The 57,671-nt window shown below is 43.1% G+C and carries 50 protein-coding genes and 1 rRNA gene; 29 read left to right on the top strand and 22 right to left on the bottom strand.

Going from position 1 to position 57,671, the window contains the following annotated elements; translation table 11 throughout:
* Positions 1-174 precede the first annotated feature (174 nt).
* Positions 175-288 (top strand): 5S ribosomal RNA (gene rrf / locus EXT47_RS18960).
* 289 nt (positions 289-577) lie between these two features.
* Here rrf and rlmF read toward each other — a convergent pair.
* The gene (gene rlmF / locus EXT47_RS18965) at positions 578-1,435 is read right to left on the bottom strand and encodes a 23S rRNA (adenine(1618)-N(6))-methyltransferase RlmF (protein WP_039494849.1); all 858 of its coding nucleotides are present in this window, start codon (positions 1,433-1,435) and stop codon (positions 578-580) included.
* Between the two features lie 204 nt (positions 1,436-1,639).
* Here rlmF and EXT47_RS18970 point away from each other — a divergent pair, with 204 nt between their 5' ends.
* Entirely contained in the window at positions 1,640-2,530 is an 891-nt protein-coding gene (locus EXT47_RS18970; protein WP_130127313.1) for an alpha/beta fold hydrolase, read from the top strand.
* On the opposite strand, the gene EXT47_RS18975 is transcribed toward EXT47_RS18970, so the two are convergent.
* Together EXT47_RS18975 and EXT47_RS18980 are read right to left on the bottom strand one after the other, a co-directional pair.
* A complete protein-coding gene (locus EXT47_RS18975; RefSeq protein ID WP_039494852.1) occupies positions 2,472-3,938 on the bottom strand; it encodes a sulfotransferase in 1,467 nt (488 codons plus the stop codon). The genes EXT47_RS18970 and EXT47_RS18975 overlap by 59 nt on opposite strands.
* 98 nt (positions 3,939-4,036) lie before the next feature.
* Positions 4,037-6,634, bottom strand: coding sequence for a TonB-dependent siderophore receptor (locus EXT47_RS18980; RefSeq protein WP_039494854.1), 2,598 nt, complete (start codon positions 6,632-6,634; stop codon positions 4,037-4,039).
* A gap of 532 nt (positions 6,635-7,166) precedes the next feature.
* Here EXT47_RS18980 and EXT47_RS18990 point away from each other — a divergent pair.
* Entirely contained in the window at positions 7,167-7,541 is a 375-nt protein-coding gene (locus tag EXT47_RS18990; protein ID WP_039494856.1) for a hypothetical protein, read from the top strand.
* Between the two features lie 55 nt (positions 7,542-7,596).
* Positions 7,597-8,958 carry a M17 family metallopeptidase gene (locus tag EXT47_RS18995; protein WP_039494857.1) on the top strand — a complete coding sequence of 454 codons (1,362 nt, stop codon included), beginning with the start codon at positions 7,597-7,599 and terminating at the stop codon, positions 8,956-8,958.
* A 263-nt stretch (positions 8,959-9,221) separates the two neighbouring features.
* On the opposite strand, the gene EXT47_RS19000 is transcribed toward EXT47_RS18995, so the two are convergent.
* The gene (locus EXT47_RS19000; protein ID WP_039494858.1) at positions 9,222-10,694 is read right to left on the bottom strand and encodes an aminoacyl-histidine dipeptidase; all 1,473 of its coding nucleotides are present in this window, start codon (positions 10,692-10,694) and stop codon (positions 9,222-9,224) included.
* 97 nt (positions 10,695-10,791) lie between these two features.
* Positions 10,792-11,862 (bottom strand): ketoacyl-ACP synthase III, encoded by a 1,071-nt coding sequence (locus tag EXT47_RS19005; RefSeq protein ID WP_039494859.1) that lies wholly within the window; start codon positions 11,860-11,862, stop codon positions 10,792-10,794.
* A 237-nt stretch (positions 11,863-12,099) separates the two neighbouring features.
* Here EXT47_RS19005 and EXT47_RS19010 point away from each other — a divergent pair, with 237 nt between their 5' ends.
* The 6 genes from EXT47_RS19010 to EXT47_RS19035 all read left to right on the top strand — a co-directional run bounded on the left by EXT47_RS19010 (position 12,100) and on the right by EXT47_RS19035 (position 17,084).
* The gene (locus tag EXT47_RS19010; RefSeq protein ID WP_240701633.1) at positions 12,100-13,284 is read left to right on the top strand and encodes an ATP-binding protein; all 1,185 of its coding nucleotides are present in this window, start codon (positions 12,100-12,102) and stop codon (positions 13,282-13,284) included.
* On the top strand, positions 13,265-13,780 hold the full coding sequence (locus tag EXT47_RS19015; protein ID WP_039494861.1) for a response regulator transcription factor: 516 nt from the start codon (positions 13,265-13,267) through the stop codon (positions 13,778-13,780). The genes EXT47_RS19010 and EXT47_RS19015 overlap by 20 nt, the downstream gene beginning before the upstream one ends.
* Positions 13,781-13,831: 51 nt before the next feature.
* A complete protein-coding gene (locus tag EXT47_RS19020) occupies positions 13,832-14,242 on the top strand; it encodes a DUF1761 domain-containing protein (RefSeq protein ID WP_130127315.1) in 411 nt (136 codons plus the stop codon).
* 6 nt (positions 14,243-14,248) lie between these two features.
* Complete coding sequence (locus EXT47_RS19025) at positions 14,249-14,500, top strand: hypothetical protein (RefSeq protein WP_130127316.1); 252 nt, start codon at positions 14,249-14,251, stop codon at positions 14,498-14,500.
* Between the two features lie 171 nt (positions 14,501-14,671).
* The gene (locus EXT47_RS19030) at positions 14,672-14,932 is read left to right on the top strand and encodes a hypothetical protein (RefSeq protein ID WP_010379248.1); all 261 of its coding nucleotides are present in this window, start codon (positions 14,672-14,674) and stop codon (positions 14,930-14,932) included.
* Positions 14,933-15,068: 136 nt separating this feature from the next.
* Positions 15,069-17,084: a TonB-dependent siderophore receptor gene (locus EXT47_RS19035; protein WP_130127317.1), complete on the top strand. Its 2,016-nt coding sequence runs from the start codon at positions 15,069-15,071 to the stop codon at positions 17,082-17,084.
* A 46-nt stretch (positions 17,085-17,130) separates the two neighbouring features.
* On the opposite strand, the gene EXT47_RS19040 is transcribed toward EXT47_RS19035, so the two are convergent.
* Entirely contained in the window at positions 17,131-17,796 is a 666-nt protein-coding gene (locus EXT47_RS19040) for a hypothetical protein (RefSeq protein ID WP_130127318.1), read from the bottom strand.
* 145 nt (positions 17,797-17,941) lie between these two features.
* On the opposite strand from EXT47_RS19040, the gene EXT47_RS19045 reads away from it, so the two are divergent.
* Positions 17,942-18,712 (top strand): kinase, encoded by a 771-nt coding sequence (locus tag EXT47_RS19045; RefSeq protein ID WP_039495484.1) that lies wholly within the window; start codon positions 17,942-17,944, stop codon positions 18,710-18,712.
* A gap of 35 nt (positions 18,713-18,747) precedes the next feature.
* On the opposite strand, the gene EXT47_RS19050 is transcribed toward EXT47_RS19045, so the two are convergent.
* The 9 genes from EXT47_RS19050 to EXT47_RS19090 form a co-directional block, all read right to left on the bottom strand.
* Positions 18,748-19,596 carry a Tim44 domain-containing protein gene (locus EXT47_RS19050; RefSeq protein WP_130127319.1) on the bottom strand — a complete coding sequence of 283 codons (849 nt, stop codon included), beginning with the start codon at positions 19,594-19,596 and terminating at the stop codon, positions 18,748-18,750.
* Between the two features lie 144 nt (positions 19,597-19,740).
* Positions 19,741-20,460 (bottom strand): DUF3379 family protein, encoded by a 720-nt coding sequence (locus tag EXT47_RS19055; RefSeq protein ID WP_130127320.1) that lies wholly within the window; start codon positions 20,458-20,460, stop codon positions 19,741-19,743.
* Positions 20,460-20,975 (bottom strand): sigma-70 family RNA polymerase sigma factor, encoded by a 516-nt coding sequence (locus tag EXT47_RS19060; RefSeq protein ID WP_010605216.1) that lies wholly within the window; start codon positions 20,973-20,975, stop codon positions 20,460-20,462. Before EXT47_RS19060 ends, EXT47_RS19055 begins: the two co-directional genes overlap by 1 nt.
* A gap of 156 nt (positions 20,976-21,131) precedes the next feature.
* Positions 21,132-22,763, bottom strand: coding sequence for a BatD family protein (locus EXT47_RS19065; protein ID WP_130127321.1), 1,632 nt, complete (start codon positions 22,761-22,763; stop codon positions 21,132-21,134).
* Positions 22,757-24,694, bottom strand: a complete 1,938-nt coding sequence (locus EXT47_RS19070) for a VWA domain-containing protein (RefSeq protein ID WP_130127521.1) — start codon at positions 24,692-24,694, stop codon at positions 22,757-22,759. The genes EXT47_RS19065 and EXT47_RS19070 overlap by 7 nt, the downstream gene beginning before the upstream one ends.
* Before the next feature lie 8 nt (positions 24,695-24,702).
* Complete coding sequence (locus tag EXT47_RS19075; protein WP_130127322.1) at positions 24,703-25,686, bottom strand: VWA domain-containing protein; 984 nt, start codon at positions 25,684-25,686, stop codon at positions 24,703-24,705.
* Entirely contained in the window at positions 25,679-26,110 is a 432-nt protein-coding gene (locus EXT47_RS19080; RefSeq protein ID WP_039494873.1) for a DUF4381 domain-containing protein, read from the bottom strand. The genes EXT47_RS19075 and EXT47_RS19080 overlap by 8 nt, the downstream gene beginning before the upstream one ends.
* Entirely contained in the window at positions 26,111-27,064 is a 954-nt protein-coding gene (locus tag EXT47_RS19085; RefSeq protein WP_039494876.1) for a DUF58 domain-containing protein, read from the bottom strand.
* A 4-nt stretch (positions 27,065-27,068) separates the two neighbouring features.
* On the bottom strand, positions 27,069-28,025 hold the full coding sequence (locus EXT47_RS19090; RefSeq protein WP_010377722.1) for a MoxR family ATPase: 957 nt from the start codon (positions 28,023-28,025) through the stop codon (positions 27,069-27,071).
* 268 nt (positions 28,026-28,293) lie between these two features.
* Here EXT47_RS19090 and fadI point away from each other — a divergent pair, with 268 nt between their 5' ends.
* The 6 genes from fadI (at position 28,294) to EXT47_RS19120 (ending at position 35,486) form a co-directional block, all read left to right on the top strand.
* The gene (gene fadI, locus EXT47_RS19095; RefSeq protein WP_010605222.1) at positions 28,294-29,604 is read left to right on the top strand and encodes an acetyl-CoA C-acyltransferase FadI; all 1,311 of its coding nucleotides are present in this window, start codon (positions 28,294-28,296) and stop codon (positions 29,602-29,604) included.
* Positions 29,604-31,706, top strand: a complete 2,103-nt coding sequence (fadJ, locus tag EXT47_RS19100; protein WP_130127323.1) for a fatty acid oxidation complex subunit alpha FadJ — start codon at positions 29,604-29,606, stop codon at positions 31,704-31,706. The genes fadI and fadJ overlap by 1 nt, the downstream gene beginning before the upstream one ends.
* A gap of 204 nt (positions 31,707-31,910) precedes the next feature.
* On the top strand, positions 31,911-33,443 hold the full coding sequence (locus EXT47_RS19105; protein ID WP_039494882.1) for a sensor domain-containing diguanylate cyclase: 1,533 nt from the start codon (positions 31,911-31,913) through the stop codon (positions 33,441-33,443).
* 76 nt (positions 33,444-33,519) lie between these two features.
* Positions 33,520-34,086, top strand: a complete 567-nt coding sequence (locus EXT47_RS19110) for an elongation factor P hydroxylase (protein WP_039494883.1) — start codon at positions 33,520-33,522, stop codon at positions 34,084-34,086.
* On the top strand, positions 34,076-35,197 hold the full coding sequence (locus tag EXT47_RS19115) for an ATP-NAD kinase family protein (RefSeq protein ID WP_039494884.1): 1,122 nt from the start codon (positions 34,076-34,078) through the stop codon (positions 35,195-35,197). The genes EXT47_RS19110 and EXT47_RS19115 overlap by 11 nt, the downstream gene beginning before the upstream one ends.
* A 13-nt stretch (positions 35,198-35,210) precedes the next feature.
* Entirely contained in the window at positions 35,211-35,486 is a 276-nt protein-coding gene (locus tag EXT47_RS19120; protein ID WP_010377735.1) for a YfcL family protein, read from the top strand.
* 69 nt (positions 35,487-35,555) lie between these two features.
* On the opposite strand, the gene EXT47_RS19125 is transcribed toward EXT47_RS19120, so the two are convergent.
* Entirely contained in the window at positions 35,556-36,788 is a 1,233-nt protein-coding gene (locus EXT47_RS19125; protein ID WP_039494885.1) for an NRAMP family divalent metal transporter, read from the bottom strand.
* 124 nt (positions 36,789-36,912) lie between these two features.
* Positions 36,913-37,767, bottom strand: a complete 855-nt coding sequence (locus EXT47_RS19130; protein WP_039494886.1) for an HDOD domain-containing protein — start codon at positions 37,765-37,767, stop codon at positions 36,913-36,915.
* 186 nt (positions 37,768-37,953) lie between these two features.
* Between EXT47_RS19130 and EXT47_RS19135 the strand changes: the two genes are divergently transcribed.
* Positions 37,954-39,510, top strand: a complete 1,557-nt coding sequence (locus EXT47_RS19135; protein ID WP_039494890.1) for an AbgT family transporter — start codon at positions 37,954-37,956, stop codon at positions 39,508-39,510.
* Positions 39,511-39,639: 129 nt separating this feature from the next.
* Here the strand turns inward: EXT47_RS19135 and EXT47_RS19140 are convergent, their stop codons facing one another.
* On the bottom strand, positions 39,640-40,350 hold the full coding sequence (locus EXT47_RS19140; RefSeq protein ID WP_130127324.1) for a DUF4336 domain-containing protein: 711 nt from the start codon (positions 40,348-40,350) through the stop codon (positions 39,640-39,642).
* A gap of 120 nt (positions 40,351-40,470) precedes the next feature.
* Entirely contained in the window at positions 40,471-41,082 is a 612-nt protein-coding gene (locus EXT47_RS19145) for a TetR/AcrR family transcriptional regulator (protein WP_130127325.1), read from the bottom strand.
* Between the two features lie 197 nt (positions 41,083-41,279).
* On the opposite strand from EXT47_RS19145, the gene EXT47_RS19150 reads away from it, so the two are divergent.
* The gene (locus EXT47_RS19150; RefSeq protein ID WP_130127326.1) at positions 41,280-42,314 is read left to right on the top strand and encodes an MBL fold metallo-hydrolase; all 1,035 of its coding nucleotides are present in this window, start codon (positions 41,280-41,282) and stop codon (positions 42,312-42,314) included.
* Between the two features lie 68 nt (positions 42,315-42,382).
* On the opposite strand, the gene EXT47_RS19155 is transcribed toward EXT47_RS19150, so the two are convergent.
* The gene (locus EXT47_RS19155) at positions 42,383-43,012 is read right to left on the bottom strand and encodes a LysE family translocator (RefSeq protein ID WP_130127327.1); all 630 of its coding nucleotides are present in this window, start codon (positions 43,010-43,012) and stop codon (positions 42,383-42,385) included.
* 116 nt (positions 43,013-43,128) lie between these two features.
* Between EXT47_RS19155 and EXT47_RS19160 the strand changes: the two genes are divergently transcribed.
* Positions 43,129-44,046 (top strand): LysR family transcriptional regulator, encoded by a 918-nt coding sequence (locus tag EXT47_RS19160; protein ID WP_130127328.1) that lies wholly within the window; start codon positions 43,129-43,131, stop codon positions 44,044-44,046.
* 33 nt (positions 44,047-44,079) lie between these two features.
* Here EXT47_RS19160 and EXT47_RS19165 read toward each other — a convergent pair whose 3' ends face one another.
* Complete coding sequence (locus tag EXT47_RS19165) at positions 44,080-44,688, bottom strand: hypothetical protein (protein WP_045988169.1); 609 nt, start codon at positions 44,686-44,688, stop codon at positions 44,080-44,082.
* A gap of 152 nt (positions 44,689-44,840) precedes the next feature.
* On the opposite strand from EXT47_RS19165, the gene EXT47_RS19170 reads away from it, so the two are divergent.
* The 8 genes from EXT47_RS19170 (at position 44,841) to EXT47_RS19205 (ending at position 54,242) form a co-directional block, all read left to right on the top strand.
* Complete coding sequence (locus EXT47_RS19170) at positions 44,841-45,224, top strand: hypothetical protein (RefSeq protein WP_226899406.1); 384 nt, start codon at positions 44,841-44,843, stop codon at positions 45,222-45,224.
* Between the two features lie 124 nt (positions 45,225-45,348).
* On the top strand, positions 45,349-45,822 hold the full coding sequence (locus EXT47_RS19175; RefSeq protein WP_130127330.1) for a DUF411 domain-containing protein: 474 nt from the start codon (positions 45,349-45,351) through the stop codon (positions 45,820-45,822).
* Positions 45,822-47,144 (top strand): TolC family protein, encoded by a 1,323-nt coding sequence (locus EXT47_RS19180; protein WP_130127331.1) that lies wholly within the window; start codon positions 45,822-45,824, stop codon positions 47,142-47,144. Before EXT47_RS19175 ends, EXT47_RS19180 begins: the two co-directional genes overlap by 1 nt.
* Positions 47,137-48,864 (top strand): efflux RND transporter periplasmic adaptor subunit, encoded by a 1,728-nt coding sequence (locus EXT47_RS19185; RefSeq protein ID WP_130127332.1) that lies wholly within the window; start codon positions 47,137-47,139, stop codon positions 48,862-48,864. The genes EXT47_RS19180 and EXT47_RS19185 overlap by 8 nt, the downstream gene beginning before the upstream one ends.
* A gap of 12 nt (positions 48,865-48,876) precedes the next feature.
* Complete coding sequence (locus EXT47_RS19190; RefSeq protein ID WP_130127333.1) at positions 48,877-51,990, top strand: efflux RND transporter permease subunit; 3,114 nt, start codon at positions 48,877-48,879, stop codon at positions 51,988-51,990.
* 198 nt (positions 51,991-52,188) lie between these two features.
* Positions 52,189-52,851: a hypothetical protein gene (locus tag EXT47_RS19195; RefSeq protein WP_130127334.1), complete on the top strand. Its 663-nt coding sequence runs from the start codon at positions 52,189-52,191 to the stop codon at positions 52,849-52,851.
* A 60-nt stretch (positions 52,852-52,911) separates the two neighbouring features.
* Entirely contained in the window at positions 52,912-53,505 is a 594-nt protein-coding gene (locus EXT47_RS19200; RefSeq protein WP_130127335.1) for a sulfotransferase family 2 domain-containing protein, read from the top strand.
* A gap of 128 nt (positions 53,506-53,633) precedes the next feature.
* Positions 53,634-54,242: a GNAT family N-acetyltransferase gene (locus tag EXT47_RS19205; RefSeq protein ID WP_039494918.1), complete on the top strand. Its 609-nt coding sequence runs from the start codon at positions 53,634-53,636 to the stop codon at positions 54,240-54,242.
* An 81-nt stretch (positions 54,243-54,323) separates the two neighbouring features.
* Here EXT47_RS19205 and EXT47_RS19210 read toward each other — a convergent pair whose 3' ends face one another.
* Entirely contained in the window at positions 54,324-55,226 is a 903-nt protein-coding gene (locus EXT47_RS19210; protein WP_130127336.1) for a phytanoyl-CoA dioxygenase family protein, read from the bottom strand.
* Between the two features lie 263 nt (positions 55,227-55,489).
* Between EXT47_RS19210 and EXT47_RS19215 the strand changes: the two genes are divergently transcribed.
* Entirely contained in the window at positions 55,490-57,670 is a 2,181-nt protein-coding gene (locus tag EXT47_RS19215) for an OsmC domain/YcaO domain-containing protein (protein WP_130127337.1), read from the top strand.
* Position 57,671: the final 1 nt, after the last annotated feature.

The raw sequence follows: 57,671 nt of genomic DNA on the forward strand, positions 1-57,671 counted from the left end.
TGGAAGTGCTGTGAGGCATTAAGCTAACTCGTACTAATTACCCGTGAGGCTTAACCATACAACGCCAAAGTGGTTTATAAGCGACAGAAGTTAATAGACTAAAGTAGACAAAGAATTTAATAGCTTTTTCCGGATTTACATTGATGAGGGAGACTTCATTGATAAACAGAATTTCCTGGTGACTATAGCGTTTTGGACCCACCTGACCCCATGCCGAACTCAGAAGTGAAACAAAACAGCGTCGATGATAGTGTGGATTACCCATGTGAAAGTAGAACATCGCCAGGGCCAAATAAGAGAAACCCGTTGCAGCAATGCGACGGGTTTTTTGCTGTCTGGGGTATAGAGATTTGAGATTTAAAAACCTCGCGAGGTAAACTCGTTCCCACTCCCACTCCCACCACAGTATCAGCAAAGTGTAATATGGTAGGAGGTGGTTTACCCGCCGATGGGTTGTAATGAAGTTCCGGCAAAAAACCATGTACATCAAAACCCGTTGCAGCAATGCGACGCTTTTTAGCTGTTTGGAGTATAGAACGTCTCGCAAGGTGGACTCGCTCCTACCATATACACATTGCTAGGGTTTGAAAAAACTCCAGGCGATAAAACGGCTTGACTTATTACCTTGTTCCATCTCGATCACTTTCACTTGCTCGGCAGCGACCTGTTTAAGTTGTTGTTTTAGTGGTTTGACGTTATCTTTATTCGAGATAAGGGAAGTAAACCAGTAAACTTGCTCTTTGAAAGTGACACTCTCAGAGATCATATCCAGTATAAAGCGCTTTTCTCCACCTTCACACCATAACTCTTGAGCTTGGCCACCAAAGTTTAGCGAGGCTTGTGGTGCTCTGTTTAGGTTTTTCCACTTTCTTTGCGTACCCTTGTCTGCATCTGTTTCACTGGCATGGAAGGGCGGGTTACACATTGAAAAATGATAAAACTGGTTTGCTTTTATTATCGTTTTAAAAAAGTGATTAGGCTGCTTTTGTTGCATCACTTTTACCGGCAACTTATTTAGTTCTGCAATGGTTTTGGCACACTTCACAGCAAGAGGATTGATATCAGAGGCCACAAAGCGCCAGTTATACTCTCTTGATCCTAAGATGGGATAGATCAAATTGGCACCAGTACCAATATCTACGCCTTGCACTTTATCGGGCAAGTTACTTTCATCTAACAGATCTTTTAGCGCATGGATATAATCTGCTCTGCCTGGAACCGGGGGGCATAAAAATTGTGCGGGGATATCCCAAACTTGTATATCGTAGTCTGACTTAAGCAGTGCTTTATTCAACAGTTTTACGGCATCTGGATTGGTGAAGTCGATGCTTTTTATGCCATCAGCTCGGTTGTAAGTAAAATTCTTTAAAGCGGGTTCAATCGCTATAAGCTTGTCTAGATCATAGCCTGAATTATGCTTGTTTCTTAGGTGCACAGGATTCTTCGAATAAATAAAAAGGATTATAACACTTTTAATCGAACGCTTAAGTCTTGAATACTGGCTTTATCTTAAAAGCATATCAACCCTTTATTTGCCCAGTTTAAAAGTTTACTTATCAATCAGTCAACTGGTACGATGAGGCTAGTGTTCAAAGAATAAAAACAAAGAAATGATAGCGCAAAATCACTATTAGTAGATATAGCAGATGGACATAAACTCCACCTCAGATATATAGCGAAACCGGATAGTAGCGGCCCCGTTGTGTTTTTTATGCATGGTGCGGTTGAAAATGGCAAAATTTTTTATACTGAAAGCAATAAAGGGCTAGCGCCTTTTTTAGCTGAGCACGGCTATCGCTGTTTTGTTGGCGATCTTCGTGGGCGAGGAGAGAGTATTCCTAAAATCGACGCTGAAGCGGATTATGGTCAAACTGAATCAATCTTGCACGAAATCCCTGAAATGCTGAATTTTATCGAACGATATACCGGATCTAGAGCACAATATTGGATTGCGCATTCTTGGGGAGGTGTATTGATGAATAGTGTTTTTGCAAGCTTTCCTGAAGAAATCCAGCATGTTAATGCATGTGTCTATTTTGGTTCTAAGCGTAGTTTACATAACAATCACCCGAGCAAATTACTGAAAGCAAACCTAATATGGTTTAACGTTGCGCACTATTATTCGAAAAAGCATGGATACTTACCTGCAAAAAGACTTGGTTGGGGGAGTGATGATGAGTCTTTAAAGTCACATGCTCAAAGCGCTGACTGGGCACAGAAGCACCCATGGGTTGACTCCGATGACGGTTTTAATTATGCCGCAGTATTAAAAGACATGACGTTACCTCCAATCTTGCACATTGCGGGCGTTAAAGATAAAGCACTAGCACAACCTGTCGATATTCAAGCATTTATTCGTGAATCGGGAAAGGGGATACAAGAACTCAGAATTTATGGAAAAAAGCACGGCCATCGGCACAATTATGGGCACATAGACATGTTAACCCATAAACATGCGTGTGATGATCAGTTTAAAGATTTGCTGGCGTGGTTTGATCGCTTTGCGGTTGAGCAATCATTTTCTCAATAAACGCTTCATAGCGCTGCCACTTTTCTAGTGGCTGCGTGCTGATTGGCTTTCTGACCTGCGCCTTACTTAAGGTATGCACCGGCTTTTTAGATTTGTGAAACTCCAAGCATTCAGGTTCGTATTTTTGATATAAAAAGCTTAAGCATTGTTTGATGGACTTTTCAGGCTCTGCGATAAGTTGTTCGTAACTGAGCGTAAAAATATCTCTTTTCATAAATTGGTTAAAATGTGACATCAAGTCGCTTTGCGCTTGCGCATACAAGGCAAATTCACTTAAAGAGCAAAAGTAGGGCTCGCTTTCGGCGAAATGATTACTATAGACCGACCAGGCTGTCGCATTGAGGTTACGAGTTAAATGAATAATTCGTGCCTCAGGGAAGAGCTTGTGGATTAAGCCTAGGTTTTGAAAATTAGCTGGAAGTTTATTGATCACCACTTCTTCCGGCACTCGATGCCGCTTGATCTCGTCGACATAGAGTATGCGGCAATGATCTAACATAGAGTTACTTAGTTGGTCTAAACAAGCAGGGAACTCTGCATTATTGCGTTTACTGAGGTAAGGGACAATTTTATCGCTGATCACGGTATTCTCGCCTAGTGTACCAACATGTGAATGTTGCACTAGCATTTGTTCTAGGAGAGTCGAACCAGTTCTTGGCAAACCAACAATAAAAACAGGCGTAAATGTAGTCTTAACCCTATCACTAGGTTTATCAAAAAACGCTTTGCCGCAATTCTGTTTGATTGATTCAAAAAATGGCAGCATGTCTACAGTACGAAACTCGCTCATCAGCAGCTGTGTATCATTCGCTAAAGCATAGTTATCTTGAGCTGCATTAAAGTTACCTAATTGTTCATGACACTTAGCAAGAGCATAGTGAACCACTGTTTTTAGTCTCGGTGCTTCAAACTCATTTTCCAACTTTTCTAAAATCGTTAAGTATGCAGGTAATTCTTTGGCTGAGGACATCTGTACCAGTTCGTACAGCATAAAGGCTGTCACTGCGCCATGTGGACAATCTAATCCTGCTTTAAAGACGTTTTTAGCTTGTTCAATAAAGCCATAGTCCAAATAGAATTGACCGAGTTGGTAATGCGCTTGAGCATTATGCCTTGCCACACTCAAGGTGTATTCAAGTACAGTTTTTGTGTCGACAGGCGAGCCAACCGCTAAAAAAGCATCTGCCAATGCGAAAAGCGGTTCTAGCATTTTTGGTAGATGTTCGCATGCTCTTTTTAAATAGTAGATTGCGTTATCATACTGCTCTAAACGCATGCAAATACGGCCTAAACCAAATAGAGCAGGCCCGTTGTTAGGTGACTGTTTAAGCACAGACTTGTACATAAACTCAGCTTCTCTAAGCTTGTTTTCGGCTAATAATTCGTTGGCTCGCTTTAATAACAGCATTTTTTTATTCAGAGTTAACTACTTTGCTATATAGGATAAAAATAAAAAGGCGAAATAGCTAATGCTAGTTCGCCTTTGTTTCTGGGTTACAGTAAAAGTTAGAACGTATAGGTTGCTTTCACATAGTAGAAACCACCATTAATACCATATGGTGATGTTTCATAGTATTTGCCACCCCAGTTGTTATTTGGGATACCTGTAGCGTCAAAGAAGTCTAGTTCTTCAGCATCTTGGTCAAAGATATTATTTGCACCAACAGATAGACTGATTGAATCTGTTGCAAAGTAGGTAAGCTCTGCATCAAATGTGATTGTCGCGTCCGCTGTTTTTGCCGTTGCATCATAATCTACGTGAACGCCTTGGTATTCGCCAAAGTAGTTCATACGAACAAAACCTGAGAAGTTATCCCATTGCTGAGCCCAAGTTAACGTGCCTCTGTGCTTCGGTAAGTCGTTTTCTAAACGAGATACCTTGAAGTCACCTGTGATAGCAGAGAAGCGATCTACTTCGGTTTCATTCCAGTTGTATGCTGCACTGAATGTTGCATAGCCACCCAGCATATCCATAGAATAGTTACCAACTAAGTCGATACCTTGAGTCGTGGTATCGAAGTCGTTAGTGAAGAAGCTCACCTGCGCCAAGTTATCAACGTTAGGAACACCCGCCGCTTTAAGGGCTGCTTTGTCAGCATCACTTAAAACGATTTTTTCAGACTGGCTTAGACGGTCAGTTACTTCAATGTTGTAGTAATCTAAAGTAATAAATAAGTCGCCAGAGCGATATACCGCACCTAGTGTATAACTTTCTGACTCTTCAGGAGTCAATTCAGTACCACCAAGCTGCTCTGAAACAGGGTTTGTTGGTGGTAATAGTGCTGAATCTACCAATACACCACTGCTTAAGTTTGTCTGCACGTTAGACACGTTAGCTTGACCTACCGTTGGCGCGCGGAAACCGGTACTGATTGAACCACGAACCGAGAAGTCTTCGGTAACATGATATTGACCTGTGATCTTAAAGTTTGTAGTCGAACCAAATGAATCGTAATCTTCGTAACGAAGTGCCCACCCCATCATAAAGTCTTCAGTAAATGGTGTTTCAATATCTACATAAGCGGCATAGTTACGACGAGTGTATTCTCCTGCTGCAGAAGGTTTAAATCCAGGGAAACCATTTGAACCTATGCCAAAGCCTTGTTCAGTCAGCGGTCCTGCAATAAATGATGCTTCGTCACCTGAAAGTACTTCGAATGTTTCTTCATGCCACTCAAGACCTGCTGCAACGTTTACATCGTAAGCTAGGTCAAAATCATAGCCTTTTGACACATCGAAATTAAAATTCTTTTCCAGTTGGATGTATTTACCTGGGCTGAAGTCCATTGGTGTATCAGCGCCAAGAGAGGCATTCACAGTATTAGTGATGAAATAACGTGATTCGTTACGGCCCACCGAGCCACTCAAATCCCAAAAACCGCCTTCAAGGAAACCATCTTTAAATTCCCCTTCAACACCAATAGTTAGAGAGGTATCAGTGATGTTACCACCAAAGTTTGGAGTGAAGCCGCCAGGTAAAATTTCATTAAAGGCAAAACAGTTTCTACCTAACTCTGTATCAGCTGCAATTAATTGATATGCTGGGATATTCGCTACATTTTTATCCGTTAGATTAACGACTGGACACTCGATGCCAACACCTACGCCATCTAAGTCGCCTACGAGTAAGGTTTCGCCACCGTCGTTAGAATAAACACCTGGACGGGTTTGAGGGTTTCGATAATAGAATCCGCCTTTAACGTCTCGCTCAGAGTAGTTACCAAACATATAGAATCGAGCATTGTCAGTGACGTCTACACCAACATTACCAAAAATACTGATATCGTCTTTGATTTCTGGTGCACCCCAAATTTGCGCTGGGTCACCAACGCCCTCAACTCCGGCACCAATGTATGCTGCTGCGTCAGGACGTTGAACACTGCGGCTAGTCGCATCCGCTTCTTTGTACTGAAAGCTTAGGTTAGCAAATCCATCGTCCGTAAATGGCAGACCTACGTTACCTTCGATCACCGTCGTATCGCCGTCACCTTCGTAATATTCACCTTGACGAATAGAGAAAGATCCCCCTTCGCTTGCGTCTTTAAGTACAAAGTTCATTACACCTGCGATTGCATCTGAACCGTACTGTGCTGCTGCACCATCACGAAGTACTTCAACTTGTTTCAGTGCGATACTAGGGATCACTGAAATATCAGGACCTTGAGCACCATCGTTAATACCACCACCTAAAAAGGCAATAACCGATGAACGATGGCGACGCTTACCATTTAACAAAATCAGCGTACTGTCAGCAGGCAATCCGCGTAAGTTAGCTGGCCTTACTAAAGTCGCAGCATCACTGATAGGGTTCGCGTGTACGTTCAAAGACGGTACTGATCCTTTCAGTAACTCTAGCATGTCAGAACCTGCCGCCTTTGACATATCTTCTGCACCGATGATGTCGATAGGTACCGGTGACTCGCCCACAGAGCGAGGCGCCGCCCGAGAACCTACAACGGCGATTTTTTCGACTTTTTCATCTGCTTTAGCTTTGGTTTGATTGGCTTCTTCAGCCATTACGGTAGTGGTAAGAAGTGAAGTAGTTGCTGCAGAAGCGAGCGCGAAGCGAATTGCACGGCGCAGCATGTTACTTTTTAGTTTCATCCTGTTTCCCCAGTTGATTGTTGTTGTCATACCAATAAAAAAGGTCATTTATAATATTTTTACCTTTAATACACATATAATTTAATTTGCTATGTGTTGGCAAGCGCTTTTTTAAAATTAGCAGTGATTTCTGAAACTGCAACTTTCTTAATAACTTTTTGTTTAGGCTAAGAAGAATTACAAAATCCGCATGGTAAGTTATTGTTGAAAATGAACTTTTGAGCACTTCAACTGCTTTTCTAGATAAACACCCAGCAGCTTAAAATTTGTTGTTACAAAATTTGACGAGTTTACTGAAATTTCATTATTCAGTTTTTGTAGATTAATTAAACAGTGCTGAACGCTATTCTTTGTGTGAGTGATTATTGTACAGTTTTGTGTGGTAATTGAGGTTGATTTTGTTCTAATTCGTTGTTTTGCACACTTTACGTATAACTTTACTCGTTAGAATAGGTAATTTGTACCAATGGCTAATAGCTAAAGTGCTAAAAATTTTGATAGACTCTGGACAACACTATCTTTGAGTTTATTAATGAAACTGATCAAAGTTGTCCATAAAGCACCGATGCGCGTTGCTCGGATCAGTAAACGCAGACAGCAAATAAGATTGCGCAGAGCAATGATTGCGCTCAAATGCGCACTAGAACAAGAGAAACAAGAAACGAAAGAAATGCTTGAGATATACAAGCGATATACTTTGGGGCGAGCGCATAAGGCTGAGCTAAAAACAGCAAACGCCCAACTTGTGGATATTCTCAAAGGATTAGGACTGGGTGTGTTTGCAGTTTTACCTTTTGCCCCCATTACCATTCCGATAATCGTAAAGGTTGGTCAATTAGTGGGCGTGGATGTTTTGCCTAGTTCATTCAATTTGAAAAAAAAGCCAACAAAAGCCAAGGAACAGTGAATTTTCTTTTTAGCCTTGGTAATCTAAGTACGAATATAATAAATTTGAGGCCTACATGAACAACCTACTCGTTCACTCTGCGAAGGGTACACCCATTTCTATCTTCTCTGCTGCAGAATTAGCGTCATGGCAAGCGCAGCAGTCAAGTACGACACAGCTTTTCGTAAAAACCGCACAACTTCAGTCGCAAAAAAATATTCTTATTCCGAATGCTGATTCTGGAGAAGTAGAGCGAGTTATTGTTATTGCTGAAGACGATGATTTTTGGCTATTGGGCGATCTTGCAAAGCAGTTACCAAAAGGCACTTATTTTATTGATATCGCTTCTGAGCAAGTTGAAAACCACGCTATTGCGTTTTTACTGGGAGCGTATCAATTCTCTGCTTATAAAGAATTGCCAGCGATTGTCGCAAAGCTTGCTATCGAAGATGCCAAGGTATATGCCAAAGTAAAAGCGTCGGTCGAGTCTATTAATCTTGCAAGAGATCTGGTAAACACACCAGCTGCCGATATGATGCCCCAGCACATGGCTGAAGTAATGGAAGAACTCGCCGAGCAATATGGCGCATCATTTGAACAAATCATTGGTGATGAGTTGTTAGAGCAAAACTACCCAACGATCCACATGGTGGGCCGTGCGAGTGACAATGCTCCGCGTTTGCTTGATTTACGTTGGGGTGATGAAGACCACGCAAAACTCACTTTAGTTGGGAAAGGCGTGTGCTTTGACTCCGGTGGTCTGGACTTAAAACCTGCGTCTGGGATGCGTAATATGAAAAAAGACATGGGCGGAGCGGCTCATGTTATCGCGTTGGCCAATATGATTATGGCGGCAAAACTGCCTGTTAGATTACGCGTACTTATCCCTGCGGTAGAAAATGCAGTGTCTCGCAATGCCTTTAGGCCAGGTGATGTGATCAAAACACGTAAAGGTATTACGGTTGAAATTGATAATACCGATGCCGAAGGACGCTTGGTTTTATGTGACGCATTGGCTGAAGCGCAAACAGAAGCGCCAGCGCTATTGATAGATTTTGCCACCTTGACTGGTGCGTGTCGCATCGCCCTTGGCACTGAACTGCCTGGTTTTTATTCTACAGATCAAGCGATTGCTTCTGAGCTAATGGAAATTGGCCTGGGTAATGCAGATCCTATTTGGCAACTGCCTTTGTTTGATCAGTATAAGGCGCTGTTCAAGAGCGATATCGCAGACATTGCTAACTGTGGTTCGACACCGTTTGGTGGTTCAATTACAGCTGCACTGTATCTAAAAGAATTTGTTGAGCCAGCCACGACACCTTGGCTACATTTTGATGTGATGGCTTGGAACGTAAGAGCGTTACCGGGTAGACCTGTTGGTGGTGAAGCATTGGGTCTTAGAACTATGTTTAGTTATCTTGAGAAAAAGTTTAGCTAATAGTAGAGATTTGAAATCTACAAAAAGCCCTGCTATGTCAGCTGGGCTTTTTGTTTATTTAAAACAACATGATTTCAGAGTAATTATACCAACTTACTTAGCTAAGAGGTTTATTTTGAGGCAAGAAAATCTTGTCGATAGCCTGGCAAAAATTTTGCTATTTAGTTGTTCTAAATGATAAATTTTTAACACAGCTAGCGTCAGATTTAACCCCTCAAATTGAGCAAGTATTAAGTCAAATTGGTATTAGTTTTGGATTAGTTTTACTGCTTCTCAGGAATGTTTTCTAAGATCCCCTTCATTTGCTGCCAATATAGACCAACGCTTGAAATTTCTACCTTTTCCTCAGGAGAGTGTGGAAATTTGATGGTTGGACCAAAAGAAATCATATCCATGTTCGGGTAAGGCTCTTTGAACAAACCACATTCAAGACCAGCATGAATAACCATTATATGTGGCTTTTCGCCGTAGATTGATTCATACATATCACGGAAAATAGCGAGTACTTCTGAGCTTGGATCAGGTTTCCAGCCTGGGTAAGCGCCACTGAATTCAATGTCAGCCTGTGTCAGCTCGGCGAGTGAACGCAACATACCCTCGACATCACTGCGACCAGAATCAATTAATGAACGGATCAAACATAGGACTTCTAAACTATTATCTGTAGTAGAAATTACGCCCATATTAAGTGAGGTTTCAACAACACCTGGAATATCGTCGCTCATGCGTATAACACCATTAGGGCAAGCATTGAGAAGCGCTAGTACTTTGCTTTTAGAAGCTTGGCTCATTGGCAATGAGTTACTCGTTGAAGTGCTGAGCGCAAATGTGATTCCGGTTTCTATGGCACATAATTCTTGCTTAATGATGGTTTCATAAGCTTCAATAAGCGCTTGGAACTCGCTTATTTTCGCTTCATCAAAACTAATGACAGCGTATGCTTCGCGCGGAATTGCATTGCGTAGGGAGCCGCCTCTGACTTCGATAAGTCTTAGGTCAAAGTCTGCGATATGATGCTTTAAGAATCTTGCAAGCAATTTATTGGCGTTGGCACGGCCGGTGTGAATGTCGACACCCGAGTGTCCGCCGCGTAAGCCTTTTAGAGACAACTCAAAGATTTGATGGTGTTTAGGTAACACTTCTCGCGCGAGTTGTAGAGTTAAGGATGCATCTACACCACCTGCGCAGCCCATGTAGATCTCGCCTTCTTGCTCGGAATCGGTGTTGAGCAGGATTTCACCGTCTAACCAGCCAGATTGCAAACCAAACGCGCCACTCATACCTGCTTCTTCATCAACGGTTAGCAACACCTCAAGTGGACCGTGCTTGATATCGTCAGCGTCTAATACGGCTAAACATGAGGCCATGCCGATACCATTGTCTGCACCTAACGTCGTGCCAGTTGCAGTTACCCAGCCATTATCAACATACGGCTTGATTGGATCGGTAACGAAATCGTGAGCTGTATCATCATTTTTTTGTGGCACCATATCAATGTGCGCTTGCAATACAACAGGCTTACGATTTTCCATGCCGCTCGTCGCAGGCTTTTTGATGAATACATTACCTGTTTCATCACGACGTACGTCTAAATTTTTGCTTTTAGCCCAGTCAACAATAAAGCTTGCTAGCGCTTCTTCGTGTTTTGAAGGGTGGGGAATAGCACAAATTTGGTCAAAAAACTTCCAAATTGCTTGTGGTTCTAATTGACTGATCTCGGTATGCGCTTTGAGCACAGTAAACTCCTTGGATGAGAGATAATAATATTGCAATATTACCACCCACCCAAGGGCAAGATCGAGCAATTAACCCTAACTCGGGAGAATAGGTTAGTTATTGAGCTTGACTTGCGGCCACTGCTGGTGCAATCAATTCAAGGCCTGTTTTATCGCAATCAGGTAAACGTGCATCCGACAACGCAATTGGGGTCGTTCTTTCTCCCCATTTCAAATAGCTGGCAGCCCAGGTTAATCCTGCGCCAAATGCCGCCGACATAATATTAGCGTGTGGCTTAATAAGACCATTTTCGACAGCTTCACACAGTGCTATTGCAATCGTTGCAGCTGAGGTATTACCATACTTGTCGATATTAACCATGACTTTATCATCTGCAATTTCCAAGCGATTTTGGATAGCTTGAATGATACGAAGATTAGCTTGATGCGGGATAAGCACATCTATATCGTCTAATGAAAGTTGTGCTTGGTTGAGTACATCATCACATGCTTCACTCATACCTTTTACAGCCCGCTTGAAGATTTCACGTCCCTCAAAAGAGAGATCAGAAGGTCCGGTGCCTGCACAGCGATCCATATCCGTACCATAGTTTGGAATGTGTAATATACTTCTATCTGTGCTATCACAGCCAGTTTTGGTGCCTAATAGTCCGGTTGGTTCGTCACTTGCTTCAAGCACGACAGCACCTGCACCATCGCCAAATAATACTGCGCTGTCACGCTTTGCCCAGTTTACATACCAAGTCATACGCTCAGCTGCAACAACGACTGCTCTTTTAATCATACCGGTTTGGATCTGTGCGGTAGCGTTTTGTAGTGCATACAAAAAGCCCGAACAGGCCGCATTGGTATCACATGCTGCAGCACCAACAGCGCCAATATTTTTTTGTACTAAAGAAGCTGTATTTGCCACCATAGTTGACGGTGTACAGGTGGCAAGTAGCACAAGATCGATATCTTTACCTTCAAGCCCTGCACATGCCAAAGCGTGTTGACTGGCCACCGTTGCAAGTTCAGCAGTGCTAACATGGCTAACGCGTCTGGATTTGATACCTGTTCTCGTACTTATCCATTCATCATTGGTGTCAACGATAGTGCTAATTTCATCATTACTGATGCTAGCTGGTGGAATGCACTTTCCCCAGCCCGTGATTTTTGCATAAACCATAGTGTCTCTTAATCTAATCCGACCAGTTGGCCAATTTTTTATTTATACCAAATCCTTCACGGTATTGCCATAAAAGCGTCGCAGAGGTTCGTGTTAGCGCGATATAACTGACCTCGATCACACCTATTTTTGTTAGATTAGGTATAATTCTTTTATCTTAGCTTAGCTTCTTACATTTTCATGAAAATTGCGTTTTCTCCCAACTCTGCATTGGGCCAACTGTTGCTGTTGCGGTCAGTGGCAATCGTTATCCAAATTGTGATGCTAGCGATAGCGGCTGTCGTTTTTGGTAAACAATTTGATTTTGTTTCTGTGGCTGCGGTGGTGGCTGCGGAGTCGGTATTTCAGCTATTAAGTATTTACGCCTACCGTAACACAAAAGAAGCAGCGCCCATTGGCATGACAATGCAATTGTTGGCGGATATTTTGTTTCTTACTATTTTGTTGGATCTGACCGGCGGAGCAACCAATGCGTTCGTGTCTTTGTTGGTACTGCCAACGGTTATTGCAGCAGTAACGATCCCAACTATCAATATGCTGATGGTGTCGGCTGGGGCGATTGGTGCTTATCTCTATCTTTATATAAAAATGTCTCATGAACATGTCCACCATATGGACATGAGCACTCACTTGCTCGGGATGTTAGTTAACTTTACTTTCACTATCATAGTCGTTGTTACTGTGGTGAGCATATTGGTAAAGCAAAATCGAAAAAAAGAGCGGGCAATTGCAATGTTACGAGAGCAGCAGCTACAGCAAGAGCAATTAATCGCATTAGGTAGTGCAGCGGCACAAGCGACCCATCAACTCGCCACGCCAATCGCACATCTGGCGCTATTACACGAAGAGCTAGAGGAGTCGTATCCAAAAGAGGCATGTGTTCAAGAAATGTCAGAACCTCTTGGAAAATGTAAGGAGCAGCTTAATGTCTTTAGAGAATTTACTGAGTATTTAAAGTCAGCGTCTAAACAAATGATAACTGTAGAGCATCTTGCTGAGCAGTTAAAAGAATTAACGAATTTACAATATCCACAGCAGCATTTTCGATTCGATATCATTAATGTTCAGGGGACACTGTGCGATGATCCTATGTTGATGCCTTCGATTTTAAATCTTATTAGTAACAGCGTGCGAGCAAATGAACAAGCAAAACAGACTGACATCGACGTGATATTTACCTCAGAGTCGACTGAACATGTGATCACCATACTTGATAGAGGTGAGGGAATTGCAGAAGAAAGGCTAGCGCAGCTGGGGCACAATGTTGTGAATAGTGAACTAGGGCTTGGCATGGCTGTACTGCTGAGTCATGCGACAATTGAACGGCTTGGTGGACATCTGCTGATTGAAAGCGACCTTACTTATGGCACAAAATGTACAGTTAAACTACCAAGGGTGAGTGATGAAGTTACTGCTTGTTGAAGATGATGTGCCTTATGCGCAGACATTAATAAGGCGCTTGGAAAAACAAGGTTTTAGTGTTGAACATGTTACTTCCATTGAAGATATGCAGGTGGCTTGTAAACAAGAGGCTTTCGGCTACATATTATTGGATATGAAACTTGGTGAGACCAACTCAATAAATTTCATAACACAAATCAAGCAGCTCAATGCAAATGCTCGCATTGTATTATTAACGGGTTATGCCAGCATTGCGACTGCAGTTGAGGCGATAAAATTGGGCGCTGACGACTACTTAACTAAACCTGCAAGTACCAGCTTGATAGTACAAACGCTATTGGGAGAGAAAGGCCAAGAAATTGTGGAAGAAGTCATGTCTCCAGAACGACTAGAGTGGGAACATATTCAGCAAGTTTTAAAGGCAAATGAAGGTAATATCTCTGAAACCGCGCGGCAACTTAACATGCACAGAAGAACGCTGCAGAGGAAATTACAAAAGAAACCTGTTTATAAGTAGGTTTTCACTTATACTCATTATTAAATAAAATGAAATATGCTGAGTTAGTCGATGATACTCTCATTTGAAGCATTAAACCTTTGGGCAATTATTCTCGCCGCTTTGTCTTCCTTTATGTTAGGTGGTATTTGGTATTCGCCTATGCTGTTTCAAAAAGCCTGGATGGAGGGATGTGGACTGACAGAGCTTGACCTACAAACGAGCGATCCCAAGATGACTTTTGGCGTCGCATTTTTGTTGTCTCTGTTATCCGCTGTGTTTATGGCAGTAATGCTTGATCTATCGCTCTCTTTGCTAGCGGCTACCGGAGTTGGGCTTGGTGTGGGAGTTTTTTTCGTCGCCAGTTCACTAGGAATAAGCTATATATTTGAGCAGCGCCCGATGAAATTGTTTTTAGTCAACGGTGGCTATCATGTGTTACAGTTTACGCTCATTGCATTTGTACTCAGGATTATGAGTTAATTCGGTATGGCAAAACCCAATAAAAAAGGCCCTGTTAGAACTGTCGATATTTATTGTGCTGGATGCCGCCTGCAGCTATTTAAGTATCGTAAGGGAGGCAAGGGCAGCCTAGTTAAATGTTTTAAAGAACGGATCACCCAAGATTTTACCACCAACCAAATAAACTGCCCTCATTGTGAGCAAGAGTTTGCCCGCGATACATTAGTGAGAGGTGCGCCAGCACTGAAAATAATCGGTGGCAAGGTCACTTTCAAGTAGTTATTACTTCAATTTTCATTGCTCACTTATTGTTGTTATCAGACAAATGTCCTGTCTTGAATTTTCCAATTTGTTACTATCTCGCCGTTTGGCTTTGCTGTTTCAACGAATGAAAATGACCCTTCCCATGGAACTGGGCCAGCCTATTGGGTCTTGCTAAATGGAAAAAACATGATCGATTTAATGTTCGATATCATCGGTATGACAGGCACTTTCTTGGTTGTTGGTGCATTCTTTATGCTACAGCTGGAAAAGGCATCTCCCGATAGTTTAACGTATAACTTAATGAATTTAAGTGGTGCGATCCTACTACTGATTAGTCTTTGTTATAACTTTAACCTTGCAAGCTTTGTGATTGAGCTATTTTGGATCGCAGCGTCTTTAATTGGTTTATTTAAATATTTCAAAGCGAGAAAGTTGGCATCGGCTTAGAGTCTAAAAGAAAAGGCTAATCAAAAACTTGCGTAGTGGCTAGGAGCAAGTATTATTAAGTTAATCATATGCTGCTACGTAGGTTAGAGTAATCTAACACTACGAGTGAAGTGTGGGAACATAGAGCTCGTATAATATGAAAAACTTAAGCGCTTTAATTAAAGTCACACCATTATTACTTCCTTTTGCGGTAGTCGCTGAACCAGAAGCTACGGACTCCGACCTTTATCAGCTTTCGTTTGAAGAGCTGTTGAACGTAAATGTCTCTATCGCAACCAAAACCGACGAAACGAGAGCATCGGTTCCCTCTAGTATTACTGTTTTTAATTCAGAACAAATAAATAGCCTAGGTGTCGACAATGTTTATGATTTAATGAACTTTGTACCTGGTTTTCAATCTACTCGAGGCGATTGGGTCGGGGCTGTGCCAAAAGAGCATACTCGCGGTGTGTACTTGGATACTGGACATGTGTTAGTGATGATTGACGGCCAAAGGCTCAATGAGTCCTCATTTGGTAAAGCATCAGTCTACACACCTTACATTCCGATTGAGATTATCAATAAAGTTGAATTTATCCGAGGTCCCGGTTCCGCCCTGTATGGTAGTAACGCCTTTCTTGGCGTGATGAATATTATTACCAAAAAGCGTAATAATCAGCTTTCTGTTGGTTATGGTGAACACGGCAGTGCGCAAGCAGCGTTGAATCTTTCAAGGCAAGTGTCGGATGAAACACGGCTCTATGCCAATTTAGCATTTAATAAACGCTCAGGGGATAGCTATTTTGGAGGTGCTGTAAAAGACCCGTTAGAATCACTTTTTGTTGTATTTGGAGGTAGCCATCAAGCGTTAACATGGCAAGTAAGGTTTAACCGTACTCAACTTGATGAGTTTTTAAATCTTTCCCGTTATTCCCCTGAAAACGAGCATAAAAGTGAGAACTATGCAGCAACATTTGAGTATCATTGGCAAGCTACTGAGCAACTAGAGTTAACGCATAAGCTAAGCTTTATTGAGCATAATATAGAAAGTGCAGGACTCATCGTTACAGCAGCAGAAATTGGTATCACGCAAGGAGGGGACTTCTTAGTTGGTCCAGCTTGGCAATCCAGAGACTTAACTTATAACCTAGATGGTGGTTATAAACAAAACGACCGGTTACAGTGGAACTTTGGCGTTGAGCTATCAAAAGAAGAACAAAGTAAAGCTGGCGTTAGAACCTCATATTACGATCAAAGTACCGGTGATATCATCATTTATAACCACACTTATTTAGGTGGTATTCAAACCATATCTGATTACGCCCCTTTTTATCCGTTGCGACAAGACTTTGATTCATATGCTGGATACGTTCAAGCAAAGTATCGGTTTAGCGAGCAACTGAGTATGTTCGCGGGTGCACGATATGACGAAGTGAAAGATATAGATGATAAGTTATCGCCTAGACTAGCGTTCGTTTATGGTTACGATGAGGCAAACACTTTTAAGTTGCAATATGGGGAGTCTTTTCGCACCCCTGTGAGCAACGAACTTAACTCAAATGATGATGTTACATCAGGTAATTCGGAGTTAACTTCAGAATATGTAAAAACCACAGAGCTTGTTTGGCACTATCAAGATGAGTCTAAACAGTTTGATGTGGTGTTATTTGATAATAAGCTTGAAGACTTCATTAATCTAGTACCAATAGATGATGAACAAGCGGAGTTTACATTTGATAACGTCTTTGAGACGAGCATGCAGGGTATTGAAGTTAATGCTAATTTTAATCTGAGTGGCACAACTTGGATACAAGGCGCATACACCCAGTTATTTGACGAGCCATTAAATGGCAGTTTTAAAAAGTTTGCTGCACTTGCCTTTACTCATAAAAGAGAGGCGGTAGAAGTAACTTTAAATGCAATTTGGCGAGACACAACATTTATACCTGCTCCCCCTGAGTCAATTGTCGATGATTTCGAGCAGTCAAGTTACTACCTCATCGGCGGCACCGTTTCTTTCAATTTGGATAATCACGCTAAAATTCAACTGAAAGCTGAAAATCTTTTTGATAAAAAATACACCGTATTTGATCCAAGATTGATTGACGGTCATGTGCCACAACAGGGCAGAAATATCATGATTCTGTTTGAATATCGCTTTGGATTAAAATGATAATTAAAACCACCATTTATGAACTAATGGTGGTTTTTTTGCTTTCTTAGAAAGGATCAGGACATTTTCCTTTGCAAGGGTAGCCATTCCATCTGAGGATGATATTTCGCGATGTTGAGGATGAATAACCATCGTTATCACGAACTTTAGCCATTACATTGAAAGAGTCTCCATCTTGTCCAACAAGTTCAGTGGATGAACCACTCTGTTTTACGCCATTAACCCAAAGCTCCTGAGAACCAATCGAACCATCTTTATCTCTGGCAACGATATACACATGTCTATTAGCACTACCAGCTATTGCGCTATGCCAAATTTCGACCGACGGTTTATAGTCACACACAGTTTCATAAACGGCTTCCGAATGAGAAAAAGGAACATTATGTGCTGTACAAGATACTAAGTGAGTTTCTCGTAAGCGTGCGCCAGTAACTCCGGTAACCCACTGTTCTACTAATTCTTGTAGCTGAGCGCTATTTGAAGTTTGTAATGGTATATACTTGCGAATTGTAACAAAGTTATCATCCACGACATGACAACTTCCAATTCCAGAGGGACATGTGCTGTAGGCATATTCACCTACGCACGAAGCTTCACCTTCATAAAAGTTTTTAGTACCTGTTTGCTCGCTTCTGCAGTTAACCGGTTCATACTCTACGGCATTTGAGAAGCATGAAACACACATTAGAATTGAATAGATTATTACTTTCATACGTTTTCCTTGTTGTTTTTATATTACATACAAAAGATATATTTTTATTTATTAATTGTAAATGTTTGGTGTTTTGATTTTTTGGTTTTATAAAGAGGTGATCGAAATGGCTTTGGCTTATAAGTTAAAGAATAGGATAGACAAAATGTTTTCAACTGGAGACTTCTCATACCCTCTACTAGTAGGAGTTTCTGGCGTTCAGGGCTCTGGTAAATCAACACTAAGCTATTCTCTTTGTAAACAACTTAGGGAAGTTGGCATTGCCTGTAAGTGTGTGTCTCTTGATGATTTTTATTTAGACCCAGAAGAGCGGGCAGTGCTTGCTTCAAAGTTTCATCCGCTGTTTCAACAAAGAGGCTTGCCTGGTACTCATGATCTGCAACTATTACAAGGTGTTATAGACAGGTTTAAACGCGGCGAAGCATTAACTTTACCTGTATTTGATAAATCAATTGATAGGAAGTTGCCAAAATCAAAATGGCGAGAAGTTGAGGCGGGTTTACAGGTACTTATTATCGAGGGGTGGTGTATGGGAGTGGAGCCGCAGCCTAGCGATGAGTTAGCATCTCCCGTTAATCAATTTGAGCAAGAGTTTGATAAAGACGGTTCGTTTCGCTTACAAGTGAACCACATTTTATGTGAAGAGTATCAAGCTATTTTTTCACAATTAGATAGTCTCATTTATTTAAATGGAATGAGCTTCGACAGAGTATATCAGTGGCGCCTGCAACAAGAGCATATGCTCAAAGCATCGACTGGAAAGGGAATGAGTGATGAGCAAGTTAGACAATTCATTCAGCCATTTCAACGCCTTTCGGTATGGGGGATGCAAAGCTTACCAAACATCGCAGATATTGAAGTGTGTTTGGGTGAAGATAGAGCTGTGCTGCAAATAAACACTCAACTTGGTGAATAAACAAGTTGAGTGTAATTTTTACTAAAGTTGATGAATTAGGCCGCTAGCTCTTCAACACCAACGATTAACCAGGGTGCATCCCCCGTCGTTTTACGCTCTAAGTGCCATATTTCGTGGATAGGTTCTTCTTGCATGTCGCCGAGGTCACGATATTTGCCAGTAAACTTAATGCTAACTTCCCAAACGTCAGGGCGTGTATCTGCACGGACTAACTCAGCATCAACAAACATCACTTCAGTGTTAACGTCGCCTTGCTGCTCTCGCTCACGTTTGAACTCTTCAACCAACTCTGGACTCAAGTATTCAGAAACCGTCGAAAAGTCGTTGTTATTCCAAGCGGTTTGAATGGTTTGATAATGCTGCCTTGCGCCTTGTAAAAAGCCGTTGATATCAAAATCTCTAGGCAGATTCATAGGCACGCTACTTGCGCCAAAACCACCGCCAATTGGTCCTTGGTTTTGAAATTGTTGTGGTGGTGGCGTATTGTTGTAGCCACCCATGTGCGGCGCACCGGCATAACTTGGCTGCTGTTTTTTTGCAAGCATGCCTTTAACCAATTTGAAGATTAAAAAGGCAGCAGCGGCAAGCAAAATCATTTCAAGGAATTGAAATCCTTCAAAATCATCGCCAAGCATTGTGGCAATTAGACCACCGGCTAGTAATCCGCCAAGTACACCGGCCATAATGCCTTTTTTACTCGACTTAGGTGTCGTAGTCGATTTTGCATTTAATGCTTGTGTATCAGTTTGCTGCTTTTGTTGGGTTGTTTGTGTTTGCTGGGTTTTTCCTGAGCTCTTACTACCAAACTTCTTTCTTGCTTCAGCATTAAAACTAGCTGTAAATAAAAAAGAAACAAGGGAAAGTAACACAATGAAATGTTTCATAAAGTTCCTATATACCAAAATAACTGCCGCCATTGTAAAGAACTAACATGGCTATTTAAATAGGTATGTACCTCAATTAAATTTGTATTTTGAGAGGTTTAGTAAGGATATTGAGACACCGCCCCAAAGAGTGGGGCGGTGGCGTTATAACCAGCGTAGTGAGCTTGTCACTTCTGATTGGAAGGTTTCAATCGGCGTACCTCGGTTTGCCACCAGTATGGTGTTGGCTTTGCCATCATGAGCAATTAAGCCTTCAAAGCGGTTATCACCAAAACTATCTTTGCCGTCAATCGTACTTTGTTGACCAGCTGGCACGACAAAAACCGTGAGTGGACCAAACTCGGATTGCATAACCAAGTGAAGGCTTTTTTGGCCTTTAAAATTACAAAATGTCGCGTAAACCACTTTACCCGGCAAGTTGTCGAACTTACCCCCAAACATCGCGAGCTTCTCGTTCACGGTTTGCAGTGACACTGTTTCTTGCTTTTGCAGTGCATTCTCTTCGTAATACACATGAGCAAGCGCATGTTCACCGGTATCGACAGGGTGTCCAAAACCACCAAAGTAAAAGACCACGGCGGCAAAAAATACACTGGCGGCAATCGCAAATGGTGCAGTAGCGCGTCTAAACCAAGACACTCTAACCACTTTTTGTTCTTCCGTTTCAAGCTCCTTTTGCTTTGCAATTATCTTATCAGCCAATCCCTCGGGCACATCAATATCGAGTGATTTTCCCAAGAAATCGTCGAAAGCTTGCATTTCTTCGACCAGTGCTTGCAACTCAGGTTGCTGTTCGGCCTGTTTCTTGACCTCTTCATCATGAGGATCAGCAACGAGGCGGCGTCGAAATTCGAGTTCATCCATCAGTTTGATGCCCCCTTTATTGGTTCATATTCAGTCGTTAAAGCGTCTTTTAGCTGGTTGCGAGCACGGTATAACCTTGTCATCACCGTGTTTTTATTCAGCTCAAGTATATCGGCGATTTCATCCCCAGAGCATCCCATCACTACTTGCAGTAGCAGTGGTTCACGATATTCTGGTGCTAAGTTGGCTATTTGTCGTTGCACAACGGTTTGCTCCATTGCATCATCCAAAGCCGAACTGGTATCGTCGACCAGCGTATCTTGTTCAACCTCCGCATAGTCAAATTGCTTGCGCTCAAAACGACGTGCATTCTCTCGTCTTAAAATAGTTAATAACCAAGGCTTTGCTGCATTTTCATCTTGTAATGAATCGAGTGCGCGCCAAGCCCGCAAAAAAGTTTCTTGTACTAAGTCTTCTGCTATTGTCGGATCGCCAGACAACCAATAAGCGAACTTATATAGCTCTTTGTGGTACATCCGAACCAGTGACTCGTAGTGATGTTGTTTACTGGCCATATCTATGAGACCTATCTTTTTGCAGGTTTATTTCAACAAAAACGTATTTTATTTTAGTTGATTTTGGGAGTGTATCTCACACCAAGCATAATGGATCTGTTAATTATTTACTAACAAATCTAGTTCGTCTTGCAATAAAAAAGCGCCCTGAGGCGCTTATTGATATAGATTGCCTAAATTCTGGCTTTTATTTGCGTGAACCGTGCTTTTTACACTGGTTTTAATTTCACCATATAGTTGAGCCAAGTCTACTTTTGCGCTATTGCCTCCATACAGCGAGCTTTGTAGCGTTTGTACTTGTGCTCGCAATGAGCTGGGCTGAAGTGCTAGCCATTGTGTCATGGTGATATTTTGTTGTTTGGTGTAGCGCAGTAACGCTTGATAAAAGCCCGTTGGGTTATCTTGCTTAACCGCTTCTTCAAATGAAATAAAAGGTGCTGGATTTTCATCAGTGACCGTATTGACTAGTGGGTTTGAGGCAGGTTTTGCTCTTAGGCGCCATATTAGTAATGTTATTAGCCATAATACGTATCCGAAAGCGGCGAGTCCCCACATCCACAGCGGGATAACTTGCTCTGTGATCACGTTGGTTTGCGTAGCCGTTGATGGATTTACGCTTGGACTTGAAAGCGGCTGCGTGATTGGAGCAGCCTGTGGTATGGCAGGCTGATTTGGGTCATGAATCACGCTGACAGACTTACTTGGTAATGTCGCAAACTCTTCACGTTTAGTGATGGTGTTAAACCAAGGTAGTTTTACTTCGGGCAGAGTAAAATCACCGGCAAGTTGCGGTAGGTAAGCAAAAGAAATGGTTAACTGTGAGATGACTTTTCCATCTCGGGTAATTTGCTTACGCTCTGACGCGTCTGGATAAATTCTAAACCCATTAACGTCTTCGAGCTGAATGTCAGGAAGCTGCTCTTTAGTAACACCCACTGCAGTGAGTGTTAGTGTTCGCGTGATAGGCGTCCCAACCATAAACTCGGTATCTTTGGGCTGCCATTCTTCAGAAAAATTCAAATATTCACTGGGTAGCCAGTTATCAGCAGCGTTAGCTGGGATTGGAGATACTGAAAAGTCAATGGTATTGCCAACTGCAGAAGTCGCCATTCTACGATAGCCATCTCTGATCTGGCCGTTGAAGATCGGCGGCTCTATGCTGAAATCACCACTTTTTTGTGGTTGGATCATATATTCGCGAGTGAGCACCATGTAGCGTCGGCCGTCAATAACTTCGTATTCTTCACTGGCTTTGCCCAATTGTGTGAAATTAGCGCCATCTGATATTGGGGCACTCAGTTGACCATCTAGTAGTTCTTTTCCTACATAGAGCTTAACGGTATAAAGCGCAGCCTGTTGAACATAGAGATTTTTTGTCTTGAGTTCGGTTTTTACGAATATATCTTCACTTTGCTGCTCATCATCACGAGCGACAACTTTTATTTCGATCGGCTGGGTCGTTTCACCATCTACTTCCAACGCAGGAATGGTGTAAGTACCCGGAGTGCGAGCAACGAGCTGCATTTGCCAGGTAGTGGAGCTTGAAACGCTACCATTAATGATACTGGTTCTTGAGCTGGTATTCACCGGGCTGGTGATAAAGTCGTTACTAAGCACCGAAACATCAGGAATGGTGCCTTTGACTTTGCCCTCAGCGATAATCGACAACGTGAAATATTCACCTGCGAGCACTGGGTTTTTGTCTACGCTGGCTGTGAGATTTTCCAATGCCAACGTGGCGTGGCTTAATATCAACAAAGACAGAAAAAATAGAATGCGTTTTACCATGATTTTTCAGCTCCTCTTGGTAGACGTCTTTGTTTACGTTGTTGTGCTTCTAGTTGCATTTTATTTCTCAATAATATGGCCGGATCATCAGGTACTTTTCTAAGCAGTTGATTAAGCTGTTGCGCTTTCTCAATTTCTTCAGGGGTAAGTGGCCGACTATCTTGCATCATTGCAGCCTGTGCCTTTTCTTCATCCTGCGGTGGTTGCTCGGGATCGGGCGTAGGTGCGGCTTGCGCTTGCTGTTGTTTTTGCTCTTGAGTTTGTTCGTCAGCTGCTTGCTGGTCTTGGCGGGCAGCATCTAGCTCTGGCTCGTTGTTGTTTTGTTCTGACTCACTTCCTGCTTGTGAATTCTGTTGGTCTTGCTGACTTTGTTGGTCTTGCTGACCTTGTTGGTCCTGCTGACCTTGTTGGTCTTGCTGACCTTGTTGGTCTTGCTGACCTTGTTGGTCTTGCTGACTTTGTTGGTCTTGCTGACCTTGTTGGTCCTGCTGACCTTGTTGGTCCTGCTGACCTTGTTGGTCCTGCTGACCTTGTTGGTCCTGCTGACCTTGTTGGTCCTGCTGATTTTGCTGCTCTTGCTGATCCTTTAACGCTTCGACTAACGCTTTATTATCCTTCGCTTGCGTAAAATCAGGATCTAGGGATAAGGCTTTTTCGTAGGCAGAAATTGCGTCGTCTAATTTACCAAGCCGTGCTAGCGCATTGCCCAAATTGTATTGGCCTTCTACTGAGCTTGTTTGTTCGAGTGTTTTTACCGCTCCTTCGTAATCTCCAGCTTTATATAGGGCTGCACCTTTTAGTACCGGATTATCGGCAAGAGCAGCTTCATCGAACGCTTCATTTTGGTAGGCCTGCAGCGCGTTTTGGTCGCTATTTTTAAACCACTGTGTCCATTCATTCGCCAGCGCTTTTTGTTGCGGCAACATCGCAAAAACAACCAAAGCACTGAGCATAACTGCGTGATTTCGAACCAATAGCAGTGCAAGTGGGATAAGTACAATCAGCAGATATATTCCCGCATCTACTCGCCACTTAGCACTTTCTTGGTCGCGTTTAAGCACCGATGTATTTGCACCCAAATTAGGTTTAAATGTTTCTATGTCACTGCTGTCAGCAGTATAGCTGGCAAATTTTCCACCTTTTACTCTAGCGAGTTTTTCAAGCCGAGTCGGGAATAACTTTGGCACGACTATCTGACCATATTGGTCTTTTAAAAAGCCGCCTTCAGGTAATTTGATTGGTGCGCCTTGCGCCGTACCTAAGGCATAGATACTTAACTTAAATGGGCTGTCAGAAAGAAGCTTTTGTACATCTTCAGCGTCTTCTTGTTCAAGTCCATCGGTTACCAAAATAATGTCACCATAGGTTGCACTTGCACCTGTTAACAAGCTAACGGCTTCTTCGATTCCTGCATATACGTTAGAGCCTTTTGAGGGCATGATCTCTGGACGAAGGCTCGGGATCAAATTCTCAAGAGTGGTGACGTCCGTTGTGAGTGGTGACACGGTAAAAGCATCGCCTGCATAGGCAACTAAACCCGTTTCGCCTTCTTTAAAGAGCTTGAGCATGTCTAAAGTCTTAAATCTCGCTTGTGTTAAGCGGTTTGGCGCGAGGTCGGTTGAGTACATAGAATAAGACATATCCAGCACTAACACTCTAGGTGCTTGAGTTTTAAAAACCGGTACTTCTTGTTTTTCGATACTTGGTCCTGCAACCGCAATAATGGCCAACAAAAAGAACACAATACCAAGCCAAGAATTACTTTGTTTTTGGTGTTTTTGACCATCGCTTCCCATCACCACCTTCATCAGATGCGGTGCGATAAGTTGCGCTGATTTTTGATTGGACTTTTTAGACCATTGCAATGCACTGTATATCACCCAAGGAATAAGCAACCAAAGCAGATGTGGGCGAATAAATTCAAATTCCATCATATTATTTACCCTCTTAATTTTGTTCTTAGTACGAGACTTAGCTGAGCCACAAAAAGCAAGCCGAGTATCGCGAGGAGAGGAATATAAAACAGTGAAATCTTAGGACGGAAAGTCTGTGTTTCATCACTTATCGGCTCTAGCTCATCGAGCATAGCGTAGATCTGTTGTAGGCCTTCCACGTCTTTTGCGCGAAAATATTGCCCACCAGTTTCTTTGGCGATATGTTGCAACGTTTTCTCGTCGATACTACTACCAGCCATAGAATTAAAACCAAATAAACCAAAACCGCGTCTACCATCTGAGCCAACACCAACAGTATAAATCTTTATGCCCTCTTCTCGGGCTAAGATCAGTGCTTCTTCTGGTTGAAGGTTGCCCGCGGTGTTTTGACCATCGGTCAGCAAAATCAAGATTTTGTTACTTTGTTCACGTTCACCAAAACGCTTTACCGACAAACCAATAGCATCGCCAATCGCTGTGGCGCGTCCAACTAAACCAATTTGTGCCTCACTAAGCATTTGGCTAACCGTCGCTAAATCTCGGGTGAGTGGCGTTTGCAAAAACGCGGTGTCACCAAAAAGAATAAGCCCCAGACGATCCCCTTGGCGCGCTTCGATAAAGTCGCTAACAACGGCTTTGACGACAGACAATCTGTCCACTAAGCGACCTTGGTATTCCATATCTTGCTCTGTCATTGAAGCCGACAAGTCAACGGCAAGCATAATATCGCGTCCCTCGTTTGGCACAACGATTGGGTCGTCAAGCCAAGTCGGGTTTGCCGCTGCGGTTACCAGTAGTAGCCAGATGAGTGTTTCCACTAGGCTTACTTTTATGCGCTTATTGAGTTGATTTGTGCTCGCGAGTTGTAACTTTGCGGCACTTGGCATACGAATATTGATGTTGGTCTGCGCGATACTCGGTTTAAACTTCGCAATTAGCCAAGGCAGAGGTAACAATAAAAAGGCAAAGGGCCAACTAAACTCAAACATCGAGACGCTCCTTCACTTTGAAGGTATTAATCGCACGACATAGTTTATCGCTGAGTGCGGGGTCTTGAGTCGGAGCATATAACGAGTCGAGCTCTTGCTGAGTGAGTTCAACGCGTGTGAGTCTTGCTTGCAGCGTTAACCATTCTTGGCCCGATCTACTCGCAGCGGTATCACCGTAATAATGTTTTACTAAACGTTTGAGTATGGTGTGTAATGCTTGGGCATTATCCTGCGAATGACTCAGTTTTACGGCTTCCTTTTTTGCTTTTAAAAATTGCTGGCGACGATATAATAGCCAACACGTAGCCCCAAATATTGTGAGTAGAACACAAATGGCTCCCCACATTGGATAAGAAAATGGCCACCAGCTCACGCTTTGAGGGATGACCACATCATTAAGCTGGTCGAGTGGATTGACTTGCATTTAACCCCTCATGATTTGCAATTCGATTGGTAATGACGCGTCGTACTTTTTTAACGACATACCAGAGCGCTTAAGTAGCGCTAATCTTCGATTGAAAAAGTCAGACGCATTTTGCGAGAATTTGTCTCTAAATTGCTTGTCCATCAAGGGCAATGTCCAGTTTTGTTCACCAGCTGAGACCTCAATCGCTTGACTGTATTCAGGCAGATGATGCTCAAAAGGATCGCTCACCATACAACCAATTACTTCGTTATGGCGAGCGGCGCGCTCTAGCAATTTAAAGCTTTCATCATTCAACTCCGTAAAGTCCGAAATGAGATAAATCAGGCTGCCGGGTTTGGCTAGATGCACAAGTCGTTTTAAATTCTCATTGAAACGATCCCCCGAGGAGTGAGTCTCTTTTTGAATTAATGCTTGTTCGTGTAGGGCACAAAACTGATGAGCTAGCGCAAGCACTCCTCGGTCGCGAGCAATCGGTTTTAGCTCGTGGTGATTGCTGTCATTAAATACCACACCACCAACACGGTCGCCGCGTTGGCATGCAGCCCAAGACACCAAAATGCCTAAGTGCGCCGCAAGCACCGACTTAAGTAACAGCTTTGAACCAAATAGCATGCTTGAGGAAAAGTCACAAAATACAAAAACGGGGCGTTCTTTCTCTTCTTGAAAGAGTTTCGTGTGTGCTTCACCGGTACGCGCGGTAACTCGCCAGTCAATCGCACGAATATCATCACCATATTGGTATTGTCTGACTTCAGCGAACTCCATACCCCGACCTTTATGCGGTGCAAGGTATTGTCCTGATTGAGCACTTTTCACTTTTCCTCTCGGTTTGAGCGAAAGTAAATGCGCTTTGGACTTATAAAAAAGTAGCTCTTTCAGGCCGAGTTCGACACCATTACTGTGGCTTTCATTAAACCAGCTGGCTGAATTAAACTGCTTGATGTCGTTCATAGTATTATGGAACAGCAACCAATTCTAAAATCTTACTGATCACCTGATCTTTGGTGATCCCATCCGCCTGTGCTTCATAACTCAGCACGATACGGTGGCGTAGCACGTTATGTACCACAGCTTGAATATCTTCTGGGGTGACAAAGTCTCTGCCTTGTAGCCACGCATGAGCACGAGAACATTTATCAAGCGCAATTGTAGCTCGAGGGCTCGCACCATAATCAATCCAGCTTGCAAGCGTTGCATCAAAGCGTTGTGGCTGTCTGGTCGCAATAATCAATTGCACAAGGTATTGCTCCAGAGGCTCAGCAAGATGCATGCTTAGTACGGTTTTACGGGCCTCAAATAGGGTTGCTTGACTAATAGGTGTGAAGGTCGCTTGGTACTCCTCCAACGCCTCGCCACGAGTGAGGCGCAAAATATCTACCTCGGTTTCTGCATCCGGATAATCGATATTCAGATGGAGTAAAAAGCGGTCAAGCTGCGCTTCCGGTAGCGGGTATGTACCTTCTTGTTCAAGCGGGTTTTGCGTTGCCATTACCATAAATAGCTCAGGTAACGGATACGTTGTTTTGCCAACGGTTATTTGGCGTTCGGCCATTGCTTCTAGTAGCGCTGATTGCACTTTGGCTGGCGCTCGGTTGATTTCGTCAGCCAAAATCAAATGATGAAAAAGCGGGCCTTTCTCAAATACAAATTCATTGGTTTGTTGGCGATAGATATCTGTACCAGTTACATCAGAAGGCAATAAGTCAGGGGTAAATTGGACGCGTTGAAAGCTCCCTTCAATGCCTTTAGCCAGCGCATTTACGGCACGGGTCTTAGCTAGACCTGGGGGGCCTTCAACCAATAAATGACCATCTGCTAAAAGCGCGATAAGCAAGGATTCGGTCAGTGCACTTTGTCCTAAAATTTGGGTATCTAAATATTCTTTTAGTTGAGAAAACTCGTTTACTGCCATGAGACTGCCTTTTAAGCCGACAAAAATAAAAATAGTTATATGGACGCGGAATGAATAATCAAGTTGATTAGACCCATAATTTTAGAAAAGTTCATAAATTTTAAATAGCAATTTCAAATACTTTGAGATTGCTTGAAAAAGCATCTAAAGTTGGTTTTCACGGTTTAAAAAGCAGCCATTTCGTGCTTTGCTATTGGCAACTTCGATTTGGTTGTTTAGAATCGGAGGAAATTAACAGGTCAGACCTGTCAGCGGGAGAGCAAAATTCATGTCTGAACAAAACATACTAAAAACATCAAAAGGCGACCGAATCGCTATCGTGAGCGGCCTGCGTACGCCATTCGCAAAGCAAGCTACCGCTTTTCACCACGTTCCAGCCCTAGATTTAGGTAAAATCGTCGTCAACGAAATGCTAGAGCGTTTGAACTTCGATCGTAAAGAAATCGACCAACTGGTATTCGGCCAAGTTGTACAAATGCCGGAAGCACCAAACATTGCGCGTGAAATCGTGCTTGGTACTGGCATGCCAGTTTCTGTTGACGCTTACTCTGTATCACGTGCATGCGCAACCAGTTTCCAAGCGATTGCTAACGTTGCAGAGAGCATTATTTCAGGCCAAGTGAGTGTCGGTGTTGCTGGTGGTGCGGATTCTTCATCAGTTTTACCGATTGGCGTGAGCAAAAAGCTTGCAGGTAGCCTTGTTGACTTGAACAAAGCACGTACGCTTAAGCAGCGTTTACAGATTTTCTCAAAGCTAAGACTCAAAGACTTACTGCCAGTGCCACCGGCAGTTGCGGAATATTCAACTGGCTTATCAATGGGGCAAACCGCTGAGCAAATGGCTAAGACTCACGGGATCAGCCGTGCAGATCAAGATGCGATGGCGCACCGCTCACATACCTTAGCTGCAAAAGCGTGGTCGGAAGGCTTATTAAACAATGAAGTGATGGCTGCCCATGTTGAACCATACAAAAGCTTTATTGATAAAGATAATAACATCCGTGAAAACTCTTCATTGGAAAGCTACGCCAAGTTAAAGCCTGTATTTGACAGACAGCACGGCTCAGTAACTGCAGCAAATGCAACGCCACTGACCGATGGTGCAGCGGCAGTATTAATGATGAGCGAAAGCAAAGCTAAAGCGCTTGGTTATGACATCTTAGGTTATGTGCGTAGTTTCGCCTTCTCTGCTATCGGCGTACACGAAGATATGTTGATGGGTCCTGCACATTCAACGCCTGTAGCACTTGACCGAGCGGGTATTACCCTTGCTGATCTTGACCTGATAGAAATGCATGAAGCTTTCGCAGCGCAAGCGCTGTCCAATATGAAAATGTTTGGCTCAGACAAATTCGCGCAAGAAAAACTTGGTCGCAGTAAAGCAATTGGCGAAATCGACATGGATAAGTTTAATGTGCTTGGTGGTTCACTTGCATATGGTCACCCATTCGCAGCAACCGGCGCACGCTTGATCACGCAAAGCCTACATGAGCTTAAGCGCCGCGGCGGTGGTCTTGCATTGACAACTGCCTGTGCTGCAGGTGGTCTTGGAGCAGCATTCGTATTGGAGAGCGCATAATGTCAGTATTTTCTTATGAATTAAACGACCATAAAGTCGCCATCGTCACAATCGACGTGCCGGGCGAAAAAATGAACACCCTACGTGATACATTTGCTGATGAATTATTAGAGATCATCGCAAAGAGTAAGCAAGACGACGTAACGGGTATGGTTTTTATCAGTGGTAAAGACGATAATTTTATCGCGGGTGCAGACATTAAAATGCTAGACAGCGCGAAAACCCGTGAAGATGCGTTAGCGATTTCGGAAATGTGTCATAAAACCTTCTTTAAATTGGCTGATTTACCATTCCCGACCGTTGCTGCGATCCACGGTGTAGCACTGGGTGGCGGCTTGGAGTTTGCGCTGGCTTGTGATTACCGTGTATGTACTGAAGACAGCAAGACTAAACTGGGTCTTCCAGAAGTACAGCTTGGTCTATTGCCAGGCGGTGGCGGTACACAGCGTCTACCGAAATTAGTTGGTATTCAAAAAGCACTTGAATGGATGCTAACTGGTAAACAAGTTCGACCTAAGCAAGCGAAAAAAGCGGGCCTAGTTGATGATTCTGTACCCCACAGTATTTTACTCGACGTAGCGGTGAAGCTTGCCAGAAAAGGTAAGCCTAAGCCTCGCAAACCGAAATTAGACAAAATTAGTCAGTTGCTAGAGTCTAACCCGTTCGGACGCAATATCATTTTCAAAAAAGCACAAGAAAATGTTGAGAAGAAAACGGGTGGTCACTATCCAGCGCCGCTCGCTATCATCAAAGCGGTACGTGCATCTGTAGAGCTGGACAAGCTTAAAGGTTATAAAACCGAAGCCGAGGGTTTTGCTGATTTAGTGATGTCTGAAGTATCGCGCTCGCTACGTGGGATTTTCTTTGCGACAACGGAAATGAAAAAGGATTTCCAAGGTGAAGATCTTGCTCCTGTGAAGCGTGTTGCAGTGCTAGGTGGTGGCTTAATGGGCGCAGGTATTACCCATGTTAGTGCGGTTAAAGCAGGCACACCAGTACGTATTAAAGATGTTGCGCATCAGGGCATTAGCAACGCATTAAATTACAGCTATAAGATCCTAACTCAACGCCAAAAGCGTCGTATTGTTTCAAAGGCAGAGATGCAATCAACTTTGAATATGATCACGGGGACAACAGATTACTCTGGTTTTAAACACACAGACATGGTGATTGAAGCCGTATTTGAAGACTTAGACCTTAAACAGTCGATGGTGGCGGATATTGAACGCGAATGTAGTGAGAGCACGATATTTGCAAGCAATACGTCATCATTACCAATCGGCCAAATCGCGGCAAAAGCGACGCGTCCTGAAAACGTAATTGGTTTGCATTATTTCTCACCAGTAGAAAAAATGCCGCTGGTGGAGATCATTCCGCACGAGACCACCAGTGATGAGGTTATTGCGCGCACTGTGGCTTTTGCTCGTAAGCAAGGGAAAACCCCAATCGTCGTAAAAGACAAAGCTGGTTTTTACGTAAACCGTATTCTGGCGCCTTATGTCAACGAAGCGGCAAATCTTTTGCTTGCCGGTGAGCCGATAGAAAAAATCGATCAAGCCTTGGTTGAGTTTGGTTTCCCTGTTGGTCCTCTTGCGCTTCTTGATGAAGTAGGTGTAGACATTGGTTCTAAGATAGCGCCAATCCTAGAAAAAGAATTAGGTGCTCGCTTTAAGGCGCCGGATGCTTTTGCACGTATGATAGATAGCAAACGTCTAGGTCGCAAATCTGGTCGTGGTTTCTACACCTATGAAGGTAAAAAAGGCAAGCAAGTGGACGAGTCAGTTTATGAGTTACTCGGTGTCACGCCTTCTCCTAAATTGAATAAACAAGAAATTGCGAACCGCTGCGTTGCACAGATGCTCAATGAGGCTGCGCGCTGTCTTGATGAAGGTATTATTCGTAATGCAAGAGATGGTGATATTGGTGCTATTTTTGGCATTGGTTTCCCTCCATTCTTGGGCGGCCCATTTAGTTATATGGACAAAAAAGGCGCCAATAAGGTGTGTTCAGAGCTATCAACATACGCTGCTGACAACCCTGTATTTACACCTGCGGAGCCGCTACTTGCTATGGCCGAAGAAGGCAAAGCTTATTACGAGTAACGATACCAATTTATCTTAATTGAAAATATCCTATCTGTAAGCCGCTGTAATGCGGCTTTTTTCGTTCTCTGGTCTAGACTTAATAGCTGTAATGGTATGTAACTTTTGTACCATCGACATGGATTCTACAGCACCTAGACGGCCTCTAATTTCCTCTTTTGCACACTTCGCTCTAGGATTTGCTGAATTTGGACAGCAGAGTATATGAATAAACGTATCTTTTTGCAGATCAGCGGGTTAGTTATTTTTACTATTTTGGTGAGTGGTGGCCTATTTTATTGGTCCACTTTGTTAAACCACTCCATTTCTTCATTTCATCAGTCATGGCAATCAGAAACGGAAGTTGCAATTAAGCGTGCTGAACTGCTAGCTGAGCTTGAGCGTAGCTTTGGTTATAACGGCTTTATTCATCACTTCAAAAATTATGTACTACGCCAAGACGAGATTTATTACGAACAGGCTTTAGCTGATGTTGAAGCGACCAAAGCGACAATCCTAAAATTGCAAAGTACGGCGCTAAGCAGCCAAGAGACAAAGGCATTAGCCGTTATTCAACACACCTTTGATGAATATACACAAATGCTTGCGCTTGCTAAGTCAAAATTCACATCGAAAAGGCTGAGCTCTGAGGCTGTGGATCGTTTAGTGAAAGTAGATGACACGGACGCAGAAGCTGCATTTAATTATTTGCGTAAGTCGATTGGAAAGAAATTTGAGTTTGCAAAGCAAAACCAATCGGTAAAGCTTGCTCAAACCCAAGAGTTAAGTAACACCGGTGTATTGTTGCTACTACCAATAGTCTTGTTGTTTGCTTGCTTAAACATTTTTACGCTCATTTTTGTGGTTAAACTTATCAACGAAAAGCGAAAGTTATTCAACTCTACTCCTGATGCCATTTTATATTGTGATAAAGACGGTAGGCTTACAGAGGTCAATAAGGCCTGTACAGATTTATTTGGGTATCAGCCTCAAGAGCTATTAGGTATGCGGGTTGAAGACCTCATTCCAGAGCGGTTTACCGGTAAACATGTCGTGGACAGAGAGAAGTTCCAGGGCACTTCTACCATGCGTAGGGTGACGCATGATGGTCTAAAAATTGTAGGGCGGCACCAATCAGGTGTAGAGATCCCAGTAGATATCGCGTTATCCACGGTGTCCGTCTCTAAAAATGATGTTTTTATTGCAGTGATCCGAGATTTACGTCAAGAACAAGAATTGAAGAACCGAGCTGAACTGGATTTCTTAACTCAGGTTATGAATCGCAGAAAGATTGAAGCGCTGCTGAAAGAAGAAGTGCAGCGGGCCATACGTTATCATCGAGCGCTATCGCTACTGGTAATCGACGTTGATCATTTTAAACAGCTTAATGACACCGCAGGACATCAAGATGGTGATAATGCATTGAAGGAAGTTGGGCAGTTTCTAAGAGAGCAAGCACGCCCAAGCGACCATATTGGACGATGGGGCGGTGATGAATTTGTAATTATCTGCCCCGAGACTAGACCGGATGCTGCGCTTAATTTTGCACAACGACTGGTACATGAATTTACTCGTTTCACCAGTTTTGGACTGACATTCAGCATTGGCGTGGCAGGATATGAGCTTATTGGTGAAAGCTTTAATCACAAACGATGTTTTGAAGAAGCTGACTTAGCCCTATATGAGTCGAAAAAGTCAGGTCGAGATCGTGCTTCGCTTTATATCGCGCCACGCAGCTCTTTGGACAAAAAGGCATAGTCTAAAACGAGATCTTTTACTTTAGCCGCTAAAAACCTTACAATTTGCGCCCAGTTTAGACTTGTGGCGGATGTTGATGCATAAAATAGAAGACCTCATTGCTGTTTTTAATGGGTTATTCCTGCACACGCTCAACACTGAGCTGGTAGTGGGCGACGACGAACCTATCTATTTACCTGCAAATGAATCATACCCTCATCATCGCATTATTTTTGCTCATGGCTTTTATGCTAGTGCTTTGCATGAAGTTGCGCACTGGCTTGTTGCGGGTGAAGCGCGTCGTCAACTCGAAGATTACGGCTACTGGTATTGTCCTGATGGACGAGATAAAGCGCAGCAGCTCGAATTTGAAAAAGTGGAAGTGAAACCACAAGCGATTGAGTGGGCGTTAAGCGTCGCAGCTGGTTTTTCATTTAATGTTTCCGTTGATAACCTCAACGGTGAACAAACTTGCCGTTTCAGCTTTCAACAACGGGTGCATCAGCAAGTGCTAGTTTTATTAGAAAGCGGATTTAACACCAGAACGACTCAACTACTCAACGCATTAAGCAATTTTTATAATACACCTTGGCCTTTACGCCAGCAGCAATTTAACTGGGATATCCCGACAGAGCTAAGCATGGAGTTTGACGATGCAATTTAAGCTTGGACTTATCATTAATCCTTTGGCTGGGCTTGGTGGGAGCGTTGCACTAAAAGGTAGCGATGGCGCTGAAACAGCTCAACAAGCATTGGCGTTAGGTGCAGAGCCTCGCGCTAATCAGCGAGCAAAAACGGCTTTAACACAATTGCTTCAACATCAACAAAACATCGAAATATTTACCGTTAACGGTGAGATGGGGGAGCGTACGGCAAAAGAGCTAGGTTTTAACACCCAAGTGATTTATCAAACTCAAAGCACGGTAACTCGTCCTGAAGATACCGAGACCGCAGCGCAAATGATGCAACAGCTCGGTGTCGATTTGATTTTGTTTGCTGGTGGCGATGGTACTGCCCGTAACATTTGCCACGCGGTGGGTGATTCATGTCCTGTACTTGGGATCCCTGCTGGGTGCAAAATTCATAGCGGCGTATACGCGATAACGCCAAAAGCAGCAGGTAGAGTCGTTGAACTTTTGGTTACCGGAGAGCTTGTCTCCATTGGCGAAGCCGATGTGATGGACATTGATGAAGCTGCATTTCGTGAAGGGACAGTGCGTGCTAAACGATTTGGTGAAATGCAAGTGCCGACCGAGCTGAGATATGTTCAAGCGGTGAAAAACGGTGGCAAAGAAAGCGATGAATTAGTGTTAGCAGATATCGCCGCCTATGTGGTTGCCGAAATGGAAGAAGACGAAACCTATATCATGGGATCTGGTTCTACCGTTGCAGCAGTGATGGAAGAGATGGGACTTGATAATACACTTCTTGGTGTTGATGTTGTAAGGGACCAAGCGCTGATCGCGCAAGATCAAACCGCGCAGCAATTGTTGTCGCTTGCTGATGACAAAACAAAGCTAGTGATCACATTAATTGGTGGGCAAGGACACATTTTTGGCCGCGGTAATCAGCAGCTAAGCCCTAACCTCATCAAAAAAATCGGTAAAGATAATATTATCCTTATCGCTACAAAATCGAAATTAAAGGCCTTAAATGGTCGTCCTTTAATTGCTGATACCGGTGATGAACAACTTGATGAGTCCTTAGCTGGATTTATTAAAGTGATCACTGGATTCAATGACCATGTAATGTACGCCATAGGCCATCAAGAATAATTTAGGAATAAATATGTCTTTAGTAGAATATGTAGAGAAAGCGCAGCAGTTTTTTGATGAGCTTGTTGATAGAGCGAGCGATGATGAACTATTTGCTGGCGGCTATTTACGCGGTCACTTTGACTTAGCGGTAGGCTATGCACAAGTAGAGGAAGCAGATCTTTCGATTGATGAGTTAAATGCCAAAGTTGAGAGCAGCTTGGTAAAAGCATACCGAAATGGAGAGCTAAATGACGATGACAAAGCGCACGTGGTCTCTATTTGGGAGCAGGTGCAAAATTTAAAATAACCGCATCTCACCTGAGAGTAGCAGGTGCTAGAAGTGTAATTTGCATCTGCTACTCAGCCTCCTTTGGCTTTACATCAAAAATCGCCAATAGATGAATAACAGTGCAAAGCCCACTAAATAAATCAGCCCCAGTCCCGTTAGAACCTTGGTATAAATTGGTTGACGGCGATAGATCTCACCTTTCACTAATCCTAAATTCATCCAAGCAAAGATAGGAGTAGTGACAAACGCTGAGCTCATGGCAAACATTAGCATGCTCTTTAAGTCGGCTTTAAAAAACAGCACTACGGCCATACCAAGCGCTGCTTGTAGCAATAGAATGAGCGTGTAACTCTTTTTCGTTGTGTTAGGTCGTAACAACTGAAGCGATTCACTAAGCACTCGGGAGTAGCCATCTAACACCGTGATGGTTGTTCCAAACATACATAAAAATGCGACGCCAGCAATTAGCCATCTGGCCCATTCGCCAATCGTATTAGCATACATATCAATGAGCTGCTGTGAGAACGCAACACCAGCGAGTTCCACAGGCTTATCTTGACCGTATTGCATTAGCATACCGAGTAAACAAAAAACGACCGCCAGACCCAGCGTTACAAAATATCCCACCTTGAAATCCAGTAGGATCTGGCTACTTGTTAGCGGTTGTTTAGCCATCTTCGTTTTTAGCCAAGACGAATTAATGGCTGAAATCTCGATTGGTGCGGGCATCCAACCCATCAAGGCAACTAAAAAGCCCAGTAGCGCGATGTCGTAGGGGGATACTGGATCAATGGGGGCCGGATGGGCAGGTCCATTATGAGCCGCTATGGCAAGTGCCATAACTGTGGAAATGGTCAAAATTATCATTACCCATTTGCTAGTCACATCAAGTATTTTGTAATGCCCAACCAATAAGATTGCCAAGCAGCTAGCCAAAAGTATAAAGCTTAACAATTCAATATTTATTGGAAATGGCAGCGAGTAGCTCAAGAGACTTGCGGTAAGTAATAGCACACCTGCAGTATTTACAATGGCTGCGAAAATATTGAGTAGCACAAAAACCTTAAATCCGAAGCGGTAATGTGCGTGATAACCTTCGACGACACTATGCTTAGAGTGGCTTGTGTACTCTACTGCATATTTAAAAAAGGGATATTTGAGCAAATTAACAGCAACAATTAACCAGATCAATTGACTACCAAATAGTGCCCCAGCCTGCGTTGACGAAACGAGATGTGAACCACCGATAGCAGCAGTTGCCATTAATATTCCAGGCCCAAAGATGGCAAATTTGCCTTTAAGAGATAGCAGCGCTGGCAATGTAAATTCCTTAAGTCTTTGTTATTTTAATTTTGCTGCCAGTCTACGAAGTTTTAAGAATTGCCGCAACACTGTCGTTGAGTCGCATTTCACAGACGGTGTTGAATGTAAGATAACTAGTGCCTTATTCATCCTGCTCTAAAAAGTATTCATCTAGGTCTTCTTTTATGTCCTGATAATCATCCTCATCTAAATTTAAAACTTTCAATACATCTGCTTTCATTAAGTGCCAATCAGGTGCGGCAACAAAACGTTTATTGATATGTACAAAATTTTCAGCCATTTTTAGAGCAGCGAAAGCTAATTTTTGCTCTTCGTCTTTACAGTTTCCCAAAAACTCAGGGTCATGATGGCATAAAATCATCTGGCAAATACTTTGTGGCAAATTCCAGGAAGCTGCGAGGAAGTAGCCGATAATGGCGTGATTGGTCTCGTACTTTTCTTCTTCGTGCTCGACTAACAGCTTGTCATAATCTTTGTTAGCGGCAATGAGCGTTTCCATATAATCGGGGTAATTTACCGCCATAGCGGCAATCCCTGCGTCGTGAAATAAGCCTAGTAAGTGCAAGTTTTCGATAGGAACACGCGATTTAAGTTTATTACCAATCACCATAATGCTATCTGCGATATCTGAAGCGTTATCCCAAAACCGCTCCAAACTGATACAACATTTACGTTGGTCAAAGGTTTGTTTGAGCAAAAAGCCGGTCACAAGCTTACTAATAGAGTCTAGACCTAGAAAGACGACAGCCTGTTTTACATCAGTTACCGTTCTTGCCAAACCGTACAGTGGGGAATTGATGATTTTTAGCACCGCGGCTGAGGTGCTGACATCATGAGCGATGATAGAAGCGATGTCGTTCAGGTCTGGATCCGGTGCAGCAAGCGCTGCTTGCAACTCGCTTATCAGCGCGGGCTTCGGTGGTAAATTAAAACCATGTTTGACGTCAGCTAACACTTTGTCGTCTAGATCTATCATCTAAAAATCCTTAATTTCAGACATATAAAAAGCATAGCGTAAATTCTTTATTGAACACTGAATTGAGACAAAAAAATACCAAGTCGACTACTAATTCGGCAAAGTGTCTCGTCAATAGGCACGTTTTCTTGCTTAACATGTAAACATTAAGTTATGGTTAAGCAATTTTTTTCTTAGGGCAATGGTATGCACGAAACACAACAAGCGAACTCGCAAAACTCTGCGATCACACGTTTTTTAAACGGGATAGAGCGGGTGGGGAATAAACTTCCTGATCCTGCAATCATTTTCTTATCAGCAATGTTGCTGATTTGGCTGCTATCTTGGTTATTTTCAGGCGTAGAATTTAGCGCTATTGATCCAAGAACCAATCAGGCGATTGTCGTTCACAATTTATTAGACCCAAATGCGCTTGCCGGATTTATGGCAACGATGGTAAAAACCTTCACGGGATTTGCACCATTAGGCGTGGTGCTAGTTGCTATGCTAGGTGTGGGTGTTGCCGAACATTCTGGCTATATTAATACTGGCCTTAAAATCATGCTTAAACGCACGCCTCAAGCACTACTAACTCCTTCTATTATTCTTATTGCAATTGTAAGCCACACGGCGACAGATGCTGGATACGTGTTAGTTATTCCGCTTGCCGGTGTTATTTTCTATGCGATGGGAAGACATCCTCTTGCGGGTATTGCTGCGGCATTTGCTGGCGTAAGCGGCGGATTTAGCGCGAACTTTATTCCTTCAGGTATCGATCCGTTGCTACAAAGCTTTACCCAAAGTGCAGCGCAGATCATCGATCCAGAAATCGCGATTAACCCACTAAACAACTGGTTTTTCACCTCAGCATCGAGCTTATTCATTATTTTATTAGGTTGGTATATCACTGATAAAATTATAGAGCCAAGGCTAAAAGCGACAGAAATTGATGGCGATACAGAGAGTTTGCCTTCGTTTGATGAGATCACAAGCAAAGAAAAGAAGGGCTTTGTGGTGGCGTCTATGGTGATGTTAGCAGGTATCGCATTATTGGTTTATGCATCAAGCGGTGATGATTCAGCACTACGCAGCCCGTCGGGCGCTTTAACTGATTTTAGTGCGCCGTTAATGCAATCAATTGTACCACTTATCTTCCTACTGTTTTGGATCCCAGGTGCGGTATACGGTTTCGTTGTCGGTACGTTTAAAACCTCAAAAGACATGATTGATGCCATGACTAAAGCCATGAATAGCATGTCTTACTATATTGTTATGGCGTTTTTCTGTGCACTTTTCATCAGTGCCTTCAGCCATTCAAATTTGGGTGCATTGCTTGCTATTGAAGGGGCTCAAGTATTAAAAGCATTGGCGCTGCCAAGCTATGTTACTGTAGTTGGTATTATCTTCTTGACCGCATTTGTAAACTTATTTGTAGGGTCAAGCTCTGCGAAGTGGGCATTGCTGGGGCCGATTTTTGTTCCGATGTTAATGCAATTGGGTATTTCACCTGATTTAACACAAGCGGCTTATCGTGTTGGTGATTCTGGCTCAAATATAATCACTCCGCTTATGCCTTACTTCCCACTGGTTGTGGTTTACTGCCAGAAATACGTTAAGTCGACAGGAATAGGTACATTGATAGCGATGATGTTGCCTTACTCGATCGCCTTTTTGATTGGTTGGAGCATCTTCTTATTGATCTACTGGATGCTTGGTATTCCACTAGGTCTACAAGCGAGTTATGCATATCCAGCTGGAATGTAATTTGAGGAATGTAACTTCAGGGGATCCTTAAAACAATGAACTCCTGATCCAAATTTTAGATTAAGTAACAAAAAGCGCTGTTCATTGACATGACAGCGCTTTTTATATTCTGTTATTTTGCATTGCGCCTTACGCGGCTTTATTGATACCCAACCAAGAAAATGAGCGGTTTAAAAATGCTCCAGCGCCTGTTTCAATGCATTCACCATGGGCAATCACGATATATTGAGGTTGCCAAGCAGCCATCTTTGAAAAACAGGCTCGGGCCTGCTGCTTCCCAAACACAAACGAAGTTCGCCAGTCTATGGGCGTTTTACCGTTAGGGCTAATAATCCCAGTGATTTTCGCTAATACTTTTTTAAAACCGGAGAAGTGGTTAGGGTGAAAGTTCTCGATAAGATCTGTCAAAATTAATGTACTGCTCTCTTTGTGGAAGAATACGACTTCTTCCATCACCGCGCTGCCTTTAAAAATGAGTTGCTCAATATCTCCTTGCCACTCGGGTTCTGCCATGTCGCCCAGTTGGCGCTGAAAAGTAAGATCTGGCCGTTTTTTGTCGACACCTGGAGAAGCAAACATAATCGCATGTGGGAACTTTTCCTGCCAATCTCCCATAAATAGGTGATGAAGTTTATTTGGAGAAATTAGGTAGGCCACTTGCCCAAGTTGCGTCAATTCACTCAGTAATCCTTCCGTTAATTCTCCGGGAGAGTGGACCCATAATGCGCCAGAAGAAAGCTTTACTATGGTGCTTCTGGTAGTGTATGGCATGCCAAAGAATGGTACAGCTGGGCCGTTGTGGATCCAAATGTTTTTACCAATTGCAATTAATTCGCTCATCTGATTTCCTTACTCTTGTTAGCGTGGATGACTATATCAGGGAAGTTTTTTGTTTAAAATATAGCCTTATGCAAGATTGTATGAAATTTATTTAAATCCTTGTATTTGCATACCTTATCATTAATCTTGGGCGCGTTGTTCAGTCCCATATCTCGCCATAAAAAGCGCAACACTTTGCTCTACAATAAAGTCCGTTTCCTCCGTATTTGTGAGATCAAATCCATAAAGCCGTGGGTAAAAGATAAAAGACTTGAGTTGATATAAAAACTGTTGTGCTGCGAATGCCTGATGTTCGATATACAGTGCATTGTTAGCGACAGCATCGGCTAAAAACGTTTCTAAATAACGCATACAACCTACTTTACTGTTATTGAAATGCGCAGCCAATGTAGGATTTTGCAACAACTCGATAAATGCCACGCGAGCCACTTTGATAAATGATTCAGAGGTGAGCAGATTGACTTCTCGTAAAGCGATTTCTTGAAGTTGTTTTGCAATCGAGACATCGGGTCGATATTGATAAATATCACCTTGGTCAACCTGAAGCATCATGTGTTCAAGTACGTTATACAGTAGCAGCTCTTTAGTCTCAAAGTGATTATAGATCGTTCGTTTAGACACTTCAGCGTGCTTTGCGATGAGATCCATACTGGTATTTTGAGCACCGTGCTGAGCAAATAACTGTTGGGCAGCCTCTAGAATTTGCAGTCGCTTTCTTTCTGATTGTTTCATTTTATCTATTACAGGCAAGGGAATATCAACAAATGGATACTCTGCATTTTAGCAAAACTAAAATAAATTACACTGCTTAGTTTACTTTCTATTCTTGATGTGTAAACTACACTGTGTAGTTTACTTTTGGTGGTTATATGAAAAAGCGAACATGGTTTGGATTGATTGTGGTCTTGCTGATAGGAGTAGGAGGAGTTATGGCTTCTAATTTAAATGCTGCGGTAAATCAAAGTGGGTATTCATCAACTCAATATAGTGATGGTAAATTTCATAATACTCATGAAACGAATAAAACGAGCCTAGGTAAGACGCTGGAAATTTTTTGGCGCTTTTTTACCGAGCAAAAAGTCAATGCGGTGCCGAAGGTTGATATGCCAGTAAAAGTGCTCACTGAGGAGAATTTAAAGGCACTTTCTGATACGCACACTCACGTTATCAAACTGGGACATTCATCAGTACTTATTAAAGCGCAAGGGAAATATCTTCTGATTGACCCCGTTTTTGCTGAACGAGCATCACCATTTTCATTTATTGGTCCAAAGCGTTTTCATCAACCACCTATTACTATTGAATCATTGCCTCAAATTGATAAGGTGCTGATTTCACATAACCATTACGACCACCTAGACAAAGAAAGCGTAAAGCGATTAGCAGACAGAGTGGGGGTATTTTATGTACCTTTGGGTGTAGAAGGTGATTTGCAAAAGTGGGGAGTTCCCGCCGAGAAAATAAAGCAGTTTGACTGGTGGCAGTTTGAAGAGACCGCTGAGTTAACACTCACCTTTACACCTACTCAGCATTTTTCTGGACGTGGACTTGGAGATGCAAATAAAACCCTTTGGGGAGCGTGGGCTATTCGCACAGCAGACAAAAATATCTTTTTTAGTGGAGACTCTGGTTATTTTGCTGGATTTAAGGAAATAGGTGAAAGGCTTGGTCCGTTTGACCTAACCTTAGTAGAGACCGGCGCCTATGATAAAGATTGGTCTGATATTCACATGACGCCAGAGCAAAGCGTACAAGCTCATATAGATCTGCGAGGAACGCATATGATCCCCATTCATAATGGTACTTTTGACTTGGCTTTTCACTCTTGGTTTGATCCGCTCGCAAGAGTGAAAATCGCAGCAGAGCAAAATCAAGTGGCGCTGGTAACACCTGTTGTAGGTGAAGTTTTGACGCTATCAGAAACGCTATCAAGTAGCAGCTGGTGGGAAGCGCTGATGCCCTAATATCCATATCTTAGTGATTGAATGAGGGCTAACGCATGATGCGGAAACCCTTATTTGGCTTACATGTGTTAAGCAATCAACAGCCTTAATGAGAAGGCCATAAGCAAAACAGCAAGTGCTTTTTCAACCAAGTTCATTTTGTTCAAGAACCAAGCGCGGGAAGATGGAGCTGAGAATAATAAGCTGACACAGATAAACCATAAAGCGTTAACACTGCACATCCAAGAGCCGTAAAAAAGTTGAATATGTAACGGAGTTCCTTGACTGACGACATTGGTCACTACGGCTAAGAAAAACAGGGTTGCTTTTGGGTTGGTTGCATTAGTTAAAAAACCAAGACTAAAGGCTTTTTTGAGCGACTGTGAGCTTACATCAGCTTGGGCATTTTCTGCATCCAGTTCAATTGTTCCTGCACTTTTGAGCAATTGAATAGCGATGTAGATAAGATACGCAGCACCGATTAATTTAGCTACTTGTAAAACCCAAGGTGAGGCCTGCATCAGTGCGCCGACACCAAGTAAGGTATATAAGATATGAACACTAAGTCCAGTGCCAATCCCCAAGGCGGTCATTGCGCCATGTAGTCTGCCGTATTTTAAGCTTTGTCTGACTGTAATAACAAAGTCAGGGCCTGGCAAGATGACTGCAACAAAATGAATGATGGCTAATGATACAAACTCTGGCCAATACTGCACCATAATAAGCTCCCAATATAATATTGAATAATTGAGAACATTGTATTTTCATTCTCCTAGGAAGATAATAATCTAAAAATAGAAATAACTTTTGCGTAGTGCGCACAAATGGGAGAGCTATGACGACCAGTAAACATATTGAACTACTGCAAGAAATGTCGATTTTTGTTTCGGTAGTGAATACTGGAAGCTTCTCCAAAAGTGCTCGGCAATTAGGTATCTCGCCGTCGTCAGTGAGTCGTGCCATAAAACTACTTGAACAGCAATTAGGGGTGTGTTTACTTCAACGCACCACACGTAGCTTAAGATTGAGCGAAACAGGAAGGGCTGTATATGAGCGCTGTACTCAATTGGAACAAGCCGCCAAAGACGTCATCTCGCTTTGTGAAAGCTATCATCAAACGGCACAAGGAACAGTAAAAATCGCAGCGCCAAAAGCGGTCGCACATTCGCTAATTCACCCAAATGTGATGACGTTTCTAGGCGAATTTCCAAATATTGACGTTCATTTGGTGCTAGATGACAACGCGTTGGATTTGATCCGTGATGAAATAGACATTCTATTTAAAATTACCAACGAGCCTCCACAAGGCTTAATCGGTAGAAGCGTAATGATAATAGAACATATAGTGGCGGCATCACCAAAATATCTTGCGACCCACTCAATTCCTACTCACCCTAAAGAACTAGTACAACACAGCTGTATTGCCTTGGGGGAAACGGATGCTGATGCTAAGTGGCGATTCAGAAAAGGCACACAAAAACTAACAACTCCAGTTAACGGGCGCTATAAAGCAAATCATACTCGAGTGAGGTTAGATGCTGCGCTGCAAGGGCTTGGGATCACAAGCTTACCTGTGTTTGTAGCTAAAGATGCGTTAGCGTCAGGGGAGTTGATACAGGTATTACCTGAATGGCAATTTGAGACTCACTATTCAGGCGAGCTGTGGATGCTATATCCAGCAACTCGCCATATTCCTGCAAAGGTGAGTATTTTTGCTGACTTTATTGTACAGCGACTTACCAGGGGGTGTTGAGTTTTACTGTATATTAAAACCCGCTCGTAATAATTACAGTGAAAAGCGATAACTTAATGTTGCGCTCGCTTGATATTGACTCATTACCTCATTGTCGAAGTGCCAGCTACAGGTATTTTGGGTTTCTGGGTCGACATCGCAAGTGACTTTAGAGTTGTTATTGAGGATAGTTGCAATCCATCGTGCTTCAGCACCAAGATGAAAACCTGCGCCAAGGTTGTATTCAAAACCCGTGTATAACCCTGATGCAAAGAAAGTATCAGAGTCGATAAAATTAGGGTCAACAAAGGTCGCACCAAGCTGTAAGCCTAGATAAACATCTAAGTTGTCTGTGAGAGGGCGTACCACCGCACTTTGAAATAATAGATACTCCATTTCCACTTTATTTAGCGGATAAGCGGTAAGTTGGGTCTCAGTTTTTCCGTAGTAGAAGCCATAACGGCCTTCAGGTACATATTTATCGATACTTAATCCAAAGTGCGAATCGTCTTCTAATTCATACTTTTGATGGCGCGAAGTTTTGATATCACTGCTGTAAGTTTTGCCACCATATATTGAGACACCAAAGTCTCCATAGTCTGCGGCATTGACGTTGCTCGAAACAACTAACGCCAAAATAGTAGCTACTGAAGCAAATTTCATAACGTTCATATCCTTGAGTCGGAATAATTTTTTAGAATTGGGCTTTAGTATATCAATGATGAAAGAAAATAATAACGAGGTTGGTCTATTTACTTGCATTTCTTTGGTTAGATTTTTATTATTACTTCGCTTATTTGATTTGGAAAAGTGCCTTGCAAGTATTCTTACGTTTACTTATCACAATGTTCGTGGTGGCTACACTAAGTGGTCAAAACGCGGCTGCCTCTATGGCAGCATGTGAAATGCATGGCGCTACCAGTCATGAAACAAGTCATCAAATGCTTCAAAGTAACGTGCAATCGGCAGAGCCTCATCATCATGAAATGATGGTTGAGATGGATTGTTGTGACCCTCAGAACACAGCACAATGCAGCGATTGTACTTGCCCCACACATATGTGCTCCACAAATCTTGCAGCGTTTTCGCCAAGAGAGTGGGTAGCGCCTATTGTACTGAAAAACGATAAATTAAGTTTCACAAGTGGTCAGCTTAGCGACTATCCTCGCTCTCTTTATAAACCCCCAATACTTGCCTAACCTCAGGGCAGATCTGCCTTAATTTCAAAGTTTTGTACGATTAATCGTCTTTTTTGGCGTAATTTTCAACGAATTGGTTGATACCTGTTGCACTAACGTAATTGGTATTGCATGCGAGGTTAGCATGAAAAAGTTTTATTTAGTGATGATGCTATGGCTAATGAGTGTCATGGCATACGGTAAATCTAATATAGAATTGGAAGTCTTTAAATCCCCAACCTGCGGCTGTTGTGAGCTGTGGTTAAACCATTTAACTGCGCAAGGTATCGCGCACAAAGCCACCGATTTAAATTATCTTGGCTCACTTAAGAGTAAGTTTGGTATTAAGCAAAATTATCAATCTTGTCACACCGGAGTTTCTAAAAATGGTTTTATTTTTGAAGGGCATGTTCCTGCCAAGTTTATTAAACAGTTTTTGCAAAACGAAACATTAACTCAAGACACACAAAATATCGGCTTGAGTGTGCCGGCTATGCCACTTGGATCGCCTGGTATGGAAGTTGGCGAGCGTTTTATGACTTATCAAATATTGCTACTTAAAAAAGATGGGAGCTATGAAGTTTTTGCTGAAATTGACAGTTATGAGGAGCAATTCTAATGACAATCAAAGTTTCCCTGTTTATCGCAACACTGATACTGCCACAGATAGCACAGGCCAATATTGCAACGTTAGAGCAAGCGATAGATGCCGCCATCAGTAACGATCCTTGGCTTAAATCTAGCCAATACAAGCGTTCTGCGATGCAATCTATGAGCCGCGAAGCGCTAAGCTATCCTGATCCTCAGGTGTCCATCGGTATGATGAATCTGCCTGTTGATAGTTGGGAGTTTAATCAAGAGGGAATGACTCAGCTTAAAGTTGGCGTGATGCAGATGCTACCGCGAGGAGATAGCCTCGAAATTAAGAGTCAGCAATTGGCACTTGACGCTAAAAAGCAACCGATTTTACAAGCGGATAGAAAAGCGCAAGTGCGCCGGGATGTTTCCCAGGTGTGGCTTGATATTGTACAAGCCAAAAAGACGTTGGAACTGATTGAACGTGATAGTGTGCTGTTCGACCAAATGGTAGAAATAGCAAATGCTAGCTACTCCAATGCGCTAGGTGCAACACGCCAGCAAGATGTGATCCGTGCTCAGCTTGAGGTGATGCAATTAGACGACAAGCGTTCCGCGGCTTATCAGCAGCTTAACACCGCTAAGGCAAAGCTTTCGCAATGGCTATTAAATGATGCATTCACTAATTCAAATGCACTGAGTGTCCTTGAACAAAACGAAGTGACACTGCCGTTGATCCGCTCAATTGCGCCAAAGTTGATGCAGCAACGTCCAGTTGATAGTCAAGCTGTAGTACAGCATTTGACTCATCACCCGTTGGTTGTTGCCGCCGACGTTGATACATACCGCGCCAATCAAGGGGTAAAGTTAGCTGAGCAGGCATATAAACCACAGTTTTCCGTCAATGCGAGTTACGCATATCGGGATGATGCACCGGATCAGATGTCTCGCACTGACTTTTTCAGCGTTGGTGTGTCATTCGACGTTCCGTTATTCACAGATGGAAAACAAGACCAGCAAAAAGCGGCAGCGACCGCACAAGTTGAGGCGAGTAAAACCGACCGGTTGCTGGTGCTAAAGCAGCTGTTTTCAAACTTAAATGGAGAAATTCAAACTATCCAACGATTGCAAGAAAGGCAATCGCTATACGCAAAATCAATTGTGGCACAAAGCGCTGAACAAGCCGAAGCAGCATTGACCGCTTATACCAATGACGATGGCGACTTTTCCGAGGTAGTGAGGGCGCGCATCGCGAAACTGAATGCGCAGTTATCAGCGCTTGCCATTGATATTGCATTGTTAAAAGCGGTGGTACGCAGTAACTATTATTTGGTTCAAATTGAAGAGGGTGCAAGCCATGAATAACAACTTAAAAATGACGCTGGTTGCCGTCACGACATTAACGGCCGGCGTGCTAGTTGGGATGAGCCTCTCTTCAAGTAACAAGTCTGCTGTAGCGCAAAACGCTGAGAAACCGCCACTTTATTGGGTCGCGCCTATGGATCCGAACTATCGTCGTGATAAGCCAGGTAAGTCTCCGATGGGAATGGATCTTGTGCCTGTGTACGAAGAAGAGTCTGCGAATGAAAAATTTGGTGAGGGGGTTGTGGAGATAGCGCCTCACGTTGAAAACAACTTGGGCGTTCGCACTGCGGTGGCCATGCGTCAAGCGATGTCTCACCAGATCCGTACGGTGGGGTATGTTCAGTACAACGAAGATAGCTTAGTTCACATTCACCCCCGAGTTGAGGGATGGGTTGAAAAGCTCTACGTGAAAGCCGCAGGAGATCCGGTGAAACAAGGCGAACCTCTGTACACCTTGTATTCGCCGCAATTGGTCAATGCGCAAGAAGAATATCTTATTGCTAGAAAGCGTAATAATCAGGCGCTGATAAACGCAGCGCACGAAAGGCTCAAAGCATTGCACCTGAGTGATGACTTTATCAATACGCTTAAAAAAACGGGTGAAGTGCATCAAAGCATTACCTTTTATGCGCGTCAATCTGGGGTGTTGGATGGACTCCAGATCCGAGAAGGGTTTTACGTAAAACCAGGAACAACGCTCATGAGTATCGCCAAACTTGACGAAATTTGGGTTGAAGCTGACGTATTTGAACGTGATGCCATGTTGGTCGCTCAGGGGCAAGCCGTTTCCATGAGGTTAGACTTTTTACCCGGCAGAACGTGGCGAGGGCAAGTCGATTACGTCTACCCCTCACTCAATGAAAAAACACGGACACTTAGAGTAAGGCTCAGGTTTGACAACAGTGATGCGCTATTAAAGCCGAATATGTTTGCGCAAGTGAACATTCATGCCGATTCTCGTGACGATGTATTACAAGTGCCGAGTGAAGCTGTGATCCGCACTGCCAAACAAAACCGTGTTGTCGTTGAAGTTGCACCCGGTAGCTTTAAATCGGTTGCTGTTGAACTGGGTCAAATTGATGATGAAAACATTGAAATCCTCAATGGCCTTAACGAAGGAGACAAGATAGTTACGTCAGCCCAATTCCTGATTGATTCTCAATCGAGCATTACTTCTGACTTTATGCGTATGGCGCCAGTTGCCGAGGCTAAGTCAGTTTGGATTGAAGGTGAAATTCAAAGCGTAAACTACCAAAGTCGAGTGGTGAATATCGATCATCAACCTGTATCCGAGTGGGAATGGCCTGAAATGGTGATGGATTTTACAGTGGCTGACAGTGTCGATGTTGACGAATTAAACGCTGGACAGACTTTGCATTTTGAAGCCACTAAACAAGATGATGGCAGCGTATTACTGACAGGTATTCACATTATGTCTGAAGGCAGTACGACCGAAAATACACTGCCTACAGCAACAGTGGGCGGTGTGATAAACACCATCACCCCTGACACCCGAGTGCTTAATATTTCTCGCGACGCCATTGAAAAATGGGACCGTCCCGCAACAACGATGGACTTTGTTGCAGCTGAGCACATTGATTTAAGCCAGCTTATGACAGGAATGAAGGTGACTTTCACCTTTGAAGTGGGTGACGAATTTGTGGTGACTGATATCAAACCTGCAGGTGAGATGTCGATGAATATGCACTCAGGCCACTAAGGAGCGTTCACAATGATCCAAGCAATAATTCGCTGGTCAGTATACAACCGCTTTTTTGTGGTACTGCTGACACTGATGCTGGTGGGGGCTGGGCTATTTACCCTTAAAAATACGCCTGTCGATGCCATTCCGGATTTGTCTGATGTACAAGTCATTGTCAAAACACCTTATCCAGGACAGGCACCACAAGTGGTGCAAGATCAGGTGACATTTCCGCTGACTACGGCAATGCTCTCCGTCCCGGGCGCAAAAACCGTACGTGGTTATTCCTTCTTTGGGGATTCCTATGTTTACGTTATTTTTGACGATAAAACGGATCTTTACTGGGCGCGCAGTCGGGTGCTCGAGTATCTCAGTCAAGTCGCACCACAATTACCTGATGCGGCAAAACCGCAGTTGGGCCCTGATGCCACTGGGGTGGGTTGGGTGTATCTTTATGCATTAGTCGATAAAACCGGCAAACACGATATTAGCCAACTACGCAGCCTACAAGATTGGTTTTTAAAGTTTGAGTTGCAATCGGTTGCCGGTGTGTCAGAAGTCGCGCCGATTGGCGGTATGGTGAAACAGTATCAAGTACAGGTTGATCCCAATAAACTGCGCGCTTACGGTATTCCGCTTACGCATGTGCAGCAGGCGTTGCAACGCGGTAACCAAGAATCGGGCGCTTCTGTGATTGAGATGGCTGAAGCTGAATATATGGTGACAAGTACAGGATATATTCAAAGCGTTAAAGATATTGAGGCTATACCACTTGGGCAAGCTGTCAAAGGCACACCATTAACGATAGCAGATGTTGCGTCTGTCAATATTGGACCGCAAATGCGTCGTGGCATTGCCGAGCTTAACGGCGAAGGAGAAGTTGTTGGCGGTGTTGTAGTCATGCGCTTTGGAGAAAACGCGCAAAAAACCATCGACGGCGTAAAACAAAAGCTCGCGGAGCTACAACAAGGCTTACCTGAAGGGGTGGGAGTGGTGACGGTTTACGATCGCTCCGAGCTTATCACCAAAGCCATTGATAATCTTTGGTCTAAACTGCTCGAAGAGCTGGTGGTGGTGGCCTTAGTGTGTGTGGTGTTCTTATTTCATATCCGCTCTTCCGTGGTTGCCGTGATCACTTTGCCACTTGGCATTCTGGTTGCTTTTATCGTGATGTATTTTCAAGGGGTGAACGCAAACATCATGTCCCTTGGTGGCATAGCCATAGCTATTGGGGCGATGACCGACGGTGCAATCGTGATGATTGAAAACATGCACAAACACATGGAAAAAACGCCACTCAATGATGAAAACCGCTGGGAAATCGTCGCTAAGTCGGCTTCTGAGGTGGGTCCTGCACTGTTCTTTAGTTTGTTGATTATTACCGTAAGCTTCTTACCTGTGTTTATTCTTGAGGCGCAGGAAGGACGTATGTTTGCACCACTGGCATACACTAAAACGTATGCGATGGCCGCATCGGCAGGGCTTGCCATTACGCTTATTCCTGTGCTGATGGGGTACTTTATTCGCGGTAAAGTTGTGCCCGAGCATAAAAACCCAATCAATCGAATGTTGGTTGGCGCGTATACGCCCTTGTTGAAACAAGTATTACGCTTTCCCAAGCTGACGTTGTTAGCCGCTGCAGCTATTACTGTCGTTGGCTTTTATCCAATGGATAAAATCGGCAGTGAGTTTATTCCGCCTTTGGATGAAGGGGATTTAATGTACATGCCGACTACATATCCAAGTATTTCGATTGGTAAAGCCAGAGAGATCTTACAGCAAACCGACAAGTTGATAGCGACGGTGCCCGAGGTAAAAAATGTCTTTGGTAAAATCGGTCGCGCGGAAACCGCAACCGATCCTGCCCCGTTGACGATGATTGAGACCTTTATTCAATTAAAACCTAAAGATCAGTGGCGTGAGGGAATGACCACTGAAAAGCTCAAAGCAGAGCTCGATAAGCTAGTGCAGTTTCCGGGCTTAACCAATGCTTGGGTGATGCCCATCAAAACGCGTATTGATATGCTCGCGACGGGGATTAAAACGCCTGTTGGAATTAAAGTCGCAGGTCCAGATTTAGATACTATCCAAAATATTGGTCAAGATCTTGAACGTATTCTGAGTCAGGTAAAGGGCACCGCTTCGGTCTATTCAGAGCGAGTAGCAGGGGGACGCTATATTAAGGTCGATATTCAACGTGATAAAGCCGCGCGATTTGGGCTCAATATTGCTGATGTCCAGCAAGTGGTCGCAACTGCAATTGGTGGAATGGACGTCACGCAGACCATTGAAGGACAAGAGCGCTATCCGGTTAGTTTGCGTTACCCGCAAGACTTACGCGATTCTCCCGAAGCGCTGAGGAAGCTTCCTATAGTCACCGCCGAGGGATTAAATATTGCCCTAGGTGATGTGGCAACTATCTATATTGAAAACGGGCCACCGGGCATTAAAAGCGAGAACGCTCGCATTAATGGTTGGACGTTTATTGATTTAGATGGTGTCGATGTTGGCAGCTATGTGGCAGCAGCTAAACAAGTACTGAGCGAGCAGTTGGAGTTACCTGCAGGTTACTCCATCAGTTGGGCTGGTCAATACGAGTATATGGAGCGTGCTAAAGCTAAATTGACTTATGTGGTGCCGCTCACGCTTGGGATCATTATCGTTTTACTCTATTTGAACTTTAGAAGCTTTAGCGAAGTGGCAATCATCATGGCGACGTTACCTATGGCGATGATTGGTGGGCTGTGGTTACTATACCTTGAGGGGTTTAACTTTTCGGTCGCGGTAGGCGTTGGTTTTATAGCGCTTGCAGGTGTTGCGGTTGAAATAGGCGTGATCATGCTCGTGTATCTCAACCAAGCCATAAGGGAGCTTAAAGATAAACCGCAAGCATTGACAGTTGAGGCCATTAACAATGCCATTTTAGAAGGCGCGGGCAAGCGTATTCGTCCAGTCATGATGACGGTGGCAACGATTATTATCGGGTTATTGCCAATCCTTTACGGTTCGGGCACAGGTTCTGAGGTAATGAGCCGCATCGCCGCGCCTATGGTGGGCGGCATGGCAAGCGCGCTATTACTTACCTTAGTGGTGTTACCCGTAGTATATATGTTGATGATCCGTTGGCGTGAGAAAGTTAATTAATCGATAGCGGAAAAAGTTTGCCTCAAGTGCAGTAATATTAAGCGCTTGAACGGCAAACTTTGGTTTGGCAAAACCCGATTACATCGAAAAAGTGGTTAAAAGACTCTTAAGACCCTAACTAACCCGAGATCAGGTTAGTAACGCTTCCTTGGCGCACTTATTGCTGTACTAGAACAGTCAATGTAACAAGGAGCGAGTATGTACATTCAAAATTCACCCTATTCACAAATGTATGGTTCGAACGATCTTTATAGTCGAAAGAATAATAATGTTGTGAGTGATCAAGACATTTCTAATTCGGCGGCAAAAAACTCGGGAACACCTTCGTTTATGGAAGCCGCAAAGGCTGTACAAGAAAAAGCGCCGAACAACACCCAATCGACTTACCTTACCAAACATTTTGAGCAAGCTGAAAAGCTAGCCCATGAATCTTTGGTGAGTTCAAGTCACAAAATAGGCAGCCGTGAATATAACATCGAGATGTATCGTGAAATGATGACGAACATTGTAGAGATGCCGATTGAAGTAGAAATTGCACCAGAAGAGATGAACCAAGCGTTGTTATTTAATCATCTGGGATTGGACTTTAAAGAGTATAAAACCATTTCAGTGCGTTCAGAGTTGTTAACTATGCTTGAGCAAAAAGTTGAGCAGGACAGTACGCTAATTAGATCAGATAAAGCAAAACTCACCGCAATTATTACCGATACGCAAGATAGGCTAGAGGCCGCGCAAGCCGCGTTACTTGAAGGTGAAGATATTACTCAGCGACTGCAAGATAGCAAAAAAGCTATTTATCACTCTTACGAGCAGCTTAAACTTGGTAAGGTGAGTCAGCGAGACCTGATTTCGACTTTGTAGTTATGGAGGCTTTAACAAAGCGAAGAAAACGCATTTTGCAGTCTGAAATGATTGAGGATTATGTTTTATTCTAAAAAGTACAATTTTTTGTTCTGCCACATTAGTCGCACTGGTGGTACGTCGTTATGTAGTGTCCTCAGGAAAACGGCGCCAGACCTAAGGATGATAGGCAGCCAGCATGCGTCGCTTCTAGAGGCTAGAGCGGCATTGCCGGATGAGTTTGAGAGTACGTTTAAATTTGCTTTTGTACGTAACCCATGGGAAAGACTTGTTTCTTGGTATTCACTATTAGAGAAAGGTAAAAGTCTACACTCAGAAGTGGTATCTGAGAAACGTCATTATGATGAGAAAGAGAAGTTTGAACTATTTGTACAAGAAATGGTTACAGAGCAGCACGGCGGAATAGGGTGGAGTCAATGGTCCCAGTTATCTGACCATTTGGGAAATTCACTCGTCAATGAAATTTGCCGCTTTGAAAACTATCAAAAAGACAGTAAGCGAATTTTAAGAAAGTTGGGGAGCAAAGATTATTATTTGCCTTATTATAATCAAGCATCAAGTAGGCACTACTGTCATTACTACTCAGATTTAGCGTTAAAATTGGCTGAGGAGCTTTTCCAAGATGATATTTATCAATTTGGGTATAAATTTTGATAGTGGTCAGCCTTGTGAAAAACGGTAAATATCAAAGCAAGAAGGAAGTTGGAATAAATATTTGTATAAATCACAGATTGTAACAATAATGTGTTAATTGTTACCTAAAAGAGCTTTTGAGTGTTTATATGGATATCACTGAGTTAGATGAAAAGGCATTTGTTGACGTATTTAACCTGCCAGAAAAAATCACCATAAAGACTGCTAGCACCGCAGATATAGAAGAAATGGCGGTTGTGACTAAAGTGAGCTGGCAAGCGGCCTTTAGCGGGTTTTTACCAGAGCAAGTGCTAGCTGGGGGAACCGTCGAATTTTTCGCAACTATTTGGTCGGAGATCATTAAGAATTCTGCAAGCCAAACGGCTTTGCTCGTGACTGATGGTCGGAAAATATTAGGCTGCGGTGCGGCGGGTAATTACCGTCGAATGTATAATCCGGTTAGCCAAAAAGTATCGAGAATAAATGCGGGTGAACTATATCGCGGTTATATTTTGCCAAGCCATCAGAACTGTGGATTAGGTCAAGCGCTGTTGAAGGCGCGTCTATTGAAGCTTTATGAGCAAGGCTGCCAAAGCGCGTATACCTGGATTTATGAGCAGAACAAACAAGCGAGACGCTTTTACGAAAAGCATGGGGCGGTAAATCTCGACCAAGCCCAAGGGATAACAATGAAACGATTTAGGTTTGAAGAAGTGTGCTATGGCATTGAAGTAAATCGTGTTTTTGATTTTAGCTAAGATGGAGTGAGAGAAAATTTCAAACACGGCATGGTCAGAGGTAATTGTCATCGATAAGCGGTGACAATTACTTCATGCAGACTAACGTAGGTCGGCGGGTGTAGGGTAGTCTGGATGCTCAACAATTTTCGGTGCCCAAGCAGCTGGGATCACGGCCTCTCGCTTCTGTTTGATACGCTCTACTAGCGTATTTAAATCAGAATTGGGTTCACCATAAACGGCTAGCCAATTCTCAGGTACGTCTTCTGGGTCTGCAGCCTGAATAACGTGTGCCATCCACTGTTTTCTAAGCTCAGCCCATTCACTACTTTGATTCTCATTGACACCTGCAAGTGGTCGAAGCTCTACATATATTGTTCTTCTAGGACCTTCACTGCGTTTCGGCTCAGAGCCATGTAAAACCATCATGTCTTGAACTAAAATATCTCCGGCTTTAGCTGGTTGCTGTACAACCCCAGGAATATTCCAGCCATATTCGCTCGAGAGAGTATAGATATCCAAAATTTGGTGTTGGGAATCTGGCAAATAGCGTAAGCACCCGTCATCTGTATTCGCATCATCAAGATAGATACCGACATTTAAATATGCAAAATGACGAGAATGAGGAGCATCTTGATGCCAGGCTATGTGAGGGTGGGGATGTGGATATTTGCAGACTAAGTCACATTGCAATGGAACACAGCCTACACCACAAAGGTGTTCACTGATCGCTAACATTGCTGGTGTTGCGAGTAGTTCGATAATTAACTCGGGCGCTTCAAAAAGCAAATCATTATAACGAAAAAGTTTTGGCTCACCTGATTCATTTGATAAATGGTATTGAGTCGCGACTTTTCCGTCTTGCTGTGCTTGTTTTGCTTTATTCTCAAGCGCATTAGATAGTTGTTTCAGTTTTTCCAGCAGCGTGTCGGGTAAAGGTTGTTCAAATAAAACGAAGCCGTTGTTTTTGTAAAAATCGAGTTTGCTTTTGCTCACAATCGTCATGCATGTACTTCCTAGTTATTTTGTTGCTTGTCAGACTTAAGTATTGTTTGTCGAGTATATTCACTCGCCTGCCAAATAGAATCTGTCTCAGCTACAGCACTGACCATAGTGTCTTAAAATGCCACTTAGCGCAATTACGGTGGGTTACATTGTGGATTTTGTTTATATTAACTCAACTCGAATAAACAGAAACTTCCATTGGCACCGCTTTGCTTCCTCAAGTACAATTAGCGTTTTCGATTGCAACACACCGGAACCTTCCAATGGAAATCAAAGTAAATTACCTCGACAATCTCAGAATTGATGCCAAATTTGACGACTTTTCTGTCATTGCGGATCAGCCAATTCGCTATAAAGGCGATGGTTCAGCACCAAGTCCATTTGACTACTTTTTAGCTTCTTCAGCGCTTTGTGCTGCTTACTTTGTGAAGGTGTATTGTAATGCGCGTGACATTCCAACGGATGGAATTCGTGTGGCGCAAAACAACATTGTTGATCCTGAAAACCGTTATAACCAAATTTTTAAAATTCAGGTGGAGCTACCAGAAAGCATTTCTGAAAAAGACCGCCAAGGCATCTTGCGTTCAATTGACCGCTGTACCGTTAAAAAAGTGATCCAAACAGGACCTGAATTCCAAGTAGAAGCGGTTGAAAGCCTTGAAGATGATTCTCAGGCTATGCTGATGGTTGATACCAGCGAAAGCGACAGCACTTTTATCCTAGGTAAAGATCTTCCGCTTGAACAGACGATTGCAAATATGACCAAGATCCTGTCGGATTTAGGTATGAAGATTGAAGTTGCGTCATGGCGTAATATCGTGCCACACGTCTGGTCTTTGCATATTCGTGATGCTGCTTCACCAATGTGTTTCACCAATGGTAAAGGGGCAACCAAAGAAAGCGCGCTGTGCTCAGCACTCGGTGAGTTTATTGAGCGTTTAAACTGTAACTTCTTTTATAATGATCAGTTTTTTGGTGAAGAAATCGCAAATGCTGAATTTGTTCACTACCCGAACGAAAAGTGGTTTAAGCCTGAAGCTGATGATGCGCTTCCTACTGAGATTTTAGACAACTACACTCGTGAAATTTACGACCCAGAAGGTGAATTACGCGGTTCACATCTAATCGACACAAATTCAGGTAATGTAGCGCGCGGCATTTGTTCTATTCCGTATACTCGCCATTCTGATGGTGAAACCGTGTATTTTCCGTCAAATCTAATAGAAAACTTATTCCTAAGTAACGGTATGAGTGCCGGTAATAACCTGTTTGAAGCGAAGGTGCAGTGTTTATCTGAGATCTTTGAACGCGCGGTGAAAAAGCAAATCATCGAACAGGAAATTGTGTTACCTGATGTGCCAGAGTCTGTACTTGCTAAATACCCAGGTATCGTTGAAGGGATCAAAGGGCTTGAAGAGCAGGGTTTCCCTGTGGTGGTGAAAGATGCGTCTCTTGGCGGTCAATTCCCCGTAATGTGTGTAACCCTGATGAATCCAAAAACAGGCGGTGTGTTTGCTTCTTTTGGGGCGCATCCAAGCTTTGAAGTGGCACTTGAGCGCAGTTTAACCGAGTTGTTACAAGGCCGTAGTTTTGAAGGCTTAAACGATGTACCAAAACCTACGTTTAACAGCATGGCGGTATCTGAGCCGGAGAATTTTGTTGAACACTTTATCGATTCAACGGGTGTGATCTCATGGCGCTTCTTTAGTGCGAAGCATGACTACGATTTTGTTGAGTGGGATTTTACAGGCACGAATGAAGAAGAGTGCGATAAGTTATTTGGCATTTTGGAAGGATTAGGTAAAGAAGCCTATATTGCGGAATTTACAGACTTAGGGATCGCTTGTCGTATTTTGGTACCAGGTTTTTCTGAAGTTTATCCTGCTGAAGATCTGATTTGGGACAACACCAATAAAGCATTGCAATATCGCGAAGATATTCTCAACATCCATTCTCTAGATGACGAAGCATTAGCTAATTTGGTTGAGCGCTTAGAAGACAGCCAGCTTGATAACTATATCGATATTATCACCCTAATTGGCGTTGAGTTTGACGAAAATACGGTGTGGGGTCAGCTTACAATTCTTGAGCTTAAGATTTTAATCTATCTAGCGCTTGGCGATATCGAAGCGGCCATTGAATTAGTTGAAACCTTTTTGCAGTTTAACGACAACACCGTTGAGCGTGGCTTATTCTACCAAGCAATGCATGCCACGCTTGAAATTGCGTTGGATGAAGAGCTAGAAATAGAAGATTACATTCATAACTTTACCCGCATGTTCTCTAAAGACGTGATGGATGCGGTTATTGGCTCAATTAATGGTGATGTGAAATTCTATGGTTTAACGCCAACTAACATGAAGTTGGAAGGTTTAGATAAGCACCTGCGTCTTATTGAAAGCTATAAGAAGCTTCATGCAGCAAGAGGGAAATTCGCTTTATAAT

Origin of the sequence: Pseudoalteromonas sp. CO342X, from assembly GCF_004208915.1 — a bacterium.
Lineage (GTDB): Bacteria > Pseudomonadota > Gammaproteobacteria > Enterobacterales > Alteromonadaceae > Pseudoalteromonas > Pseudoalteromonas maricaloris.

What these genes read in the sequence shown, in the direction of transcription:
- EXT47_RS19150 (WP_130127326.1), top strand. Translation starts at nt 41,280, where the DNA reads ATGGCTTCTAATTTAAATGCTGCGGTAAATCAAAGTGGGTATTCATCA.
- EXT47_RS19080 (WP_039494873.1), bottom strand. Translation starts at nt 26,110, where the DNA reads ATGCAAGTCAATCCACTCGACCAGCTTAATGATGTGGTCATCCCTCAA.
- EXT47_RS19045 (WP_039495484.1), top strand. Translation starts at nt 17,942, where the DNA reads ATGTTTTCAACTGGAGACTTCTCATACCCTCTACTAGTAGGAGTTTCT.
- fadJ (WP_130127323.1), top strand. Translation starts at nt 29,604, where the DNA reads ATGTCAGTATTTTCTTATGAATTAAACGACCATAAAGTCGCCATCGTC.
- EXT47_RS19065 (WP_130127321.1), bottom strand. Translation starts at nt 22,763, where the DNA reads ATGGTAAAACGCATTCTATTTTTTCTGTCTTTGTTGATATTAAGCCAC.
- EXT47_RS19030 (WP_010379248.1), top strand. Translation starts at nt 14,672, where the DNA reads ATGATCGATTTAATGTTCGATATCATCGGTATGACAGGCACTTTCTTG.
- EXT47_RS19175 (WP_130127330.1), top strand. Translation starts at nt 45,349, where the DNA reads ATGAAAAAGTTTTATTTAGTGATGATGCTATGGCTAATGAGTGTCATG.
- EXT47_RS19040 (WP_130127318.1), bottom strand. Translation starts at nt 17,796, where the DNA reads ATGAAAGTAATAATCTATTCAATTCTAATGTGTGTTTCATGCTTCTCA.
- EXT47_RS19140 (WP_130127324.1), bottom strand. Translation starts at nt 40,350, where the DNA reads ATGAGCGAATTAATTGCAATTGGTAAAAACATTTGGATCCACAACGGC.
- EXT47_RS19195 (WP_130127334.1), top strand. Translation starts at nt 52,189, where the DNA reads ATGTACATTCAAAATTCACCCTATTCACAAATGTATGGTTCGAACGAT.
- EXT47_RS19105 (WP_039494882.1), top strand. Translation starts at nt 31,911, where the DNA reads ATGAATAAACGTATCTTTTTGCAGATCAGCGGGTTAGTTATTTTTACT.
- EXT47_RS19145 (WP_130127325.1), bottom strand. Translation starts at nt 41,082, where the DNA reads ATGAAACAATCAGAAAGAAAGCGACTGCAAATTCTAGAGGCTGCCCAA.
- EXT47_RS19205 (WP_039494918.1), top strand. Translation starts at nt 53,634, where the DNA reads ATGGATATCACTGAGTTAGATGAAAAGGCATTTGTTGACGTATTTAAC.
- EXT47_RS19190 (WP_130127333.1), top strand. Translation starts at nt 48,877, where the DNA reads ATGATCCAAGCAATAATTCGCTGGTCAGTATACAACCGCTTTTTTGTG.
- EXT47_RS19055 (WP_130127320.1), bottom strand. Translation starts at nt 20,460, where the DNA reads ATGGATGAACTCGAATTTCGACGCCGCCTCGTTGCTGATCCTCATGAT.
- EXT47_RS19090 (WP_010377722.1), bottom strand. Translation starts at nt 28,025, where the DNA reads ATGGCAGTAAACGAGTTTTCTCAACTAAAAGAATATTTAGATACCCAA.
- EXT47_RS18995 (WP_039494857.1), top strand. Translation starts at nt 7,597, where the DNA reads ATGAACAACCTACTCGTTCACTCTGCGAAGGGTACACCCATTTCTATC.
- EXT47_RS19070 (WP_130127521.1), bottom strand. Translation starts at nt 24,694, where the DNA reads ATGGAATTTGAATTTATTCGCCCACATCTGCTTTGGTTGCTTATTCCT.
- EXT47_RS18975 (WP_039494852.1), bottom strand. Translation starts at nt 3,938, where the DNA reads ATGCTGTTATTAAAGCGAGCCAACGAATTATTAGCCGAAAACAAGCTT.
- EXT47_RS19035 (WP_130127317.1), top strand. Translation starts at nt 15,069, where the DNA reads ATGAAAAACTTAAGCGCTTTAATTAAAGTCACACCATTATTACTTCCT.
- EXT47_RS19115 (WP_039494884.1), top strand. Translation starts at nt 34,076, where the DNA reads ATGCAATTTAAGCTTGGACTTATCATTAATCCTTTGGCTGGGCTTGGT.
- EXT47_RS19210 (WP_130127336.1), bottom strand. Translation starts at nt 55,226, where the DNA reads ATGACGATTGTGAGCAAAAGCAAACTCGATTTTTACAAAAACAACGGC.
- EXT47_RS19020 (WP_130127315.1), top strand. Translation starts at nt 13,832, where the DNA reads ATGATACTCTCATTTGAAGCATTAAACCTTTGGGCAATTATTCTCGCC.
- EXT47_RS19130 (WP_039494886.1), bottom strand. Translation starts at nt 37,767, where the DNA reads ATGATAGATCTAGACGACAAAGTGTTAGCTGACGTCAAACATGGTTTT.
- EXT47_RS19060 (WP_010605216.1), bottom strand. Translation starts at nt 20,975, where the DNA reads ATGGCCAGTAAACAACATCACTACGAGTCACTGGTTCGGATGTACCAC.
- EXT47_RS19165 (WP_045988169.1), bottom strand. Translation starts at nt 44,688, where the DNA reads ATGAAATTTGCTTCAGTAGCTACTATTTTGGCGTTAGTTGTTTCGAGC.
- EXT47_RS19200 (WP_130127335.1), top strand. Translation starts at nt 52,912, where the DNA reads ATGTTTTATTCTAAAAAGTACAATTTTTTGTTCTGCCACATTAGTCGC.
- EXT47_RS19155 (WP_130127327.1), bottom strand. Translation starts at nt 43,012, where the DNA reads ATGGTGCAGTATTGGCCAGAGTTTGTATCATTAGCCATCATTCATTTT.
- EXT47_RS18980 (WP_039494854.1), bottom strand. Translation starts at nt 6,634, where the DNA reads ATGAAACTAAAAAGTAACATGCTGCGCCGTGCAATTCGCTTCGCGCTC.
- EXT47_RS19120 (WP_010377735.1), top strand. Translation starts at nt 35,211, where the DNA reads ATGTCTTTAGTAGAATATGTAGAGAAAGCGCAGCAGTTTTTTGATGAG.
- EXT47_RS19110 (WP_039494883.1), top strand. Translation starts at nt 33,520, where the DNA reads ATGCATAAAATAGAAGACCTCATTGCTGTTTTTAATGGGTTATTCCTG.
- EXT47_RS19075 (WP_130127322.1), bottom strand. Translation starts at nt 25,686, where the DNA reads ATGTTTGAGTTTAGTTGGCCCTTTGCCTTTTTATTGTTACCTCTGCCT.
- EXT47_RS19085 (WP_039494876.1), bottom strand. Translation starts at nt 27,064, where the DNA reads ATGAACGACATCAAGCAGTTTAATTCAGCCAGCTGGTTTAATGAAAGC.
- EXT47_RS18990 (WP_039494856.1), top strand. Translation starts at nt 7,167, where the DNA reads ATGAAACTGATCAAAGTTGTCCATAAAGCACCGATGCGCGTTGCTCGG.
- fadI (WP_010605222.1), top strand. Translation starts at nt 28,294, where the DNA reads ATGTCTGAACAAAACATACTAAAAACATCAAAAGGCGACCGAATCGCT.
- EXT47_RS19025 (WP_130127316.1), top strand. Translation starts at nt 14,249, where the DNA reads ATGGCAAAACCCAATAAAAAAGGCCCTGTTAGAACTGTCGATATTTAT.
- EXT47_RS19215 (WP_130127337.1), top strand. Translation starts at nt 55,490, where the DNA reads ATGGAAATCAAAGTAAATTACCTCGACAATCTCAGAATTGATGCCAAA.
- EXT47_RS19050 (WP_130127319.1), bottom strand. Translation starts at nt 19,596, where the DNA reads ATGAAACATTTCATTGTGTTACTTTCCCTTGTTTCTTTTTTATTTACA.
- EXT47_RS19015 (WP_039494861.1), top strand. Translation starts at nt 13,265, where the DNA reads ATGAAGTTACTGCTTGTTGAAGATGATGTGCCTTATGCGCAGACATTA.
- EXT47_RS19180 (WP_130127331.1), top strand. Translation starts at nt 45,822, where the DNA reads ATGACAATCAAAGTTTCCCTGTTTATCGCAACACTGATACTGCCACAG.
- EXT47_RS19135 (WP_039494890.1), top strand. Translation starts at nt 37,954, where the DNA reads ATGCACGAAACACAACAAGCGAACTCGCAAAACTCTGCGATCACACGT.
- EXT47_RS19185 (WP_130127332.1), top strand. Translation starts at nt 47,137, where the DNA reads ATGAATAACAACTTAAAAATGACGCTGGTTGCCGTCACGACATTAACG.
- EXT47_RS19160 (WP_130127328.1), top strand. Translation starts at nt 43,129, where the DNA reads ATGACGACCAGTAAACATATTGAACTACTGCAAGAAATGTCGATTTTT.
- EXT47_RS19005 (WP_039494859.1), bottom strand. Translation starts at nt 11,862, where the DNA reads ATGGTTTATGCAAAAATCACGGGCTGGGGAAAGTGCATTCCACCAGCT.